Source organism: Klebsiella sp. 18074 (assembly GCF_902705905.1).
Taxonomy (GTDB): Bacteria; Pseudomonadota; Gammaproteobacteria; order Enterobacterales; family Enterobacteriaceae; genus Klebsiella; species Klebsiella terrigena.
Genome location: NZ_CACSIS010000001.1, coordinates 56,209 through 112,317, shown reverse-complemented (window position 1 = coordinate 112,317; position 56,109 = coordinate 56,209). Strand labels below are relative to the sequence as shown.

Annotated in this window: 56 protein-coding genes and 1 pseudogene (2 of these 57 cut by a window edge); 34 read left to right on the top strand and 23 right to left on the bottom strand. The window is 58.2% G+C overall.

Annotated elements, in window-relative coordinates:
* The 4 genes from selA to GVK32_RS00540 form a co-directional block, all read right to left on the bottom strand.
* Positions 1 to 1,338, bottom strand: the 5' portion of a protein-coding gene (selA, locus tag GVK32_RS00555; RefSeq protein ID WP_159864079.1) for an L-seryl-tRNA(Sec) selenium transferase. The gene continues 51 nt to the left of window position 1, outside the view; the window shows 1,338 of its 1,389 coding nt (coding positions 1–1,338); its start codon is at positions 1,336 to 1,338; its stop codon lies beyond the left edge, outside the window.
* A gap of 106 nt (positions 1,339 to 1,444) precedes the next feature.
* Entirely contained in the window at positions 1,445 to 2,053 is a 609-nt protein-coding gene (locus GVK32_RS00550; protein WP_159864077.1) for a glutathione S-transferase, read from the bottom strand.
* A 90-nt stretch (positions 2,054 to 2,143) separates the two neighbouring features.
* Positions 2,144 to 3,280 (bottom strand): HlyD family secretion protein, encoded by a 1,137-nt coding sequence (locus tag GVK32_RS00545; RefSeq protein WP_159864075.1) that lies wholly within the window; start codon positions 3,278 to 3,280, stop codon positions 2,144 to 2,146.
* Positions 3,281 to 3,282: 2 nt separating this feature from the next.
* Positions 3,283 to 3,645, bottom strand: a complete 363-nt coding sequence (locus GVK32_RS00540; protein WP_041143190.1) for a DUF3302 domain-containing protein — start codon at positions 3,643 to 3,645, stop codon at positions 3,283 to 3,285.
* Between the two features lie 663 nt (positions 3,646 to 4,308).
* Between GVK32_RS00540 and GVK32_RS00535 the strand changes: the two genes are divergently transcribed.
* From GVK32_RS00535 to mtlR, 3 genes are all read left to right on the top strand, one after another.
* Positions 4,309 to 6,222, top strand: a complete 1,914-nt coding sequence (locus tag GVK32_RS00535; protein WP_159864073.1) for a PTS mannitol transporter subunit IICBA — start codon at positions 4,309 to 4,311, stop codon at positions 6,220 to 6,222.
* 148 nt (positions 6,223 to 6,370) lie between these two features.
* Positions 6,371 to 7,519, top strand: coding sequence for a mannitol-1-phosphate 5-dehydrogenase (gene mtlD / locus GVK32_RS00530; RefSeq protein ID WP_045853866.1), 1,149 nt, complete (start codon positions 6,371 to 6,373; stop codon positions 7,517 to 7,519).
* Positions 7,516 to 8,115, top strand: a complete 600-nt coding sequence (mtlR, locus tag GVK32_RS00525) for a mannitol operon repressor MtlR (protein ID WP_083708723.1) — start codon at positions 7,516 to 7,518, stop codon at positions 8,113 to 8,115. The genes mtlD and mtlR overlap by 4 nt, the downstream gene beginning before the upstream one ends.
* Here the strand turns inward: mtlR and GVK32_RS00520 are convergent.
* Positions 8,104 to 8,328 carry a hypothetical protein gene (locus GVK32_RS00520; RefSeq protein ID WP_041143194.1) on the bottom strand — a complete coding sequence of 75 codons (225 nt, stop codon included), beginning with the start codon at positions 8,326 to 8,328 and terminating at the stop codon, positions 8,104 to 8,106. The two genes, mtlR and GVK32_RS00520, sit on opposite strands and share 12 nt — an antisense overlap.
* Before the next feature lie 275 nt (positions 8,329 to 8,603).
* Here GVK32_RS00520 and GVK32_RS00515 point away from each other — a divergent pair, with 275 nt between their 5' ends.
* The 5 genes from GVK32_RS00515 to trmL all read left to right on the top strand — a co-directional run bounded on the left by GVK32_RS00515 (position 8,604) and on the right by trmL (position 13,423).
* Positions 8,604 to 8,966, top strand: a complete 363-nt coding sequence (locus GVK32_RS00515; RefSeq protein ID WP_123709583.1) for a YibL family ribosome-associated protein — start codon at positions 8,604 to 8,606, stop codon at positions 8,964 to 8,966.
* Between the two features lie 280 nt (positions 8,967 to 9,246).
* The gene (lldP, locus tag GVK32_RS00510) at positions 9,247 to 10,902 is read left to right on the top strand and encodes an L-lactate permease (protein WP_123709582.1); all 1,656 of its coding nucleotides are present in this window, start codon (positions 9,247 to 9,249) and stop codon (positions 10,900 to 10,902) included.
* Positions 10,899 to 11,672 (top strand): transcriptional regulator LldR, encoded by a 774-nt coding sequence (gene lldR, locus GVK32_RS00505; RefSeq protein ID WP_041143196.1) that lies wholly within the window; start codon positions 10,899 to 10,901, stop codon positions 11,670 to 11,672. The genes lldP and lldR overlap by 4 nt, the downstream gene beginning before the upstream one ends.
* Positions 11,672 to 12,856, top strand: coding sequence for an FMN-dependent L-lactate dehydrogenase LldD (lldD, locus tag GVK32_RS00500; protein WP_041143197.1), 1,185 nt, complete (start codon positions 11,672 to 11,674; stop codon positions 12,854 to 12,856). The genes lldR and lldD overlap by 1 nt, the downstream gene beginning before the upstream one ends.
* A 93-nt stretch (positions 12,857 to 12,949) precedes the next feature.
* A complete protein-coding gene (gene trmL, locus GVK32_RS00495; protein WP_128876918.1) occupies positions 12,950 to 13,423 on the top strand; it encodes a tRNA (uridine(34)/cytosine(34)/5-carboxymethylaminomethyluridine(34)-2'-O)-methyltransferase TrmL in 474 nt (157 codons plus the stop codon).
* A 183-nt stretch (positions 13,424 to 13,606) separates the two neighbouring features.
* Here the strand turns inward: trmL and cysE are convergent, their stop codons facing one another.
* From cysE to GVK32_RS00470, 5 genes are all read right to left on the bottom strand, one after another.
* Complete coding sequence (cysE, locus tag GVK32_RS00490; RefSeq protein ID WP_041143199.1) at positions 13,607 to 14,428, bottom strand: serine O-acetyltransferase; 822 nt, start codon at positions 14,426 to 14,428, stop codon at positions 13,607 to 13,609.
* An 80-nt stretch (positions 14,429 to 14,508) separates the two neighbouring features.
* The gene (gene gpsA, locus GVK32_RS00485; RefSeq protein ID WP_159864071.1) at positions 14,509 to 15,525 is read right to left on the bottom strand and encodes an NAD(P)H-dependent glycerol-3-phosphate dehydrogenase; all 1,017 of its coding nucleotides are present in this window, start codon (positions 15,523 to 15,525) and stop codon (positions 14,509 to 14,511) included.
* A complete protein-coding gene (gene secB / locus GVK32_RS00480; RefSeq protein ID WP_041143201.1) occupies positions 15,525 to 15,992 on the bottom strand; it encodes a protein-export chaperone SecB in 468 nt (155 codons plus the stop codon). The genes gpsA and secB overlap by 1 nt, the downstream gene beginning before the upstream one ends.
* Positions 15,993 to 16,050: 58 nt before the next feature.
* On the bottom strand, positions 16,051 to 16,302 hold the full coding sequence (gene grxC, locus GVK32_RS00475; protein ID WP_041143202.1) for a glutaredoxin 3: 252 nt from the start codon (positions 16,300 to 16,302) through the stop codon (positions 16,051 to 16,053).
* 109 nt (positions 16,303 to 16,411) lie between these two features.
* Entirely contained in the window at positions 16,412 to 16,843 is a 432-nt protein-coding gene (locus GVK32_RS00470; protein WP_076946268.1) for a rhodanese-like domain-containing protein, read from the bottom strand.
* Positions 16,844 to 17,088: 245 nt separating this feature from the next.
* On the opposite strand from GVK32_RS00470, the gene gpmM reads away from it, so the two are divergent.
* Genes gpmM through GVK32_RS00455 form a run of 3 tightly spaced genes read left to right on the top strand, consistent with a single transcriptional unit; the run spans position 17,089 to position 20,865 of the window.
* The gene (gpmM, locus tag GVK32_RS00465) at positions 17,089 to 18,633 is read left to right on the top strand and encodes a 2,3-bisphosphoglycerate-independent phosphoglycerate mutase (RefSeq protein ID WP_159864069.1); all 1,545 of its coding nucleotides are present in this window, start codon (positions 17,089 to 17,091) and stop codon (positions 18,631 to 18,633) included.
* Positions 18,634 to 18,642: 9 nt separating this feature from the next.
* Positions 18,643 to 19,914, top strand: a complete 1,272-nt coding sequence (envC, locus tag GVK32_RS00460) for a murein hydrolase activator EnvC (RefSeq protein WP_159864068.1) — start codon at positions 18,643 to 18,645, stop codon at positions 19,912 to 19,914.
* Between the two features lie 3 nt (positions 19,915 to 19,917).
* Positions 19,918 to 20,865, top strand: a complete 948-nt coding sequence (locus GVK32_RS00455; RefSeq protein WP_159864066.1) for a divergent polysaccharide deacetylase family protein — start codon at positions 19,918 to 19,920, stop codon at positions 20,863 to 20,865.
* Here the strand turns inward: GVK32_RS00455 and GVK32_RS00450 are convergent.
* The 3 genes from GVK32_RS00450 to kbl form a co-directional block, all read right to left on the bottom strand.
* Positions 20,862 to 21,659 carry a glycosyltransferase family 2 protein gene (locus GVK32_RS00450; RefSeq protein WP_159864064.1) on the bottom strand — a complete coding sequence of 266 codons (798 nt, stop codon included), beginning with the start codon at positions 21,657 to 21,659 and terminating at the stop codon, positions 20,862 to 20,864. The genes GVK32_RS00455 and GVK32_RS00450 overlap by 4 nt on opposite strands.
* Positions 21,660 to 21,854: 195 nt before the next feature.
* A complete protein-coding gene (tdh, locus tag GVK32_RS00445; RefSeq protein WP_041143208.1) occupies positions 21,855 to 22,880 on the bottom strand; it encodes an L-threonine 3-dehydrogenase in 1,026 nt (341 codons plus the stop codon).
* A gap of 9 nt (positions 22,881 to 22,889) precedes the next feature.
* On the bottom strand, positions 22,890 to 24,083 hold the full coding sequence (gene kbl / locus GVK32_RS00440; RefSeq protein ID WP_123709574.1) for a glycine C-acetyltransferase: 1,194 nt from the start codon (positions 24,081 to 24,083) through the stop codon (positions 22,890 to 22,892).
* A 213-nt stretch (positions 24,084 to 24,296) separates the two neighbouring features.
* Here kbl and rfaD point away from each other — a divergent pair, with 213 nt between their 5' ends.
* The 5 genes from rfaD to GVK32_RS00415 all read left to right on the top strand — a co-directional run bounded on the left by rfaD (position 24,297) and on the right by GVK32_RS00415 (position 29,434).
* Entirely contained in the window at positions 24,297 to 25,262 is a 966-nt protein-coding gene (rfaD, locus tag GVK32_RS00435) for an ADP-glyceromanno-heptose 6-epimerase (protein WP_041143210.1), read from the top strand.
* A gap of 83 nt (positions 25,263 to 25,345) precedes the next feature.
* Positions 25,346 to 26,404, top strand: a complete 1,059-nt coding sequence (gene rfaF, locus GVK32_RS00430; protein WP_115191678.1) for an ADP-heptose--LPS heptosyltransferase RfaF — start codon at positions 25,346 to 25,348, stop codon at positions 26,402 to 26,404.
* A gap of 3 nt (positions 26,405 to 26,407) precedes the next feature.
* Positions 26,408 to 27,379 (top strand): lipopolysaccharide heptosyltransferase RfaC, encoded by a 972-nt coding sequence (gene rfaC / locus GVK32_RS00425; protein ID WP_159864062.1) that lies wholly within the window; start codon positions 26,408 to 26,410, stop codon positions 27,377 to 27,379.
* A complete protein-coding gene (locus GVK32_RS00420; protein WP_159864060.1) occupies positions 27,379 to 28,287 on the top strand; it encodes a sugar glycosyltransferase in 909 nt (302 codons plus the stop codon). The genes rfaC and GVK32_RS00420 overlap by 1 nt, the downstream gene beginning before the upstream one ends.
* Complete coding sequence (locus tag GVK32_RS00415) at positions 28,265 to 29,434, top strand: O-antigen ligase (protein WP_200842814.1); 1,170 nt, start codon at positions 28,265 to 28,267, stop codon at positions 29,432 to 29,434. Before GVK32_RS00420 ends, GVK32_RS00415 begins: the two co-directional genes overlap by 23 nt.
* A 26-nt stretch (positions 29,435 to 29,460) precedes the next feature.
* Here the strand turns inward: GVK32_RS00415 and GVK32_RS00410 are convergent, their stop codons facing one another.
* Positions 29,461 to 30,543, bottom strand: coding sequence for a glycosyltransferase family 9 protein (locus tag GVK32_RS00410; protein WP_159864058.1), 1,083 nt, complete (start codon positions 30,541 to 30,543; stop codon positions 29,461 to 29,463).
* Between the two features lie 21 nt (positions 30,544 to 30,564).
* Positions 30,565 to 31,527: a polysaccharide deacetylase family protein gene (locus tag GVK32_RS00405; protein WP_159864055.1), complete on the bottom strand. Its 963-nt coding sequence runs from the start codon at positions 31,525 to 31,527 to the stop codon at positions 30,565 to 30,567.
* Positions 31,528 to 31,638: 111 nt separating this feature from the next.
* On the opposite strand from GVK32_RS00405, the gene rfaQ reads away from it, so the two are divergent.
* The 7 genes from rfaQ (at position 31,639) to coaD (ending at position 38,571) form a co-directional block, all read left to right on the top strand.
* Positions 31,639 to 32,715, top strand: a complete 1,077-nt coding sequence (rfaQ, locus tag GVK32_RS00400) for a putative lipopolysaccharide heptosyltransferase III (protein WP_159864052.1) — start codon at positions 31,639 to 31,641, stop codon at positions 32,713 to 32,715.
* Positions 32,712 to 33,839 (top strand): glycosyltransferase family 4 protein, encoded by a 1,128-nt coding sequence (locus GVK32_RS00395; RefSeq protein ID WP_159864049.1) that lies wholly within the window; start codon positions 32,712 to 32,714, stop codon positions 33,837 to 33,839. Before rfaQ ends, GVK32_RS00395 begins: the two co-directional genes overlap by 4 nt.
* A gap of 2 nt (positions 33,840 to 33,841) precedes the next feature.
* Complete coding sequence (locus GVK32_RS00390) at positions 33,842 to 34,936, top strand: glycosyltransferase (protein ID WP_159864046.1); 1,095 nt, start codon at positions 33,842 to 33,844, stop codon at positions 34,934 to 34,936.
* Between the two features lie 30 nt (positions 34,937 to 34,966).
* Positions 34,967 to 35,956 (top strand): glycosyltransferase, encoded by a 990-nt coding sequence (locus tag GVK32_RS00385; protein WP_159864043.1) that lies wholly within the window; start codon positions 34,967 to 34,969, stop codon positions 35,954 to 35,956.
* A 91-nt stretch (positions 35,957 to 36,047) separates the two neighbouring features.
* Positions 36,048 to 37,322, top strand: coding sequence for a lipid IV(A) 3-deoxy-D-manno-octulosonic acid transferase (gene waaA, locus GVK32_RS00380; protein ID WP_041143221.1), 1,275 nt, complete (start codon positions 36,048 to 36,050; stop codon positions 37,320 to 37,322).
* A complete protein-coding gene (locus GVK32_RS00375; protein ID WP_159864041.1) occupies positions 37,322 to 38,092 on the top strand; it encodes a glycosyltransferase family 2 protein in 771 nt (256 codons plus the stop codon). The genes waaA and GVK32_RS00375 overlap by 1 nt, the downstream gene beginning before the upstream one ends.
* A 2-nt stretch (positions 38,093 to 38,094) precedes the next feature.
* Complete coding sequence (gene coaD / locus GVK32_RS00370) at positions 38,095 to 38,571, top strand: pantetheine-phosphate adenylyltransferase (RefSeq protein ID WP_041143223.1); 477 nt, start codon at positions 38,095 to 38,097, stop codon at positions 38,569 to 38,571.
* A 24-nt stretch (positions 38,572 to 38,595) separates the two neighbouring features.
* Here the strand turns inward: coaD and mutM are convergent, their stop codons facing one another.
* The 4 genes from mutM to radC form a co-directional block, all read right to left on the bottom strand.
* On the bottom strand, positions 38,596 to 39,405 hold the full coding sequence (mutM, locus tag GVK32_RS00365; protein WP_159864038.1) for a bifunctional DNA-formamidopyrimidine glycosylase/DNA-(apurinic or apyrimidinic site) lyase: 810 nt from the start codon (positions 39,403 to 39,405) through the stop codon (positions 38,596 to 38,598).
* A 97-nt stretch (positions 39,406 to 39,502) separates the two neighbouring features.
* Entirely contained in the window at positions 39,503 to 39,670 is a 168-nt protein-coding gene (gene rpmG / locus GVK32_RS00360; protein ID WP_003024094.1) for a 50S ribosomal protein L33, read from the bottom strand.
* Between the two features lie 20 nt (positions 39,671 to 39,690).
* Positions 39,691 to 39,927, bottom strand: a complete 237-nt coding sequence (gene rpmB, locus GVK32_RS00355; RefSeq protein WP_002436699.1) for a 50S ribosomal protein L28 — start codon at positions 39,925 to 39,927, stop codon at positions 39,691 to 39,693.
* A gap of 265 nt (positions 39,928 to 40,192) precedes the next feature.
* The gene (radC, locus tag GVK32_RS00350) at positions 40,193 to 40,858 is read right to left on the bottom strand and encodes a DNA repair protein RadC (protein ID WP_159864035.1); all 666 of its coding nucleotides are present in this window, start codon (positions 40,856 to 40,858) and stop codon (positions 40,193 to 40,195) included.
* A 177-nt stretch (positions 40,859 to 41,035) separates the two neighbouring features.
* Between radC and coaBC the strand changes: the two genes are divergently transcribed.
* The 3 genes from coaBC to slmA all read left to right on the top strand — a co-directional run bounded on the left by coaBC (position 41,036) and on the right by slmA (position 43,405).
* Positions 41,036 to 42,247: a bifunctional phosphopantothenoylcysteine decarboxylase/phosphopantothenate--cysteine ligase CoaBC gene (coaBC, locus tag GVK32_RS00345; protein WP_159864510.1), complete on the top strand. Its 1,212-nt coding sequence runs from the start codon at positions 41,036 to 41,038 to the stop codon at positions 42,245 to 42,247.
* Positions 42,225 to 42,683, top strand: a complete 459-nt coding sequence (gene dut, locus GVK32_RS00340) for a dUTP diphosphatase (RefSeq protein ID WP_041143227.1) — start codon at positions 42,225 to 42,227, stop codon at positions 42,681 to 42,683. The genes coaBC and dut overlap by 23 nt, the downstream gene beginning before the upstream one ends.
* A 125-nt stretch (positions 42,684 to 42,808) precedes the next feature.
* Complete coding sequence (slmA, locus tag GVK32_RS00335; RefSeq protein WP_076946288.1) at positions 42,809 to 43,405, top strand: nucleoid occlusion factor SlmA; 597 nt, start codon at positions 42,809 to 42,811, stop codon at positions 43,403 to 43,405.
* 38 nt (positions 43,406 to 43,443) lie between these two features.
* Here the strand turns inward: slmA and pyrE are convergent, their stop codons facing one another.
* Complete coding sequence (gene pyrE / locus GVK32_RS00330) at positions 43,444 to 44,085, bottom strand: orotate phosphoribosyltransferase (RefSeq protein ID WP_159864032.1); 642 nt, start codon at positions 44,083 to 44,085, stop codon at positions 43,444 to 43,446.
* Between the two features lie 72 nt (positions 44,086 to 44,157).
* The gene (gene rph / locus GVK32_RS00325) at positions 44,158 to 44,874 is read right to left on the bottom strand and encodes a ribonuclease PH (RefSeq protein WP_041143230.1); all 717 of its coding nucleotides are present in this window, start codon (positions 44,872 to 44,874) and stop codon (positions 44,158 to 44,160) included.
* A gap of 125 nt (positions 44,875 to 44,999) precedes the next feature.
* On the opposite strand from rph, the gene GVK32_RS00320 reads away from it, so the two are divergent.
* On the top strand, positions 45,000 to 45,863 hold the full coding sequence (locus GVK32_RS00320; protein ID WP_159864029.1) for a YicC/YloC family endoribonuclease: 864 nt from the start codon (positions 45,000 to 45,002) through the stop codon (positions 45,861 to 45,863).
* A gap of 54 nt (positions 45,864 to 45,917) precedes the next feature.
* On the opposite strand, the pseudogene GVK32_RS00315 reads toward GVK32_RS00320, so the two are convergent.
* Positions 45,918 to 47,176: pseudogene (locus GVK32_RS00315) on the bottom strand (chloride channel protein).
* Between the two features lie 276 nt (positions 47,177 to 47,452).
* On the opposite strand from GVK32_RS00315, the gene GVK32_RS00310 reads away from it, so the two are divergent.
* On the top strand, positions 47,453 to 48,070 hold the full coding sequence (locus GVK32_RS00310; RefSeq protein ID WP_128876903.1) for a trimeric intracellular cation channel family protein: 618 nt from the start codon (positions 47,453 to 47,455) through the stop codon (positions 48,068 to 48,070).
* 5 nt (positions 48,071 to 48,075) lie between these two features.
* On the opposite strand, the gene ligB is transcribed toward GVK32_RS00310, so the two are convergent.
* Positions 48,076 to 49,752, bottom strand: coding sequence for an NAD-dependent DNA ligase LigB (gene ligB, locus GVK32_RS00305; protein ID WP_159864026.1), 1,677 nt, complete (start codon positions 49,750 to 49,752; stop codon positions 48,076 to 48,078).
* Between the two features lie 256 nt (positions 49,753 to 50,008).
* Here ligB and gmk point away from each other — a divergent pair, with 256 nt between their 5' ends.
* The 6 genes from gmk to glpX form a co-directional block, all read left to right on the top strand.
* Positions 50,009 to 50,632, top strand: coding sequence for a guanylate kinase (gene gmk / locus GVK32_RS00300; RefSeq protein ID WP_159864507.1), 624 nt, complete (start codon positions 50,009 to 50,011; stop codon positions 50,630 to 50,632).
* 54 nt (positions 50,633 to 50,686) lie between these two features.
* Positions 50,687 to 50,962 (top strand): DNA-directed RNA polymerase subunit omega, encoded by a 276-nt coding sequence (rpoZ, locus tag GVK32_RS00295; RefSeq protein WP_006817787.1) that lies wholly within the window; start codon positions 50,687 to 50,689, stop codon positions 50,960 to 50,962.
* An 18-nt stretch (positions 50,963 to 50,980) separates the two neighbouring features.
* Positions 50,981 to 53,104 carry a bifunctional GTP diphosphokinase/guanosine-3',5'-bis pyrophosphate 3'-pyrophosphohydrolase gene (gene spoT, locus GVK32_RS00290; RefSeq protein WP_041143235.1) on the top strand — a complete coding sequence of 708 codons (2,124 nt, stop codon included), beginning with the start codon at positions 50,981 to 50,983 and terminating at the stop codon, positions 53,102 to 53,104.
* A gap of 137 nt (positions 53,105 to 53,241) precedes the next feature.
* Entirely contained in the window at positions 53,242 to 53,931 is a 690-nt protein-coding gene (trmH, locus tag GVK32_RS00285) for a tRNA (guanosine(18)-2'-O)-methyltransferase TrmH (RefSeq protein ID WP_159864023.1), read from the top strand.
* Positions 53,932 to 53,935: 4 nt separating this feature from the next.
* Positions 53,936 to 56,017: an ATP-dependent DNA helicase RecG gene (gene recG, locus GVK32_RS00280; protein ID WP_159864020.1), complete on the top strand. Its 2,082-nt coding sequence runs from the start codon at positions 53,936 to 53,938 to the stop codon at positions 56,015 to 56,017.
* A 62-nt stretch (positions 56,018 to 56,079) separates the two neighbouring features.
* Positions 56,080 to 56,109 carry the beginning of a class II fructose-bisphosphatase gene (gene glpX, locus GVK32_RS00275; RefSeq protein WP_041143238.1) on the top strand. It continues 981 nt past the right edge of the window, so only the first 30 of its 1,011 coding nucleotides appear in the window; it begins with the start codon at positions 56,080 to 56,082; the stop codon falls past the right edge of the window.

The window sequence follows — 56,109 nt, the reverse complement described above, 5'->3', positions numbered from 1 at the left end:
ATCCAGCCACAGGCGGCCATCGCTAACTCGCCCAATCACCGGCACCGCCAGCGTCCGCCAGCGGGCTGCCAGCGCCTCCAGCCGGCTGCCCCGGCCATCGCGCGGAGTGAAGGTTAGCGCGGCGCCGGGCAAGCGGTCCACCGGCAGCGAGCCGCTGCCAATTTGCGACAGGCAGGGCTCTATCCGCACCTCAAAGTCAGCGTAGTGCGCGGCAAGCCGCGGCTGCAGGCGCGCCGCCTGAGCGTGGATGTCTTCGGCGCTGCGGGTCAGCAGGCGTAGCGTGGGCAGGCGCTCGGCGAGGGTTTCCGGATGCAGGTAGAGGCGTAGGGTAGCCTCCAGCGCCGCAAGGGTCATTTTATCGGCGCGCAGCGCTCGCTTGAGCGGGTGCTGCTGCAGGCGGGCAATCATCGCCTTTTCACCGACGATAATCCCCGCCTGCGGGCCCCCCAGCAGCTTGTCGCCGGAGAAGCTCACCAGGCTGACGCCGGCGGCAACCATCTCCTGCGGCATTGGCTCCTTCGGCAAGCCGTACTCGCTCAGGTCCACCAGCGAACCGCTGCCCAGATCGACCACCAGCGGAATATCCAGCTCGCGTCCCATCGCCGCCAGCTCCGCCTCATCCACAGTTTTAGTAAAGCCTTCAATGCTGTAGTTGCTGGTATGCACCTTCATCAGCAGGCCGGTATTCTCCCCCACGGCCTGGCGATAATCTTTCGCGTGGGTGCGGTTGGTGGTACCCACCTCGTGTAAAACGCAGCCCGCCTGACGCATCACGTCAGGGATGCGAAACGCGCCGCCAATCTCCACCAGCTCGCCGCGCGAGAGAATGACCTCTTTGCCGCTGGCCGTTGCCGCCAGCATCAGCAGCACCGCCGCCGCGTTGTTATTGACGATGCAGGCATCCTCCGCGCCGGTCAGGCGGCACAGCAGATCCGCCAGCGCGCGGTCACGGTGGCCGCGTCCGCCGTCGTCGAGGCTATATTCAAGAGTAACCGGCGCCCGCATCGCCTGCGTAACCGCCTCCACCGCAGCCTCGGCCTGAATCGCGCGGCCTAAATTGGTGTGCAGTACCGTTCCCGTCAGGTTGAAAACCGGACGCAGCGCGCTTTCCGTCGTTTGCGCCAGCCGCCGTTCGGCCTCCCGCGCCCAGTCGTCGCACCAGTCGGGCAGCGCCTGGCTTAGGCGAATATGCTGCCGCGCCTGCTCCAGCATCTGGCGCAGCAGGACGACAACCTGGGCATGGCCATATTGAGCCAGCACAGATGAAAAGGCGGGATCGCGGAGCAGACGGTCGGTGGCCGGAAGTTGGGTGTAAAGCGCACGAGTATCGGTTGTCATGAATGAGCCTGGCGATAGGTTATTTTCCCCCCTCCCGACGGGAGAGGGAGTCAACAATTGAGCGACAATTGTAACGCCTGCACGCGCAAACTGTTACCTGCCTGGGTCAAGTCCTTGGCGGTTCCGTGCGGGCAAAGCTGGCGCGCTGAAAGAGCGCCTCAACCAGCGCAATCAGCCGAGGCCTCGTCGCGCACCAGCCCGGCGCCACGCGGCGGAAGTTAAGATAGGCGATGGCGCAGGCGGCGGAGATCGCCGCCAGGTTAATCTCATCGCCGCGCAGGGTGCCGTCGGCCGCGTACCCCTCCAGCGCATCAAGGCCGCGAGCCACCTTCTCGCGCTGGCGCAGCAGCTCCGTTTCCGACTGCTGCGCCGGCGGACGCGCCTTTTCTCGCACCAGCGCCTGCGCCGCCTCCATCACGCCGTCAGCCAGCGCCTCCAGCTGGCGTATTTTCAGCGCCGCCTTCGGATCGCTCGGCAGCATATTCGGCATTACGCCGAGCAGTTCCAGATATTGTGCAATAATCGGCGAGTCAAACCAGCACTCACCGTCATCGGTGACCAGCGCCGGGACCTTGCCTAACGGATTATATTTTGCGACGCCGCTGGTCTCGCCGTAGGGGAATTCATTGACGAACTCGAAGGGAATATCTTTTTCCAGCAGTATGACGGAAATTTTGCGCACAAAGGGACTGGTGTAGCTGCCGATCAGTTTCATTGCCTGCTCCTTTCGCCAACAAAAGTCTAAGTATGGTTCAGGAGCAGGCAAAAGGCAGGGAGACTTCACGCCCGCCTGCCGGGACTCGCCTTAATGGTCCAGATAGAGATAGTGCATCCAGCTGGTCATACGCAGCAGGACTTTTCGCATCACCGAAACGTGGGTGAAATGGTCAGAATAGACCGCAACCTGAGCAAAAATACCGTCCGGGAGCGCCTCGACGTCGGCATTCGGATCGAGCTCAATCGTTGCCAGAACGCCATCGGAGCCCGGCGTCACCGTCAGCGACTGCAGCGCGCCCTGCGCCTGATAGCTGCCGCCGGGCACCACCGGTAAAATAGCGGTCAGTTTGCCGTGAAATACCTGCCCTGGCAGAGCGCTAAAGACCACCTCAGCGTCATCGCCGCTTTTCAGTCGCAGCAGCGAGTTTTGCCGGAACTGCGCCACGATCAGCCGCTTCTGTTCGGGGATAAACACCATCACCGGGCGCAGCGGTAGCGACGCCGCGTAGGTTCCGGGACGAATCAGCACCTGGGTGATATAGCCGTTGCTCGGCGCGCGAACAACGGTCTGATCGAGGTTATATTTTGCCTCGGTCAGCTGCGCCCGCAGGCTGACGACCTGCGACTGCTCTCCGCCGACCATACTGTCCAGCTGGCTTTGTATCTGCGCCTGTTCCGCCACCGAGCCTTTCACCATCGCATCCTGAGCGAGGTAGTTTTGGCGGGCGTTATCAATATCGCTTTCAGAAAACGGATTCACCCGCGCCTGGCTGCCTTTCAGGTAGCGCTGATAATCTTTGTATAGCCGGTCACGTTCTGCGGAAACGCGGATGGTATTGGCCTGCGCCTCCGAGAGCTGCGCCTTCAGGTTGGTAATACCGTGCAGCGCGGTCACCAGATCGGCCTGCAGCCTGTCCACCCTTGCCTGATAGCGCACGGGGTCGATAGTAAAGAGCACCTCGTCTTTACTTACCCGCTGGTTCGCTTTATCCGTCACGCTGCTGACCACGCCGGTAACCTGGGGTGTAATAGGGATAGAGATAACCGCCTTCTGCGCGGTGAAAGTATAGGGATGGTTGTAGTTCATTAATAAGATTAGCGCACTAACAATAAATATACCGCCAAGCGCTGCGGTGGGTACCGTCCATTTATTTACCGGGATTTTAAATATTTTAAATATTGACCAGGCGAGCGCCACGTACGTCAAAATAATCAGCAGATCCATGGTTATTTCTCCGGGGATCGGGCGGAAGAGTGGCGTTCAGCAACTCTTTTCTCAAGGTCGGCAATGCGCTGCTGGAGCTGCGCCAGGTCCTGTTCTTCTGTCGTTTCTGCAAGGCTTCCGTCCGGGCGATGCTGCATGCCCCAACCGCGCTCGGGCCGATAGAGCGTGGCCCAAATCCACAGAAATGGCCAAATAACGTGGAGGGTAAATAGGCTTACCCATCCGGCGACGTGAATAGCATCTGCATGTGGGTGGTTACGCTTCTTCGCGATCAGGTAAGGAATATCATGCAGGATGATGATTCCATAAAAGATGACCAGAAATACGAAGATCAGAACGCCCAGCGCAAAATAATTGAGAAACATATTTCCCTCGAATTTACGCTAATAAATTATATCAATGTGTATACTCTAAATAATTCAAGTTGCAGGACGGCGGCAAGGGAGTGAATCCCGATGAGCTTACACCAGTAAGTGATTCGGGTGAGCGAACGTAGCCAACACACATGCAACTTGAAGTATGACGAGTATAGACAGTCAAATAGAACCCTGACTGATGATTTAATCATAATTCACGCATCTCATTTTTACCATATGGCGCGAAAAATCGATCGCCAGCGCGATGCGGGTCGCCGTTACATTTCGACGGATGAAACGATGGGGAATCTGTCTGAGATCACAGGCGCTAAAAACAAGTCACGATATTTTGTGACTAACATCACATATAAACAATTATTCACAGATGCAAAATTGAGACCCTCGTCACATTAAGGCGCATTTTCGGCACCAAATTATCCCTCAGCCGCTTTTTTGCACAGCAATTATGTGACACACGTCACTATATACACCGCGCGATCGCCTATATTCACGTGACGCAGATCACACAAAGAGCCGATCACTGGACAGTTCTCCGATTCAGTGCCAGATTTCGCTTTATCAATCAGGGTCCGGCTTCCTCTGCCGCCACATTAACAACAAGCCTCAGGCTTTTAGCCTACGCGATAAGCAAAACAGAAAAAGGGGTGTTTTATGTCATCCGATATCAAGATCAAGGTGCAAAGCTTTGGTCGTTTCCTTAGCAATATGGTGATGCCAAATATCGGCGCGTTTATCGCGTGGGGTATCATCACCGCCCTATTCATTCCGACAGGATGGCTGCCAAGCGAAACGCTGGCGAAGCTGGTCGGCCCGATGATTACCTACCTGCTGCCGCTGCTGATCGGTTACACCGGCGGTAAGCTGATTGGCGGCGAGCGCGGCGGCGTGGTCGGCGCGATTACCACTATGGGCGTGATCGTCGGCGCGGATATGCCGATGTTCCTCGGCGCAATGATTGCCGGTCCGCTGGGCGGCTGGGCGATTAAGCATTTTGACAGCTGGGTAGACGGTAAGATTAAGTCCGGTTTCGAGATGCTGGTGAACAACTTCTCCGCCGGCATCATCGGGATGATCCTGGCGATTCTGGCGTTTCTCGGCATTGGCCCTGCGGTTGAAGTCCTGTCCAAAATACTGGCGGCGGGCGTTAACTTCATGGTGGTGCACGACATGCTGCCGCTGGCGTCTATCTTCGTAGAACCGGCGAAAATCCTGTTCCTCAATAACGCCATCAACCACGGTATCTTCTCGCCGCTGGGCATTCAGCAGTCCCACGAGCTGGGCAAATCAATCTTCTTCCTGATTGAAGCGAACCCGGGTCCGGGGATGGGCGTGCTGCTGGCGTACATGTTCTTTGGTCGCGGTAATGCCAAGCAGTCCGCGGGCGGCGCGGCAATCATCCACTTCCTCGGCGGTATTCACGAAATTTACTTCCCGTACGTGCTGATGAACCCGCGTCTGATCCTCGCCGTTATCCTCGGCGGTATGACCGGCGTGTTCACCCTGACTATCCTCAACGGTGGTCTGGTGTCTCCGGCTTCTCCGGGCTCCATCCTGGCGGTGCTGGCAATGACGCCGAAAGGTGCCTATTTTGCCAACATCGCGGCGATTGTTGCCGCTATGGCCGTCTCCTTCGTGGTCTCCGCCATTCTGCTGAAAACCAGCAAAGTGAAAGAAGAAGATGATATCGATGCGGCCACCCGCCGTATGCAGGATATGAAGTCAGCTTCCAAAGGCGCGGCGACGCCGCTGGCCGCCGGCGATGTTACTAACGACCTGAGCCACGTACGCAAAATCATCGTTGCCTGCGATGCCGGTATGGGTTCCAGCGCCATGGGTGCAGGCGTGCTGCGTAAGAAAGTACAGGATGCGGGACTGGGCAATATCTCCGTCACCAACTGTGCGATTAACAACCTGCCGCCTGACGTTGACCTGGTGATTACCCACCGCGACCTGACTGAGCGCGCCATGCGCCAGGTACCGCAGGCTCAGCATATTTCGCTGACCAACTTCCTCGACAGCGGCCTGTACACCAGCCTGACCGAACGCCTGGTCGCGGCGCAGCGTCATACCGATAACGAAGAGAAGGTTCGCGGCAGCCTGAAGGACAGCTTTGACGCTGCCGATACTCACCTGTTCAGGCTCGGGGCGGAAAATATCTTCCTCGGTCGTCACGCGGCGACCAAAGAAGAAGCCATTCTCTTTGCCGGTGAGCAGCTGGTTAAAGGCGGCTACGTTGAACCGGAATACGTGCAGGCGATGCTGGATCGCGAAAAGCTGACCTCCACCTATCTGGGTGAATCCATCGCGGTACCGCACGGCACTATCGAAGCGAAAGATCGCGTTCTGAAAACCGGCGTGGTGTTCTGTCAGTATCCGCAGGGCGTTCGTTTTGGCGAAGAGGAAGATGACATTGCCCGTCTGGTCATCGGCATCGCCGCCCGCAACAACGAACACATCCAGGTCATCACCAGCCTGACCAACGCGCTGGACGATGAGACGGTGATTGAGCGCCTGACGCATACCACCAGCGTAGAAGAAGTGCTGGCGCTGCTGAACAAAGCGTAGCCCCTTGCCCGGACGCGGCGCTGACGCCGGCGTCCGGGATAACGAGAAAGAGACAGGCCTCTCTCCGCATGCCGGAGAGAGGGTTAGGGTGAGGGAAAAGCCTCACCCCAGCCCTCTCAGGTAAAAACATTAATTGAAGGTTAATACTATGAAAGCATTACATTTTGGCGCAGGTAATATCGGGCGTGGCTTTATCGGTAAACTGCTGGCCGACGCGGGGATCACCTTAACATTTGCCGATGTGAATCAGGTCGTTCTGGATGCCCTTAACGCCCGTCATAGCTATCAGGTTCATGTGGTCGGCGAAAATGAGCAGGTGGATACCGTATCCGGCGTCAACGCCGTGAGCAGCATCGGCGATGAGGTCGTTGAGCTGATTGCCAGCGTTGACCTGGTCACCACCGCCGTCGGCCCGGTCGTGCTGGAGCGCATCGCCCCGGCCATCGCTAAAGGGCTGGTAAAGCGTAAGGCGCAGGGGATTGAAGCCCCGCTGAACATCATTGCCTGTGAAAATATGGTACGCGGAACCAGCCAGCTGAAGGGCCACGTCTTTAACGCGCTGGCCGAAGAGGACAAAGCCTGGGTTGAAGCCCACGTTGGCTTCGTCGATTCCGCCGTTGACCGTATTGTGCCGCCGTCCGCGTCCGCGACCCACGATCCGCTGGAAGTCACCGTGGAGACCTTCAGCGAATGGATTGTCGATAAAACCCAGTTTAAGGGCGCTCTACCCGCCATTCCGGGCATGGAGTTAACCGACAACCTGATGGCATTTGTCGAGCGTAAGCTATTCACCTTAAACACCGGACATGCTATAACCGCCTACCTCGGAAAACTGGCGGGTCACCAGACGATCCGCGACGCGATCCTCGATGAGAAAATTCGCGCCGTCGTCAAAGGGGCCATGGAAGAGAGCGGCGCGGTACTGATCAAACGCTACGGCTTTGATGCCCAGAAGCACGCCGCCTATATCCAGAAGATTCTTGGTCGTTTCGAGAACCCGTACTTGAAAGATGACGTTGAGCGCGTTGGCCGCCAGCCGCTGCGTAAACTCAGCGCGGGCGACCGCCTGATTAAGCCGCTGCTCGGCACGCTGGAATATGCTCTGCCGCACCGAAACCTGGTGCAGGGGATCGCCGCTGCGATGCATTTCCGCTGCGCTGAAGACCCGCAGGCGCAGGAGCTGGCAGCGCTGATTGCCGAGAAAGGCCCGCAGGCTGCGCTGGCACAGATTTCCGGTCTGGATGCCGCAAGCGACGTGGTGCTGGAGGCCGTTAACGACTATAACGCCATCAAATGAGGCACGAACAGGCGCGGCACGAACCGCGCCCACTACTACTCCTGTCAGATATGCAGGCAATAATGGAAGAAACACAGGCATTTGAAAACCGCGTGCTTGAGCGTCTGAATGCTGGCAAAACCGTACGAAGCTTCCTGATCGCCGCCGTCGAGCTACTCACTGAGGCGGTTAATATCCTGGTGCTTCAGGTATTCCGCAAAGATGATTACGCGGTGAAATACGCAGTGGAACCGTTGCTGGACGGCGACGGGCCGCTGGGCGACCTTTCCGTGCGCCTGAAGCTGATTTACGGCCTTGGGGTGATTAGTCGCGCCGAATACGAAGACGCCGAGCTGCTTATGGCCCTGCGCGAAGAGCTCAACCACGACGGCAACGAGTACGGTTTTACCGACGACGAGATCCTCGGGCCTTTTGGTGAGCTGCACTGCGTCAGCGCGCTGCCGCCTCTGCCGCTGTTTGATGAGAGCGATGAGGAACTGCTGGCAATGCAGAAGCTGCGCTACCAGCAGGTTGTACGCTCAACGATGATGCTGTCTCTGACCGAGCTGATTTCGAGAATCAGCTTAAAAAAAGCTTTTCAGAAACTAACGCTCTGACTCCCGCTCATGCTCATCGCAGGTTGGCCGATACAGCTGCCTGTAATACTCCAGACGACTGAGAAACAGCGCCTCTTTATTCTGCGGAATATCGCGCGGCACGTGCTGCAAGCGCGGGCATTTCTTCAGATACTCCATAAAAGCCTGGCTTGAAGCCATAAAATCAACCGTCTTATCGATAATATGCGGTACGCCGTCGCCAATTTTCGCCATTATACCCTCCTCTTCTTAAGGATACTCATATTAAGAATTAGCTAAAAAAAGGGTCGAGGTTAAGGAAAACGTGCTTATGTTTCGTCGAGCTTCACAGAATCGAAACTTAGCGCCATTTTATTAATAATACCTTTATTATTCAATTGACTATAATTTACCTTGCAGGATACTTCGCGGGAAAAAGCCGCGGGATTTCGATAAATAACTACCCACAACAGCACTCACAGCCCATACTATATGGCGTCGAACCCCCTTTATTAATAGATTAAATCACCATGAATGAAGTCGAAAAGAATGAAATCAAGCGTTTGAGCGACCGTCTCGACGCCATCCGTCATCAGCAGGCCGATATGTCGCTGGTTGAAGCTGCGGACAAATACGCCGAGCTGGACAAAGAAAAAGAGACCATTGAAGCGGAAATCGTGCGCCTGCGCGACGTTCAGGGCCAGAAGCTGAGCAAAGAAGCGCAAAAGCTGATGAGCCTGCCGCACCGCCGTGCGATCACCAAAAAAGAGCAGGCCGATATGGGTAAGCTGAAAAAAAGCGTTCGCGGCCTGGTTATCGTTCACCCGATGACCGCGCTGGGTCGCGAAATGAAGCTCACGGAAATGACCGGCTTCTCTAAAATCGCCTTCTGATCCCCCTTCCCTCTCCGCCAGGAGAGGGGATTTTCCATTCTCAAGACGCTTCCTCCTAACCTCGCCCTGATTGGCCCAACCAATTATTTCTTAAACCGTCAAATAGTTCACATATCCATCATTTTTCGTCACAACCATATTGCTCATTAATAACATTTGGTTAACCATTCGTTGTCGCTACCCCTACAACACCCTTTTGGCTGGGCCAATTTTACAAATGATGTGACCTGCAAGGAGCGCAGACTCAGCACAGCATCGTGGTGGCCCGATGGAGACCTGCATGAGCATCTGGCAACAAAATTACGATCCGGCCGGTAATATCTGGCTCTCAAGCTTTATCGCATCGCTACCGATTCTGTTTTTCTTTTTTGCCCTGATAAAGCTCAAGCTCAAAGGGTACGTTGCCGCCACCTGGACCGTCGCGATCGCGCTGACAGTGGCGCTACTGTTCTATAAAATGCCGGTCGATCGCGCGCTGACCTCGGTGGTCTACGGCTTCTTCTACGGCCTGTGGCCCATCGCCTGGATTATTATTGCCGCCGTATTCGTCTACAAAATTTCGGTGAAGACCGGGCAGTTCGAGATTATCCGCTCGTCAATTCTCTCCATTACCCCCGACCAGCGCCTGCAGATGCTGATCGTCGGCTTCTCCTTCGGCGCCTTCCTTGAAGGGGCTGCGGGCTTTGGTGCTCCGGTGGCGATTACCGCCGCGCTGCTGGTGGGTCTCGGCTTTAACCCTCTGTACGCCGCGGGCCTGTGCCTGATCGTTAACACCGCACCGGTCGCTTTCGGTGCGATGGGGATCCCCATACTGGTCGCCGGCCAGGTCACCGGTATCGACAGCTTCGCCATCGGCCAGATGGTCGGACGCCAGCTGCCGTTCCTGACGATCATCGTGCTGTTCTGGATTATGGCGATTATGGACGGCTGGCGCGGCGTCAAAGAGACCTGGCCTGCGGTCATGGTCGCCGGCGGCTCCTTTGCGATTGCGCAATACCTCAGCTCAAACTTCCTTGGCCCGGAGCTGCCGGATATCATCTCCTCGCTGGTATCGCTGGTCTGCCTGACCCTGTTCCTCAAGCGCTGGCAGCCGGTGCGCATCTTCCGCTTTGGCGATATGGGCGCCGCGCAGGTCGATCAAACCCTGGCGCGCACGCATTACACCGCCGGACAGATTGTTCGCGCCTGGTCGCCGTTCCTGTTCCTGACAGCCACCGTCACGCTGTGGAGCATCCCGCCGTTTAAGGCCCTGTTTGCGCCGGGCGGAGCGATGTACGACTTCGTGATCAATATCTCCGTGCCGTTCCTCGATAAGATGGTCGCGCGCATGCCGCCGGTGGTCAGCGCCGCGACGCCTTACGCCGCGGTGTATAAATTCGACTGGCTGTCGGCGACCGGTACCGCCATTCTGTTCGCGGCGATACTTTCCGTGGTCTGGCTGCGCATGAAGCCGAAAGACGCGCTGATCACCTTTGGCAGCACGCTCAAGGAGCTGGCGCTGCCGATTTACTCCATCGGCATGGTTCTGGCGTTCGCGTTTATCTCCAACTACTCCGGACTGTCGTCGACGCTGGCGCTCGCCCTGGCGCATACCGGCCACGCGTTTACCTTCTTCTCGCCGTTCCTCGGCTGGCTGGGGGTGTTCCTGACCGGTTCAGATACCTCGTCGAACGCGCTGTTCGCCGCGCTGCAGGCCACCGCGGCCCAGCAAATTGGCGTCTCCGATATCCTGTTGGTTGCCGCCAACACCACCGGCGGAGTCACCGGGAAGATGATCTCCCCGCAGTCCATCGCCATCGCCTGTGCGGCGGTAGGCCTGGTGGGTAGGGAGTCCGACCTGTTCCGCTTTACCGTAAAACATAGCCTGATCTTTACCTGTATGGTCGGCGTCATCACCACGCTGCAGGCCTACGTCTTAACCTGGATGATCCCGTGATAGTGATGCCTAAGCGCCTCGCCGACGACGTAGCCCAGCGCGTGCGGGAGCTGATTGAAGAACAAAACCTCGAGGCGGGCATGCGACTGCCCGCCGAAAGGCAGCTGGCCGCCCAGCTCGGCGTGTCGCGTAACTCGCTGCGCGAGGCGCTGGCGATGCTGGTTAACGAAGGGCTCCTGCTGAGCCGGCGCGGCGGCGGAACCTTTGTCCGCTGGCAGCACGAGGCGTGGTCGGAACAGAATATCGTGCAGCCGCTGAAAACGCTGCTCGCCGACGACCCCGACTACAGTTTTGATATTCTCGAAGCCCGCCACGCCATTGAGGCCAGTACCGCCTGGCATGCCGCAATGAGGGCAACCGATGCTGAAAAAGAGAAAATCCGCCTGTGCTTTGAAGCCACCCAGAGCGAAGACCCGGATCTGGCCTCCCAGGCTGACGTCCGCTTCCACCTGGCGATTGCCGAGGCGTCGCACAACGTGGTACTGCTGCAAACCATGCGCGGCTTTTTCGACCTTCTGCAGTCGTCGGTCAAGGAGAGCCGCCAGCGGATGTACCTTGTGCCGCCGGTTTTCGCCCGCCTGACCGAACAGCATCAGGCCGTGATGGACGCTATTTTTGCCGCTGACGCCGAGGGCGCGCGGCAGGCGATGATGGCCCATTTGGGCTTTGTCCACGCCACGATTAAACATTTTGATGAAGACCAGGCCCGCCAGGCACGCATTACCCGCCTGCCCGGTGACCACAATGAAAATTCCAGGGAGAACTCGTGATGATTATTTCAGCCGCCAGCGACTACCGCGCCGCCGCACAGCGTATCCTGCCGCCGTTCCTGTTCCACTATATCGACGGCGGAGCCTACGCCGAGCACACGCTGCGCCGCAACGTTGAGGACCTCTCCGACGTGGCCCTGCGCCAGCGGGTGCTGAAAAATATGTCGGACCTGAGCCTGGAAACCACGCTCTTCAAAGAGAAGCTCTCCATGCCGGTGGCGCTGGCGCCGGTCGGGCTGTGCGGAATGTACGCCCGCCGCGGCGAAGTGCAGGCGGCGGGCGCGGCGGATGATAAAGGCATTCCGTTTACCCTTTCTACCGTTTCCGTGTGCCCGATTGAAGAGGTCGCCCCGACCATCAAGCGCCCGATGTGGTTCCAGCTGTACGTCCTGCGCGATCGCGGCTTTATGCGCAACGCGCTGGAGCGCGCGAAGGCCGCGGGCTGCTCCACGCTGGTCTTTACCGTTGATATGCCGACGCCGGGGGCCCGCTACCGCGACGCTCATTCCGGAATGAGCGGCCCAAATGCGGCGATGCGCCGCTACTGGCAGGCAATGACCCACCCGCAGTGGGCATGGGACGTTGGCCTAAACGGCCGCCCGCACGACCTCGGCAATATCTCCGCCTATCTCGGTAAACCGACCGGCCTTGAGGACTATATCGGCTGGCTGGCCAACAACTTCGATCCGTCTATTTCGTGGAAAGACCTCGAGTGGATCCGCGAATTCTGGGACGGCCCGATGGTGATCAAGGGGATCCTCGATCCGCAGGATGCGCGCGATGCGGTGCGCTTCGGCGCCGACGGGATCGTGGTTTCTAACCACGGTGGCCGCCAGCTCGACGGCGTTCTCTCCTCCGCCCGCGCGCTGCCCGCCATTGCCGACGCGGTGAAGGGCGATATCGCTATTCTTGCCGACAGCGGGATTCGCAACGGTCTCGACGTGGTGCGGATGATTGCGCTGGGCGCCGACAGCGTGCTGCTCGGCCGCGCCTATCTGTACGCCCTGGCGACGCACGGCAAGCAGGGGGTCGCGAATTTGCTGAACCTGATTGAAAAAGAGATGAAGGTGGCGATGACCCTGACCGGAACCAAAACCATCGGCGAAATCAGCCGCGACTCGCTGGTGCAAAACGCCGAAGCGCTGCAGACCTTCAGCGCGCTCAAGCCGGGTAACGCCGCGTAATCCGCCCGCCCGGCGCTCTCCCGCAGGGATGAGGGCCGGGGAAATATCTGCTATTCTGCCCCCGCCATCAAGAGCCTAATGAGACAGGGCAGCATGCTGAACATTGTACTATTCGAACCAGAGATCCCGCCGAACACCGGCAATATTATCCGCCTGTGCGCCAACACCGGCTTTAGCCTGCATATCATCGAGCCGATGGGCTTCGCCTGGGACGATAAGCGTCTGCGCCGGGCCGGGCTGGATTACCACGAGTTTACCGCCGTTCAGCGACATCGCGACTATGCGGCTTTTGTCGACAGCGCCAGGCCGCAGCGCCTGTTCGCGCTGACCACCAAAGGCACGCCCGCCCACAGCGCGGTGAGCTATCAGGACGGTGATTTTTTGCTGTTTGGCCCGGAAACGCGCGGTCTGCCGGCCAGCATTCTTGACGCGCTGCCGCCGCAGCAGAAAATCCGTATTCCGATGATGCCGGACAGCCGCAGCATGAACCTGTCAAACGCGGTGTCGGTGGTGGTGTATGAAGCCTGGCGCCAGCTGGGGTATCCGGGCGCGGTGCTGCGTAGCTAAGCCTGGCCATTCCCGGACTGCGGCGCGCTGCGCTTTATGCGGGTTAAGTAGCCAGTCCGCAATGCTCGACGCTATCGGCGCAGTCAGATTGAACAGGGACCGCGAATCGCCGCCGCGTACACGCAGCGCGTGAGGAGGGTGAGCACCGCCCGGGTTCAGGCGGGCAGCTAAGATAGCCCGACGCTAGATCCCGTCGCCGTACTCAAACGTATGGTGGATGCCGTTAAAGTGCTGATCCATATCCATCGCCGGCTTATCGCTCTCCGGCTTGCCGACGATGCGCGCCGGAACGCCGGCGGCGGTAGTATGCGGCGGAACGGGCTGCAGCACCACGGAACCGGCGCCGATTTTGGCCCCGCGTCCCACTTCGATATTGCCGAGGATCTTGGCTCCGGCGCCAATCATCACGCCTTCGCGGATTTTCGGATGGCGATCGCCGCTGGTTTTACCGGTACCGCCGAGGGTAACGGATTGCAGAATTGAGACGTCGTTCTCGATCACCGCCGTTTCGCCAACCACAATGCCGGTAGCGTGGTCGAGCATGATCCCACGGCCAATATTCGCCGCCGGGTGGATATCGACCTGGAATGAGACGGAAACCTGGTTTTGCAGGAAAATGGCCAGCGCACGCCGGCCCTGATTCCACAGCCAGTGCCCGATGCGGTAGGCCTGCAGCGCGTGAAAGCCTTTGAGGTACAGCAGCGGCGTGGAGTATTTATCGACCGCCGGGTCGCGAGTACGCACGGCCTGAATATCACAGGCGGCGGCGGCGATCATCTCCGGGTCGGCGGCATAGGCCTCTTCCACCACTTCACGAATCGCAATGGCGGGCATAATCGGCGAGGCCAGCTTGTTAGCCAGCATATAGCTCAGGGCGCTGCCGAGGTTTTCATGCTTAAGCAGCGTGGCGTGGTAGAAACTGGCAAGCATCGGCTCACAGTCAGCTAAAGCCCGGGCTTCGGCTTTAATATTATTCCAGACGATATCCAGTTCTTCACACGGCATTGCTGACTCCAGGCGATAGCATAATGACCGGCCAGTTCTATGCTGACCGGGTCATCGAGGTGACAAAGGTTCCTTTAAGGCTAATTGCTGCGCTCGTCCTTGCGTGCGCGACCTAATAGGGTCAATGCTGCCTCGCGCGCAATTTTTCCGCAATACAATACCTGATAAATTTCCTCGGTTATTGGCATTTCGACACCTAAACGCTGTGCCAGAACGCGAACTTCCTTGGTATTGCGGTAGCCTTCAACCACCTGACCAATCTTATCCTGCGCGCTTTGTACATCCATGCCCTCACCGAGCATCATGCCAAAGCGACGGTTACGCGACTGGTTGTCGGTACAGGTCAGGACCAAATCGCCCAGACCCGCCATCCCCATAAAGGTTTCCGGATCGGCGCCCAGCGCCGCGCCCAGGCGAGACATCTCGACCAGACCACGGGTAATCAGCGCGGTACGCGCATTGGCGCCAAAGCCGATACCGTCGGACATCCCGGCGCCAATGGCGATAACGTTTTTCACCGCGCCGCCAAGCTGGACGCCAATAAAGTCCGGATTGATATAGACGCGGAAACTTTTACCGCAGTGCAGCAGGTGCTGGAGATCGTCGGCAAACTGCGGATCCGTCGCGGCCAGGGAGATGGCCGTCGGCAGCCCTGCGGCCAGCTCTTTCGCAAAGGTCGGGCCGGAGATCACCGCCAGCGGAATATCTTCCCCCAGCGCTTCCCGCGCGACGTCCTGCAGCAGGCGACCGGTTTCGGCTTCGAGACCTTTCGTCGCCCACACCAGGCGCGAGTCGGCACGCATCAGCGGCTTAATCTGGCGCAGAACCTGGCCAAAGACGTGGCTCGGAACGACAACCAGAATATCGCGACTGACGGCAAGGGCGGTCGACAGGTCGCTCTCCAGATGCAGCGTATCGGGGAAGGGAACGTCGGGAAGAAAAGCGGCGTTGCAGCGATCGTTTTGCAGCGTCGCGATGTGCTTAGGGTCATGGCCCCAGAGCACAACGTGATGGCCATTTCTTGCCAGGGTGATGGCAAGAGCGGTGCCGTAAGAGCCGGCACCGATCACAGTCATTGCAGCATTAAGTTCGTTCATCAGGCATCCTGATGTTGTTCGGCACCTTCGCCAGCCTGCTGCTGCAGATAGTTCATGAACAGCGCATCGAAGTTCACTGGCGCAAGGTTCAGTTGCGGGAAGGTACCGCGAGAAACCAGGCTGGTAATGCACTCACGCGCATACGGGAACAGGATGTTCGGGCAGTATGCGCCGAGGCAATGCGCCATCTGGTTGCCGTCAATGCCTTCGATGGAGAAAATACCGCCCTGCTGTACTTCACACAGGAATGCGGTTTCTTCGCCCAACGCGGCGGTTACGGTCACACGCAGCACCACTTCATAGACGCCTTCAGCCAGCTGGCTGGAAGCGGTATCCAGATCAAGTTTAACTTCCGGCTGCCAATCTTTCTGGAAAACTTGCGGAGCATTCGGCGCTTCGAAGGAGATATCCTTGGTATAAATACGCTGGATCTGGAAAGTCATTTCGGTGCTGTTTTGTTCTGACATAGTAAAACCCTTTCGTGTTGTCCTTAAATACGCCTACCCGGCCTGGGTGGACGCAAAATTAGCGCAGCAGGGGATCAAGTCCACCACGTGAATCAAGCGCATACAAGTCGTCACAGCCGCCAATGTGCTGTTCATCAATAAAAATCTGCGGAACCGTGGTCCGACCGCTGCGTTGGATCATCTCTTCACGCTTCGTCGCGTTGCCATCGATCGGCAGCTCGTTGAACGTCACGCCTTTGCTGTTCAGCAGTGCTTTAGCACGCACGCAGAACGGGCAGGTCGCTTTGGTATAGATATCAATATTGGCCATGACTTCACTCCTGTTTTTACCCTGAGGATTTTAGGCCGCAGGCAAGGCGCTCCCCCAGCGGCTAGCCGCAAGGAGGGAACCCTGCTACGTCATAAAGGCGTGGGGTAAATTATTTGCCGCGTACCAGCGGAAGGTTTTCACCGCTCCAGCCGGCAATGCCTTCTTTCAGTACAAAGACCTTCTCGAATCCGGCTTTATTCAGCGCGCTCGCAGGGTCTTGCGCCTGCATACCGGAACCGTCTACCACTATAATGGGTTGTGCTTTGTGCTTTTCCAACTCACCCACGTTATTTGCCTTGATATCGCTCGGCAGCAGGTTGAGGGAGCCGGCAATGTGGCCTTTACGGAAATCGTCACGCTGACGCAGGTCAACAACGACCGCATCTTCTTTGTTGATCAGACGCGTCGCTTCACCACGGGTAATGACTTTAATTTTCGACGTCAGCCCTTTAAAGGTGGTGAACAGCACCGCACCCAGCAGCGCGATCCACGCGATGCTCAGGACGGGGTGACGGCCGACGAATTGCATAATTTCTTGCATGGGGGGTTACAACTCCCGACTAAGTGATAAAAAAACCAGGCAAGGAGTATACCTGTGCATTGCGGCAAATACAGCCAGTGAGCGTGATGTAATGCATTTTCTGCGGCACGCCACGAAAAAAATTCCCCCTTGCCGCTCCCCTGCGGCCCGGCCGCTCTCTTTCTTTGATCTTTTACGGTGATTTGATCGATTCAGCTGTAGTAAAATTACGCAAATTTTCTGTCTTTGAGCATGAGGTTGTCGCAATGTCGGTTTCTAAAAAACCTATGGTACTGGTCATTCTGGATGGCTATGGCTACCGTGAAGAGCAGCAAGATAACGCTATTTATAGCGCAAAAACCCCCGTTATGGACGCGCTGTGGGCGAAACGTCCTCATCTGCTGATTGATGCTTCAGGCCTCGAAGTGGGCCTGCCGGATCGCCAGATGGGCAACTCCGAAGTGGGCCACGTTAACCTTGGCGCCGGTCGTATCGTTTACCAGGACCTGACCCGTCTCGATGTTGAAATCAAAGAGCGGACGTTCTTTGCTAACCCGGTACTGACCGCGGCGGTAGACAAAGCGGCGGCGGCGGGCAAAGCGGTTCACATCATGGGCCTGATGTCTCCCGGCGGCGTTCACAGCCACGAAGACCACATCATGGCGATGGTTGAGCTGGCAGCGGAGCGCGGCGCGGAAAAAATCTACCTGCACGCGTTCCTCGACGGCCGCGATACTCCGCCGCGCAGCGCGGAAAAAACGCTGGCGAAGTTCGAAGACAAATTTGCCGCCCTCGGTAAAGGCCGCGTGGCCTCTATTATCGGTCGCTACTACGCGATGGACCGCGACAACCGCTGGGATCGCGTCGAGCAGGCGTACAACCTGATGACCCTGGCACAGGGCGAGTTCCAGGCCGATAGCGCCGTTGCCGGCCTGCAGGCCGCCTACGCGCGTGATGAAAACGACGAATTCGTCAAAGCCACGGTCATTCGCGCCGCCGGCCAGGCCGATGCGGCAATGGAAGACGGCGATGCGCTGATTTTCATGAACTTCCGCGCCGACCGCGCCCGTGAAATCACCCGCGCCTTCGTCAACGCTGATTTCGACGGCTTTGCGCGTAAGAAAACGGTTAAGCTCGATTTCGTGATGCTGACCGAATACGCCGCGGATATCAAAGTCGCCTGCGCCTACCCGCCGGCTTCTCTGGAAAACACCTTCGGCGAGTGGATGGCGAAAAACGATAAAACGCAGCTGCGTATCTCCGAAACGGAAAAATACGCGCACGTCACCTTCTTCTTCAACGGCGGCGTCGAAGAGCCGTTTAAAGGCGAAGAGCGTATTTTGATCAACTCCCCGAAAGTCGCGACCTACGATCTGCAGCCGGAAATGAGCTCCGCCGAGCTGACTGAAAAACTGGTTGCGGCCATCAAAGGCGGCGAGTACGACACCATCATCTGCAACTATCCAAACGGCGATATGGTCGGCCATACCGGGGTCATGGAAGCGGCGATTAAAGCCGTTGAAACGCTGGATAACTGTGTCGATCAGGTGGTTAACGCAGTCGAAGCCGCTGGCGGCCAGCTGCTGATCACCGCCGATCACGGCAACGCTGAGCAGATGCGCGACCCTTCTACCGGACAGGCTCATACTGCCCACACCAACCTGCCGGTACCGCTGATCTACGTCGGTGATAAAACCGTGAAAGCGGCCGCAGATGGCAAACTTTCCGATATCGCGCCGACCATGCTGTCGCTGATGGGAATGGAAATCCCGCAAGAGATGACTGGCAAGCCGCTGTTCATCGTGGAATAATCCTTCCCCATGAGGGGAAAGGCGACTTATTCAAATACATGGATCGCAACCACGGTGCGATCCGTTCTTTACGCCAGCGCGTTTAGCGCTGGCGTATTGCTGTGCGCCGTACCTGCCCACGCGGACGATCGCGATCAGCTAAAATCCATTCAGGCCGATATTGCCGCTAAACAGCGTGCGATACAGCAGCAGCAGCAGCAGCGCTCTTCCCTGCTCGCTCAGCTAAAGACCCAGGAAGAAGCCATCTCCGCCGCCGCCCGCAAGCTGCGTGAAACCCAGGCCACCCTGACCCAGCTGAACAAGCAGATTGACGAGATGAACGCCTCTATCGCCAAACTGGAGCGCCAGCGCGCCTTGCAGGAGCGCAACCTCTCCGCCCAGCTGGACGCCGCGTTTCGTCAGGGGCCGCACACCGGCATGCAGATGATCCTCAGCGGCGAGGAAGGCCAGCGCAACCAGCGTATCCAGGCCTACTACGGTTATCTCAACCAGGCCCGCCAGGAGACCATCGCGCAGCTGAAGCAAACGCGCGAAGAAGTCACCGCGCAAAAAGCTGAGCTGGAAGAGAAGCAGAGCCAGCAGCAAACGCTGGTCTACGAGCAGCGCGCGCAGCAGGCCAAGCTTGAGCAGGCGCGTAACGAGCGTAAAAAGACGCTTTCAGGCCTCGAATCCTCCATTCAGCAGGGGCAACAGCAGCTGGGCGAAATGCGGGCCAACGAATCGCGTCTGCGCGGTCGCGTTGCCCAGGCAGAAGCGGCGGCTAAGGCTCGCGCGGAGCGCGAAGCCCGCGAAGCGCAGGCGGTCCGCGATCGCCAGCAGGATGCCTCCCGCAAAGGCACCACCTACAAACCATCTGAAAGCGAACGTTCGCTGATATCCCGTACCGGCGGACTGGGTTCGCCGCGCGGCCAGGCCTACTGGCCGGTTCGCGGCACGCTGCTTCACCGCTATGGCGAACAGCTGCAAGGTGAACTACGTTGGAAGGGGATGGTTATCGCCGCGTCTGAAGGCACCGAGGTCAAAGCGATAGCCGATGGCCGGGTGATCCTCGCCGACTGGCTGCAGGGCTACGGCCTGGTGGTGGTCGTTGAGCACGGTAAAGGCGATATGAGCCTCTACGGCTATAATCAAAGCGCGCTGGTTAGCGTCGGGACTCAGGTCCGGGCGGGCCAGGCGATTGCCCTCGTTGGCAGCAGCGGCGGTCAAGGCCGTCCGTCGCTCTATTTCGAAATTCGTCGCCAGGGTCAGGCGGTCAATCCACAGCCGTGGTTGGGAAGATAAGTTTTGCTTCAATTTCGCAGAATTGCACTCGCGGTAGCCGGTACGCTGGCTTTCGCAGCGCCAGCTTTTGCTGGCAAACTCTCCATTGTTATTGACGACTTTGGCTATCGTCCACAGACGGAAAATCAGGTGCTGGCGCTGCCGGCCACCGTCTCCGTCGCCGTGTTACCTAACGCTCCGCACGCCCGTGAAATGGCGACCAAAGCGCACGGCCTCGGCCATGAGGTGCTCATTCACCTGCCGATGGCGCCGCTCAGCAAACAGCCGCTGGAAAAAGACACCCTGCGCCCGGATATGAGCAGCGCGGAGATCGAGCGCATCATCCGTGAAGCCTATGGCAAAGTGCCGTACGCCGTGGGGCTGAACAACCACATGGGCAGCGCGATGACCTCCAGCCTGTTCGGTATGCAGAAGGTGATGCAGGCACTGGAACGCTACAATCTCTACTTCCTCGACAGCGTGACCATCGGCAATAGCCAGGCGATGCGTGCCGCGCAGGGTACCGGGGTGAAGGTGATTAAGCGCAAGGTGTTCCTCGACGATACGCAGAATGAAGCGGATATCCGCGTTCAGTTCAACCGGGCCATCGCCCTGGCGCGGCGTAACGGTTCGGCGATTGCTATCGGCCATCCGCACCCCACCACGGTGCGCGTGCTGCAGCAGATGGTCTATAGCCTGCCGTCGGACATTACCCTCGTGCGCCCGAGCAGCCTGCTCAACGAGCCGCAGGTGGATACCTCCACGCCAAATACCGCGCCGCCGTCGCAGACCGTCCCGCCAACGAAGCCGCATAATCCGTTCCGCGGCGTGAAGTACTGCAAGCCGAAGCATCCGCCTGAACCGGTGTACGCCAGCCGGTTCTTTAGCATCCTCAGCGAAAGCATTAGCCAGAGCGCGCTGGTGCAGTATTACCAGCTGAAATGGCAGGGCTGGGATACGCCGACGAACTAGAGGGATCGGGAACCCGGGCGCTTTTCCGCCGCGGGCTCCCGTTTATCCCCCTCGGCATACCAGGCTTTAAAATATTTCAGGAAGCTGTAGAAGGTGGCGTACAGTCCGGTCACCAGCCCCACCTTCCCGCGACGCCACGCCCCGCTGAACAGATACCACTTAAAAAACGCACCAATCGCGCTGATAGCGGCGCGGCTCAGCGACGGCCTGATCTTCTGGTACTTCACCAGCCGGGTGGTATAGCTATTGAGCTTATGAAACACTTCATGCAGCGAGTAGAAGGTATCGTGACGCACGCGGCCGGGCAGCCTGATTGAGCGGCCGTAGCCGACGACGCGATCGTCCACCGGGCGATCGTTAAAGGCCGCTACGGTGCGGTTGAACAAGCGGACCGGGTAATCCGGCGATGAAACGGGGTAAATGGTTCTGACCGCCTCCCCCAGCACATACCAGTAGCGCGGCAGGCGCCACGCGCAGTCAGGAGCGTTCTCCTGCCCGACTTTGAGCCTTAGAATGGCGGCCACCGTCTCGGCATCGAGGATTTCGTCGCTATCCATACACAGCACCCAGTCATGGCTGGCCAGCGCCGTGGCGTAGTTCATCTGCGCCCCGTGGGAGGTATAGGCGTGGTGATGGACCTGCAGCCCGAACTGCCGGCAGATATCCAGCGTCGCATCCGTGCTGCCCGAATCAACGACGATACACTCATCCGCCACCTGTAATAGCGGCGGCAAAACGTCCCTCAGCAGGCGGGCGGAGTCATAGGTTAGCAGGCAGACGGCGAGTTTAGACATAGCGTTTATAAGGTTAAAACATGGGTAAACAAACTGTATAAACGACCGGGCAAAAAATCGATTTAGAAATAGTGCTTTTACGATGAAGTACGCTTGAAATGTTATCCACATCCCAATAAAAAAGCGCCCGCAGGCGCTCAGAATATGCGTTAGCAAAACGGGTATTCGTCTGCTAACGCGGCGGACAACGGACGTTTAATCCCAGCTCAGAATCACTTTACCGGACTGGCCTGAGCGCATCGCGTCAAAGCCCTGCTGGAAATCATCAATGCCGAAACGGTGGGTGATAATCGGCGACAGGTCTAAACCAGACTGGATCAGCGCCGCCATCTTGTACCAGGTTTCAAACATCTCGCGACCGTAAATCCCTTTGATGAACAGCCCCTTGAAGATGACTTTGGTCCAGTCGATGGACATATCGGATGGCGGAATACCGAGCATCGCAATACGGCCACCGTGGTTCATGGTGTCCAGCATGGTACGAAACGCCGGCGGCGCGCCGGACATCTCCAGACCCACGTCGAACCCTTCGGTCATGCCCAGTTCGGCCATCACGTCGGCAAGGCTCTCCTGCGCAACGTTAACCGCGCGGGTCACGCCCATCTTACGCGCAAGGCCCAGACGGTACTCGTTCACGTCGGTGATCACCACGTTGCGCGCGCCGACGTGCTTAGCGACCGCCGCCGCCATGATGCCAATCGGGCCGGCGCCGGAAACCAGCACATCTTCGCCGACGAGGTCGAAGGAGAGCGCGGTGTGGACGGCGTTACCAAAGGGGTCAAAAATCGACGCCAGATCGTCAGAAATGTTGTCCGGAATTTTGAAGGCATTGAAGGCCGGGATCACCAGATACTCGGCAAAACAGCCGGGACGGTTAACGCCAACCCCGATGGTGTTGCGGCACAGGTGAGTACGCCCGGCGCGACAGTTACGACAGTGGCCGCAGGTAATATGACCTTCGCCGGAAACGCGATCGCCCAGCTTAAAGCCGCGAACTTCCTGACCGATACCCACGACTTCACCGACGTATTCGTGCCCTACCACCATCGGCACCGGGATGGTCTTCTGCGACCACTCGTCCCAGTTATAGATGTGTACGTCGGTACCGCAAATTGCGGTCTTACGGATTTTAATCAGCAGATCGTTGTGGCCGACTTCCGGTTCCGGTACGTCGGTCATCCAGATGCCTTCTTCCGCTTTCAGTTTGGATAACGCTTTCATCTCACACCCTCAGGCAATGACGCCCAGTTGTTTGCCGATGCGGGTAAAGGCTTCCACCGCACGTTCAATTTGTTCAGGGGTATGCGCCGCAGACATCTGGGTGCGAATACGCGCCTGGCCTTTTGGTACCACCGGATAGAAGAATCCGGTGACGTAAATACCTTCTTTCTGCAGCTCGCGGGCAAAATTCTGCGCCACGGTCGCTTCGCCGAGCATCACCGGAATGATGGCGTGATCGGCGCCCGCCAGGGTAAAGCCCGCGGCGGTCATTTTTTCGCGGAACAGGCGCGCGTTGGACCACAGGCGGTCGCGCAGTTCGCCGCCGGATTCCACCATCTCCAGCACTTTGATAGAGGCGGCAACGATCGCCGGGGCCAGCGAGTTGGAGAACAGATACGGGCGCGAGCGCTGGCGCAGCCACTCGACCACCTCTTTGCGCGCCGCGGTATAGCCGCCGGATGCGCCGCCCAGCGCCTTACCGAGGGTACCGGTAATGATATCCACCCGGCCCATCACCTCGCAGTACTCGTGGGAGCCGCGGCCGTTTTCGCCGACAAAGCCGACGGCGTGGGAGTCGTCGACCATAACCAGCGCGTCGTATTTATCCGCGAGGTCGCAGACGCCTTTCAGGTTGGCAATCACGCCGTCCATGGAGAACACGCCGTCGGTGGCGATCAGCACATGCCGCGCGCCGGCCTCACGCGCCTCTTTCAGCCGCGCTTCCAGCTCCTGCATATCGTTGTTGGCGTAGCGGAAGCGCTTCGCTTTACACAGGCGCACGCCGTCGATGATCGACGCGTGGTTCAGGGCATCGGAGATAATGGCGTCTTCCGCGCCCAGCAGGGTTTCGAACAGGCCGCCATTGGCGTCAAAGCAGGAGGAGTAGAGAATCGCATCTTCCATGCCGAGGAACCCGGCCAGCTTCTTCTCAAGCGCTTTATGGCTGTCCTGGGTCCCGCAAATAAAGCGCACGGAGGCCATGCCGAAGCCGTGACTGTCCATACCGGCTTTCGCCGCGGCAATCAGCTCCGGGTGGTTGGCAAGGCCGAGATAATTATTGGCGCAGAAGTTAATCACGCTGTTGCCGCCGACGGTGATATCCGCCTGCTGCGCCGATGTGATAATGCGTTCTTCTTTAAACAACCCCTCCGCGCGAGCGGTATCCAGGCTATTGGTTAACTGTTGATAAAAATCACCACGCATTGCAACTCTCCAGATTCGGCAAAATTTGGCACATATTACCCAAAGCTATACGCTGATACGAGATGATGCATGCCTGAATGAATTATTTGCAGCATAAATCACGCTCGCCCAGCACCTTTTTTGCGAAGGGCTGAAGCCTGTCTCATGTGGTGATATGATAGAAGCATTCATGTCCGGATTATCTCTGGACTCCATACTTCAAAGGTTACTGTTATGATCATCGTTACCGGCGGCGCAGGGTTTATCGGCAGCAATATCGTCAAGGCCCTGAATGACAAAGGCATTACCGACATTTTGGTCGTAGATAATCTGAAAGATGGCACCAAGTTTGTGAACCTGGTTGACCTGAACATCGCTGATTACATGGACAAAGAAGACTTCCTGATCCAGGTTATGGCGGGCGAAGAGTTCGGCGACGAAATTGAAGCGGTGTTCCATGAAGGCGCCTGCTCCTCTACCACGGAGTGGGACGGCAAGTACATGATGGACAACAACTATCAGTACTCCAAAGAGCTGCTTCACTACTGCCTGGAGCGCGAGATCCCGTTCCTGTACGCCTCTTCCGCAGCCACCTACGGCGGCCGTACCAGCAACTTTATCGAATCCCGCGAATACGAGCAGCCGCTCAACGTCTACGGCTACTCCAAGTTCCTGTTTGACGAATACGTACGCCAGATCCTGCCGGAAGTTGACTCTCAGATCGTCGGCTTCCGCTATTTCAACGTCTACGGGCCGCGCGAAGGCCATAAAGGCAGCATGGCAAGCGTGGCGTTCCACCTCAATACCCAGCTGAATAATGGCGAAAGTCCGAAACTGTTCGAAGGCAGCGATAGCTTCAAGCGCGACTTCGTCTACGTCGGCGACGTGGCTGCGGTCAACCTGTGGTTCTGGGAAAACGGCGCGTCCGGTATTTTCAATCTCGGCACCGGCCGGGCAGAGTCCTTCCAGGCGGTAGCCGATGCCACCCTCGCGTACCACCAGAAGGGCAGCATCGAATACATCCCGTTCCCGGACAAGCTGAAGGGCCGCTACCAGGCATTTACCCAGGCAGACCTCACGAACCTGCGCGCGGCGGGTTATGACAAACCGTTCAAGACCGTCGCCGAAGGCGTAACGGAATATATGGCCTGGCTCAACCGCGACAGCGATACAAATTCACAAAATCATTCGGGCAGCTAAGTGAATCTCCGGGAGCTGACAAAAGTCAGTGACCGGAGTGAACGCAGGTAGTCAACGCAGAGACCGTTTGAAGGATAAAGTGAATGAAAATACTGGTGATTGGCCCGTCATGGGTGGGCGACATGATGATGTCGCAAAGCCTCTACCGCACGCTCAAGGCGCGCTATCCCCAGGCAATCATCGACGTGATGGCGCCCGCGTGGTGCCGTCCGCTGCTGTCACGGATGCCGGAAGTCAACGAGGCGATTCCCATGCCGCTCGGCCACGGCGCGCTGGAGATCGGCGAACGGCGCAAGCTTGGGCAGAGCCTGCGCGAGCGCCGCTACGATCGCGCCTACGTGCTGCCAAACTCGTTTAAATCGGCGCTGGTTCCCTTCTTCGCCAACATCCCGCACCGCACCGGCTGGCGCGGTGAGATGCGCTACGGCCTGCTGAACGACGCCAGAACGCTGGATAAAGACGCGTGGCCGCTGATGGTTGAGCGCTACGTGGCCTTAGCCTACGACAAAGGCGTGATGCGCTGCGCGAAAGATCTGCCGCAGCCGCTGCTCTGGCCGCAGCTGCTGGTGCATGAAGGGGAGAAATCGCAGGTCTGCAACGCCTTCAGTATTTCTGCCCATCGCCCCATTATCGGCTTCTGCCCCGGGGCCGAGTTCGGTCCAGCCAAGCGCTGGCCGCACTACCACTACGCCGAACTGGCCAAACAGCTGATCGATGAAGGCTATCAGGTGCTACTTTTCGGTTCGGCCAAGGACCATGAAGCGGGCAACGATATTCTGGCCGCTCTCAGCACGCAGCAGCAGGCATGGTGCCGTAACCTGGCCGGTGAAACCCAGCTTGAACAGGCGGTGGTGCTGATTGCCGCCTGCACGGCGGTTGTCAGCAACGACTCCGGCCTGATGCACGTTGCCGCCGCGCTCAACCGCCCGCTGGTCGCGCTGTATGGCCCAAGCAGCCCCGACTTTACGCCGCCGCTGTCGCATAAGGCGCGGACGATCCGCCTGATAAGCGGCTACCACAAGGTGCGTAAAGGAGATGCGGCAGAAGGGTATCATCAGAGCCTGATCGATATTACGCCTCAGCGCGTCCTGGAGGAGCTGAATCAGCTGCTGCAGAACGAAGCCGAAAAAGAGGAAGCGTAGCGGATGCGGGTACTGATCGTTAAAACCTCGTCCATGGGCGACGTCCTGCACTCGCTGCCCGCGCTGACCGACGCCGCGCAGTCCTTCCCCGGGATTCGCTTCGACTGGGTGGTCGAGGAGGGCTTTGCCCAGATCCCCTCCTGGCACCAAAGCGTTGACCGCGTTATTCCGGTGGCCATTCGCCGCTGGCGCAAGGCCTGGTTTTCCGCACCGGTTAAGGCCGAGCGTCAGGCCTTCCGCCAGGCGCTGCGGGCAGAGAAGTACGACGCTATCATTGACGCCCAGGGGCTGGTGAAAAGCGCGGCGCTGGTTACCCGACTGGCGCACGGCGTGAAGCACGGCATGGACTGGCAGACGGCCCGCGAGCCGTTGGCAAGCCTGTTCTATAACCGCCGCCACCACATTGCTAAGCAGCAGCACGCCGTTGAGCGCACCCGAGAGCTGTTTGCCAAAAGCCTCGGCTACGCCAGGCCAGAGTCCCAGGGCGATTACGCGATTGCCCGCCACTTTCTGCGTCAGGAAGAGGCCGGTGCCGCACCCTATCTGGTCTTCCTGCACGCCACCACCCGCGATGATAAGCACTGGCCGGAAGAGAACTGGCGGGCGCTTATCGCGCTGCTCGCCGACAGCGGCCTGCGGATTAAGCTGCCGTGGGGCGCCCCGCACGAAGAGGCGCGGGCCAAACGGCTGGCGCAGGGACATGATCTTGTCGAGGTGCTGCCGCGCATGAGCCTGGAGCAGGTCGCCCAGGTGCTGGCCGGCGCCCGCGGCGTGGTCTCCGTCGATACCGGCCTGAGTCATTTAACCGCCGCGCTCGATAAGCCCAACTTTACCCTCTACGGCCCGACCGATCCGGGTCTTATCGGCGGCTATGGGCAAAACCAGTACGTCGTACGCCCGGAAAACGGCAGCGACACGGGGGATATTAGCGCCTCACGGGTTCTGCAGCTGTTGACCTCCCAGGGAGTGGCCTGATGGGCTCCTTGTTTAAGCAAATCTATCGCTACACGCATCCGCGTGCCTTTCGCCATAATGAGAACCTGTGGCCGTGGGCAAAGATAACCCGCGCGCCTGGCGGTGAAATCCGCAGCCTGCAATACAAAGGAAAAACGGTCCCGCTGGTTGATCTCAGCGAGATGAAGGACAGCATGCACGGCGAAGTGCTGCTGACCGCAACCGGCCCCTCAACCCGCAGCATCGATTTTTCGCTGCTGCCGAAAAGCGTTCCGGTCATGGGAGTCAACGGCGCGTGGCACCTCTCTGACAGGATTAAATTTTCTATCTATACCATCGTCGATATGGAGTTTTACGATAGAAAACCGGACATCATCCGCGCCGTCATCAGCCAGCCCGATATCGTGCTCTTTACCACCCTGCACGGTATCGCAAAAATCCTCGACCGCCACGGCGAAGCGCTGCGCTGCCGTTTGGCGTTAATTGAAGATGCCTGTTATAAAATTTATCGCCCTAAAGTCGCGAAAAACCAGGTCCGTCAGGCCTGGCAAGAGGTCGAGGCGATACGCTTTCACCCTCAGCGCGAGGATATTTGCTTTAGTACCGATATCCGGCACGGCATTTTTGATGCCGGAACCGTTGTCTACTGGGCGCTACAAATTCTGATGTGGTTGGGGTTCAAAACGATTCTAATAAGCGGACTGGATATGACTAATTTCAACCAGCCGCGATTCTACGAAACGGATCGGGATAAACTCCCTTCCTGGCTGGAAAATAAGGTGGATGACCTGGTCATGCCGTCCTTTTCGCACGCTGCTAACGTGCTGCAACAAAACCATATCCGGGTCGTCAACTTCTCCTTAGAAAGCGCAGTTCCGGAAACGATTTTCGAAAAGGTTTCTTTTGATGAGTACTTTAAAAATCAGTAACTACGCCAGGCAGGGTTACACCGTTGTCTTTCCTTTGTTTCTGTTTTTCAGCGCAATTTTTTGTATATCGACCCGGACAAACAACCTTCTTCATCTCTCTATTTTGCTATTTCTGCTGTCGCTGCTTAATAAAGACCATCGCCAGCAGCTGGCGGATAAAACGCGCCAGCAGTGGCCGGTTTATGCGCTGCTGCTGATATTCTTCGTCTACTATGCGCTGAGCAACATTTGGGGCCAGACGCCGCAGCATATCGACTCTCCCCTGACCCATGGGACGTATTTACTGTTCTATCTGCTGCTGCTAACGACCCTGCTCGGCTCCCCGCAGACTCGGCGCCTGGCGCTGATGAGCGTGGTTGCCGGTATCACGGTCATTTCCATCTGGACCATGGTCATCGACCATACCCTGGTCCTGACCGAACGCGCGGTGTCACCGGGCAACCCCGGGCCGACCAACGTTATCGACCTCGCAGGCTATTGCGGCGTCGGCATTCTCATCTGCGCCATGCTGCTCAAAGAAAAAGGCAGCCACCTCCTGTACGTGCCGATGGCCATCATGCTGATCATGATGGTTCTGACCCAAAGCCGGGGCCCGATTATCGCCCTGCTGATGGCCTTTTTCTGCACCCTGCACCTGCATGTCTTTACGCGCCGCAACGTGCTGATCGTCGCTGCATTAGCGGTAATTTTAGGCCTGCTTTTCTTCTTCACGCCGGTGGGTGATCTGCTGCTGGCGCGCTTTGAAGAGCTCGGGACGCAGAGCGGGCTGCGCATCAGCATCTGGCGCCACACCCTCGAAGAGGTCTCCAGCCAGCCGTGGTTGGGACGCGGTTTTGACTACGATCTCGACTTTACGAACTACAGCGGGGAGCATATCACCACCACCCATAGCGTCTATCTCGGCTCGCTGCTGAAAGGCGGCATTATTGGCCTGCTGCTGCTGTTTGCGGTCATTGCCGGCGGGTTGTGGCGAGCGTGGAGTAAGCGGCGGGAGGATAGCCGCTACGGGCTGGCGATTTTCGGCTACGCGCTGATTTTTATGGCCTCACAGGGCATGTTTATCGTCAGCAACCCCCGGGAAACCTGGCCCCTGTTCTGGCTGCCGCTGGGCATTGCGCTGAGCAGCAGCCTGAAGGTAAAGCGCTAAAAAAAGGGCCCTGACGGGGCCCTTTTTTACACCTGTCCGGCGGAAGCCACCAGGCTATCTGCCTGCACTTTGATAACGGGCCAGATGGCATCAATCGTCATATCGGCAACGTTAACTTCTTCGCAGACGACCTGTCTGGCCTTGTCGTAGCCCGGCGCCCAGATGGTGTATCCCGGCAGGCCGGTGTCTTTGAGTTTTCGCTTGTTGTAGACCGCCACCATCGGCTTATCGAACGCCTTGGCGATATGGACGATCGCGGTATCCGCGGTGATAACAAGATCGCAGCAGCGAATCACCTCTACTGCTGAATTAATATTGCTATCAGGGAGATACAACGCCGCATCCAGATTCAGCTGGCGAATTTTTTCGCTATGCCCAACCATCACCACGCTCACTTTGTAAGGCAGGGAGTGCAGCCGCTCAATCAGATCCGCGACCTGGTGACGGCAAAAGTCCTTATCGACTGAGGCGGTGAAGGGGTTTATGGCGATACAAATTTCACGGCCCTTTTCCTGCGCCAGTAAATGCTTCACTCTCTGCCGCTCGGCGGCATCGCCGGGGAGATGATAGTGGTAATGTTCATTGACGATGCCAAATAGCCTGGCGACCTCTTTATAGCGGGCAGAAATATGGCGCTGGCTGTCGAAAAAGGCAATGGACTGATCGTAAAGCTTATATTCGTCTTTATTAAAACCGATATTGCAGCGGGCGCCTAAATCCGCGAGTAATTTAAAACGCTCGTAGGTTTTCACGTCATCAAAATCAACCACAACGTCAAACCCTGCCGCGCGTAATTCATTCAACGCCATCCGGGGTTGATATAAATAGACCCGATCCAGGAAGTCTGCGCCGGCCAGCATTTGCCGGCATATCGGCCCGGTAAGCACGGAAACCTGATAGCCATGCTCAGACAGCAGCTTTGCACAGCCGGTGGTCACCACCATATCGCCGACCTTGTCGTCCAGGCGTAAAAATAAAACGCGCTGAATCTGTGCAGGATTAAACGGCTGACGCTCGCGCTTATTTCTGTAACGATAGTTAATTAAATTAAATTTAATTTCGCGAAAGAAAGCGTTTTTCTTCCGCGTCAGCTGTTTAAAAATACCCATACGATCCCTGCTTATGGCTTTTTAGCGCGATGCCTGTTTGTGTTGATAGTACTCCGCCAGGGTCATCCCTTTGACCTGCGGCGCCAGCCAGCTGAAGAAGCTTTCGAGGTCCGCATACAAACGTTCGATATCCTGCTCGTTTTTAAACGTCGGGCTGCCGCCGGGCATGTACTCAGAAGAGTGGAGCATATATTCGACGTAGTCGCTGCCCTGAGTCAACGTTTGTTCGACGACCTTTTTCATCGTCTCAACGTTACCGCCCATCGGCCGCAGCCAGTGAACCGACGGCGAGCGCACCTTGCCGCGCAGGCGGTCATAGCCCTGCTTAATGCCGTTCATCAGGGCGCTGTGTTTGTACTGGATGCTCATCGGCACCTCCAGCAGCGAAGAGTGCCCTTCCCGGCTGATATCGTTCTCGTTGAGGAAGTAAGCGTGCTGCGGGAAGCGGCGATAATCGGTGCCGCCATCACCCTGCGGGGCGCCCTTAGCGGTTTTCCAGTTGACCCGCGGCGTCACCGAACAGTCGACCTGATAGCCATGCTCCACCAGCAGGCGGGCATAGCGCTCGTCAAATGCCCAGCGTCCGGCGCGATGGCTGACCATTTTGGTCTGGAAGGTGTCTTCCAGCAGACGGGTCATATAGTCGACTTTTTCTCGCATCGCCGCATCGCTGTATTCGATAAGATAGGGTTTATGTCGCCAGTCATCGGCGGTCAGCGGGTCGGTCGGCGGGCTGTTCCAGGCATGCAGGTGCATGCCGATTTCGGCGGTGCCGCGGGCAATCACATCTTTAGCGAATTCGATATAGAATGGATCTATCGCCATCTCGTAGTTGGTTAAATAGACCGGTTTAAAACCATATTTTTCGCAAAGCTCCTGAAAACGCGGTAAATAACGCGCATTCTCAGTGGTGATGCTGTCATGTTTTTGCCAGAGGTTATCACCCTCGGTATCAATCGTGATGAGAAATGCGGGATTGTGCACGAAAACGTCCTCAGACCATACGTATCGGGTCATGGTAGAGCAAGACAACGCTTCTCTCAATCTATCTGATCCCCTAGAATCGGAACCCTGATACTGAATGAAGAACAGAGAATGACGCCTGAAACCCGCTCTCCCGGTGCCGTGAACCCGGCGCGCATCCTGGTCATCAAGCTGCGCCATCATGGCGATATGCTGCTGATCACGCCGCTCGTTCACGCCCTCAAACGGCAGTATCCCGCGGCCAGCGTTGATGTGCTGCTTTATGAAGAGACCCGGGATATGCTCGCGGCGAACGCGGATGTTAACCAGATTTACGCGATTGACCGCCGCTGGAAAAAGCAGGGAACCAGCCATCAGCTCAAAATGGAGCTGCGGCTGATCCGCACGCTTCGCCAGCAGCGCTACGACATGGTGCTCAACCTTGCCGATCAGTGGCCGAGCGCCATTATTACCCGCTTAACCGGCGCCGCCACGCGCATCGGCTTTGATTTCCCGAAACGCCGCCATCCGGCCTGGCGCTTCTGTCATACCGCCCTGGCCTCAACCCAGCAGCATCAAAGCCTGCATACGGTGGAGCAGAACCTCTCCATTCTGGCCCCCCTCGGGCTGGCCGTTAACGACGCTCCGGCGCGCATGGGCTACAGCGAACAGGACTGGGAGAGCAGCCGCGCGCTGCTGCCAGCGGGGTTTGAGGGTAACTATATCGTCATTCAACCCACTTCCCGCTGGTTCTTTAAATGCTGGCGGGAAGAGCGGATGAGCGCACTGATTAACGCGCTGTCGGCGGCGGGGCATGCGGTGGTGCTAACGTCGGGGCCCGATGCGAAAGAGAAGCGTATGGTAGAGACCATTATCGCCGGCTGCCCTGACGCCCGCCTGCACTCTCTTGCCGGCCAGCTGACCCTGCGCCAGCTGGCGGCCATCATCGGCCACGCCCGCTTATTTGTCGGCGTTGATTCCGTACCCATGCATATGGCTGCCGCCCTCGGCACGCCGCTGGTGGCGCTGTTCGGCCCGTCAAAGCTGACCTTCTGGAGCCCGTGGCAGGCGAAGGGCGAAGTCATCTGGGCCGGAGATTTTGGCCCTCTGCCCGACCCTGACGACATTGATACCGGTACAGAAGAGCGCTATCTCGATTTAATTCCCGCCGACGTGGTTATTGCGGCGGCTAAAAAGGTGCTGGCATGAGCAAATTCAGGCTCGCCCTGGTGCGGCAGAAATATCGCCCCGACGGCGGCGCGGAGCGTTTCGTTTCCCGCGCGCTTGAGGCCCTCGATAGCAGTAATCTTGAGCTGAACGTCATCACCCGCGAATGGCAGGGGCCGGTAAAGCCCGAGTGGAATATTCGCATCTGCAACCCGCGAAAATGGGGACGCATCAGCCGTGAACGCGGCTTTGCCGACGCCGCGCGCCGGCTGTGGCAGGCCGAAAACTTCGACCTGGTTCAGAGCCATGAGCGCATCCCGGGCTGCGATCTGTATCGCGCCGGCGACGGCGTCCATCGCCGCTGGCTGGAGCAGCGCTCGCGCATCCTGCCCGGCTGGAAAAGCCGCCTGCTGTTTGCCGATCGCTACCACCGCTATGTCATGCGGGCCGAACGCGAGATGTATCACGACCCGCACCTGCGCGGGGTCATCTGCAACGCGGAGATGATTAAACAGGAAATTATTGCAGACTTCGGCCTGCCGGCGGAGAAGATCCGCGTTATCTACAACGCCATTGATAACCAGCGCTTCCTGCCGCCGACGGAAGAAGCCTTTATCACGCTGCGTGACCAATGGAACCTACCGCGCCAGGCAACCTGCCTGATCTACGTGGGCTCAGGGTTTGAACGCAAGGGGCTGGAGGCAGCGATCCGCGCCATCGCCCCCACCGACCGCTACCTGCTGGTGGTGGGCAAGGATAAAGACCAGAGCCGCTATCAGGCGCTGGCTAAAACGCTGAACTGCGGGGAGCGGGTGCGCTTCTTCGGCATGCAGTCAGAAACCCTGCCCTTCTACCAGATGGCCGACGGGCTGCTGCTGCCCACGCTGTACGATCCGTTCCCTAACGTTATCCTTGAAGCCATGGCCTGCGGCCTGCCGGTGATTACCACCACCGGCTGCGGCGGATCGGAGTTTATTACTCAGGGCAGCAACGGTTTCGTTTGCGACGCGCTGGATATTTCAGCGCTGCAGCGGGCGGTAGGCGCGCTCCCCGCCCGCGCCTTAGGTTCAGCGGAAGGTATCCGGGCGCGCGAACGCATTATGACCTGCACCAGCGAGCGGCTATCAGCGCAGCTGCTCTCTTTCTATCAGGACCTGGTAAAATAGCTATGCGCATACTGTTTGTCATCGACGGCCTGCCCGGCGGCGGAGCGGAAAAAGTGGTGCTCACGCTGGCGGAACATTTTTTACGCCAGGGGGAGCGCGTCTCGCTGTTTTCACTGCGCGACGTTTGCGACTACCCGCTGCCGGAAGGGCTGGATTACCGGGTGATTAGCGACCACAGCCGAAAGCCGTGGCGCAAGCTGACCGAGCTGTCGCGCCGCGCGGGCCAGCTTGATGCGGCCATCGCCGAGTCTGAGCAGCAGGGCAATTTCGATCTGGTGCTCTCCAATCTGCATAAAACCGACCGCATCGTCGCCCGCAGCCGCGCGCTCGCGCAGCGTAACGTCTGGTTCTGCCTGCACGGCGTCTTCTCTACCTCGTATCTTGGCCACCGTACCGGCTTCGATCGCTGGATGAAGCAGCAGAAAATCAGGCGCGTCTATCAGGGACGCAACGTGGTGACCGTCTCCGATGCGGTCGGCGAGGATCTGATCAGCCAGTTCGCCATTCGCCCGGCGCAGCTGAAAACAATTTATAATCCGTTCGATATCGCCGCCCTGCGGGCCGGCGCGGAGCTACCGGGCGAGCAGCCTGCCGGGGACTATATTATCCACGTTGGGCGTTTTCACCCCGGCAAGCGCCACGATCGGCTGATTGAGGCCTATGCCCAAAGCGGTATCCGGGTGCCGCTGGTGCTGCTGGGACAGGGCAAGCCGGAGCAGGAACAGCGCCTCCGCCAGCTGGCAGAGCGGCTGCAGGTCGGCGATCGCGTGCTGTTTAAAGGCTTCCATAAAAACCCGCTGCCGTGGATTAAACAGGCGAAGATGCTGGTGCTCAGCTCGGATAGCGAAGGCTTTGGCAACGTTATCGTAGAGGCGCTGCTGCTGAACACGCCGGTTGCCAGCACCCGCTGCCCGGGCGGCGTGACGGAGATCCTTACCGGCGAATTAGCCCGCGGCCTCGCCGATCTCAACGGCCCGGCGCTGGCTCAGACGATGCAAAGCATTTACCATAACCCGCCTGTCATCGAACAATCCGCGCTGGAAAAATTCAGCGTCGATACGATTTGTCAGCAGTACCGTCAGCTGCGCCGCGCCTGACGCCGTTATTTAACCAGGATCGAACGATTTATGAGTCAAACGCCTTTACTGAGCATCGTAGCCGCCGTCTACAACGGCGAAAAATTCCTTGCCCAGTTCTTTGAATGCCTTGAGCAACAGCATCTGGAAAGCTATGAACTGATCCTGGTGAACGACGGCTCGACGGACGGCAGCCTCGCGGTTATCGATGCGTGGAAAGCGCGACTACAAAACGTGAGGGTGCTGGAGCAGGCAAACCAGGGCGTCTCGGTCGCGCGCAACACCGGGCTGGCGGTAGCCAGCGGTAAATACCTGGCCTTCCCGGATATCGACGATAAGCTCTATCCCGACATGTATCGCACGCTGCTGGCGATGGCGGAGCAGGGCAATCTCGATATCGCCACCTGCAACGGCCGCTACGTCTACGAGAGCAAAAATGATATCCACCCGATCCTTCCTCCGGATCGGCTGCCGTCTACCGGCGTGCTGCCGGGCCACGTGTGGCTAAAACAGGCGCTGGATTCGCGTAAGTTCCTGCATGTGACCTGGCTGAACATCTATCGCCGCGAATTTATCATGCAGCATCGTTTTCACTTCGAGCCGGGCCTGCGCCATCAGGATATTCCCTGGACCACCGAGGCGCTGCTGGCGGCCGAGCGCGTGCAGTACACCAGCGAGCAGTTTTACGATTACTATATCCATTCAGAATCGGTATCGCACAAGCCGGATAACGACGACACGCTGATGCGCTCTGCCCGCCACTACATGAAGATTCTGGAGATGCTCGACGCCATTAACCAACGCTATCCGGATAAGGTGCGCCATATTTCCGCCTGCCGCTGGCAGATTGCGAAAGAGGGGCTGGGAATTATTCATACCTTCGATAGCATGAAAGATGAATCAAAAAAGCATATTATCATTAAAGAGTTCTTCGACCGCGGCATCTGGCACCTGATCTGGAAAAATGCCAGAACGTTCCGCTTACGCTGGCGCCTTGGACGGCGCTACCTGCGTATTAAGCGCTATCGCAACGCGGCCTGACGCTGAATCCCTTTGTTTCCGCCAAAGGGATAGCTTTACATGGGCTAAATGCTTAGAATTTGCCCGCTAAAACATAAAACGGATAAATCGCTTGGAATTGCTTTATACCACCCTACTCTATCTTATTCAGCCGCTGGTCTGGCTGCGACTGCTGCTGCGCAGCCGTAAGGCACCCGCCTACCGCAAACGCTGGGCTGAACGTTATGGCTTTTGTCAGAACAAGGTAGCACCGGATGGGATTCTGCTGCATTCCGTTTCCGTGGGTGAGACGCTTGCTGCCATCCCGCTGGTACGCGCCCTGCGCCACCGTTATCCTTATCTGCCGATCACCGTCACCACCATGACGCCGACCGGCTCCGAGCGCGCGATGTCCGCATTCGGCAAAGACGTTCACCACGTCTACCTGCCTTACGACCTCCCCTGCGCGATGAACCGCTTCCTCAATACCGTGCAGCCGAAGCTGGTTATCGTGATGGAAACCGAGCTATGGCCGAATATGGTCGCCGCTTTGCACAAGCGTAAAATTCCGCTGGTTATCGCTAACGCTCGCCTCTCTGAGCGCTCGGCGAAGGGCTATGCCAAACTGGGCAAGTTTATGCGCCGCCTGCTGAGCCGGATTACGCTTATCGCCGCGCAGAATGAAGAAGACGCCAGCCGCTTTATCGCTCTCGGGCTGAAGCGCAACCAGCTGGCGGTCACCGGCAGCCTGAAGTTTGATATTTCCGTTACGCCGGAGCTGGCCGCCCGCGCTATCACCCTGCGCCGCCAGTGGGCGCCGCACCGCCAGGTGTGGATCGCCACCAGCACCCATGACGGCGAAGAGCAAATCGTTCTGCAGGCGCATAAAAAGCTGCTGGAAACCTTCCCTGACCTGCTGCTGATCCTCGTCCCTCGCCACCCTGAACGCTTCGGCGACGCGCGGGAGATGGTGCAGAAAGCGGGTATGAGCTTTACCCTGCGCAGCACCGGCGAAATCCCGTCAAATAGCACCCAGGTGGTAATTGGCGATACCATGGGCGAACTGATGCTGCTGTACGGCATTGCCGATCTTGCCTTTGTCGGCGGCAGCCTGGTCGAGCGCGGCGGTCATAACCCGCTGGAGCCGGCGGCGCACGCCATCCCGGTCCTGATGGGCCCGCACACCTTCAACTTCAAAGATATTTGCGCCAAGCTGCAGCAGGATGATGGTCTGATCACCGTGACCGACCTCAATTCACTGGTCACCCAGGTTTCTAACCTGCTGACCGACGAAGATTACCGCCTGTGGTACGGCCGTCACGCGGTAGAAGTCCTGCATCAAAACCAGGGCGCGCTCTCCCGTCTGCTACAGTTACTGCAACCCTATCTGCCACAGCGGAGCCACTAATGTCGACCCGACTGTCCGTCGTGATGATCGCCAAAAACGCGGCGGATCTGCTGCCGGACTGTCTGGCGTCGGTAGGCTGGGCCGATGAGATAGTGCTGCTGGATTCAGGCAGCAGCGACGGCACCATCGAGCTGGCGCGCAGCCTGGGCGCTCAGGTCTACATCAACACCGACTGGCAGGGCTACGGCGTTCAGCGCCAGCGCGCCCAGGATTACGCCACCGGCGACTATGTGCTGATGATTGATACCGACGAGCGTGTCACCCCGGAGCTGGCACAGTCCCTACGCCAGGCGCTGGCGGCGCCAAAAGAGGGCGCAATCTACAGCATTGCCAGGCGGAACTATTTCCTTGGCCGCTTTATGCGCCACAGCGGCTGGTATCCCGATCGCGTGATGCGCTTGTACCCGCGCCTTGGTTACCGCTATAACGCGAACCTGGTGCACGAATCCCTCGACGCCAAAGGCGCGCAGATTATCGAACTGACCGGCGACCTGCTGCATCTGACCTGCCGCGACTTCTCCGGCTTTCAGCAAAAGCAGCTGGCCTACGCCACCGCCTGGGCGCAGGAACGTCATCAGAAGGGGAAAAAAACCTCGCTGATGAGTATCTTCGGCCATACGCTGGGGGCATTTGTGAAAACGCTGCTGCTGCGCGGCGGCGTGCTGGATGGTAAACAGGGCTGGCTGCTCGCCGTGGTCAACGCGCAGTATACGTTTAATAAATACACCGAGCTGTGGGCGCTGAGCCGCGGCTACTCGGAGAGAGTGTAATTATGAGCACAAAAGCGATTTATCCGGGTACCTTCGACCCTATCACCAACGGTCATATCGATATCGTTACCCGCGCGGCCAGCATGTTTGACAAAGTGCTGCTGGCGATTGCCGCCAGCCCGAGCAAGAAGCCGATGTTCAGCCTCGACGAACGCATTGCGCTGGCGCAGCAGTCAACCGCGCACCTGGTCAACGTTGAGGTCATTGGCTTTAGTGATTTGATGGCCAATTTCGCCCGCGCGCAGCAGGCCAACATTTTGATTCGCGGCCTGCGGGCGGTGGCGGATTTCGAATACGAGATGCAGCTGGCGCATATGAACCGCCATCTGATGCCGACCCTCGAAAGCGTCTTCCTGATGCCGTGCAAAGAGTGGTCGTTTATCTCCTCATCGCTGGTTAAGGAGGTCGCGCGCCATCAGGGCGACGTATCCCACTTCCTGCCGGCTAACGTGCACCAGGCGCTGCTGAAAAAGCTCTAATCTTTGCGCTTTCGGGGCGATGCCCTACTTCTGACACTGGCGACAATAAAACGTCGCCCGCTGGGCGTGCTTGCTGGCGATAATCGGCGTACCGCAGGTACGACAGGGCTCGCCTTTGCGTCCGTATACCTGCAGCTCCTGGGCAAAGTATCCCGGCTTACCGTCGCTTTGCAGGAAATCCTTCAGCGTGGTCCCGCCCTGTTCAATCGAGCGTAGCAGTACGGCTTTAATCACCTTCACCAGCCGCTCGCACTCTTCATGCGATAGCGACGATGCCAGCCGGTCGGGATGGATCCCGGCGGAAAACAGCGATTCGCTGGCGTAGATATTCCCGACGCCCACCACCAGCTTGTTATCCATCAGCCAGGGCTTAATGGCGGTTTTCTTTTTCGCGCACCTCAGCTGCAGGTAAGCGCCGTTGAAATCGTTGCTCAGCGGCTCTGGCCCGAGATGTGCCAGCGCAGGATGCCCCTCCAGCTCTTTGGTCCAGAGCCAGGCGCCAAAGCGTCGAGGGTCGGTATAGCGCAGCACCTTGCCGTTGCTCATCACCAGGTCGACATGGTCATGCTTCTCTGCGGGCAGCTCTTCGCTCAGAATGCGCAGGCTACCTGACATGCCGAGGTGAATGATAATCCAGCCGCCCGGCAGCTCCAGCAGCAGATATTTAGCACGTCGACGTACGCTGAGCACCGGCACGTCGCTCAGACGGTAGATCTCTTCAGAAACCGGCCAGCGCAGGCGTCCATTGCGGATAGCGGCGTGCAGAATAGTAGCGCCAACCAGATGCGGTTCAATCCCGCGTCGGCTGGTTTCCACCTCAGGTAGTTCAGGCATAGCGTCTCCGGCTGTATTGCAGATGTCTTTATTATGGGGATGGCCAGAAAACAAAAAACCCCGCCAGGGCGGGGTTTTTTTTACATCGAATCTAAAATTATTTGATTTTAGCTTCTTTGTATAAAACGTGCTGACGGACAACTGGATCGAACTTTTTCAGTTCCAGTTTTTCCGGCTTAGTACGCTTGTTCTTCGTGGTGGTATAGAAGTGACCAGTACCAGCAGAAGAAACCAGCTTGATTTTCTCACGAATACCTTTAGCCATGATTTATTTCCTCTTAGTACTTAGTACTTTTCGCCACGGGCACGCAGTTCGGACAGAACTGTATCGATGCCTTTCTTATCAATAACACGCATACCTTTAGCAGATACGCGCAGGGTGACAAAACGCTTTTCGCTCTCAACCCAGAAACGGTGAGAGTGCAGGTTCGGCAGGAAACGGCGTTTGGTCGCGTTCAGTGCGTGGGAACGGTTGTTACCGGTCACCGGACGCTTGCCAGTAACTTGGCAGACTCGGGACATGTCTATTCTCCAAAAATCAAATTAGCTCGAGCTTCGTATGGGGTATTGGCGCCTCGTCAGGCTTTACAGCCCGGTCATCGCAGTTCTACACGTCACTCTTCATGCCGCCTTGATGCAACCTGAAGAGTGGGTGTCTAAGTGAACCATCGATTGCCAGGCCCAAATGCCAAACCCGAGATTCTCAAAGGTGGCGTAGTATACGCTGACTCGGCGATGTGCTCAAGTCCCGAACAGACAAAGATCCCGCAGGATCGCGTGATCGGGGCTAAATCCAGCCGCGCTCGGCAAAAGATACGTACGCACCGCGGCCGATAACAAGGTGATCGAGCACGCGTATATCCATGAAACCACAACACTTTATCACTCTTTCGGTAATCAACCTGTCGGCCTTACTCGGCTCGGGGCTACCGGATGGATGATTATGTGCCAGGATCACCGCAGCAGCGTTCACTTTGATGGCTTCGCGTACAATTTCTCGCGGATGCACCTCAACGTGGCTAAGAGTACCAGAAAAAAGCCGGCTATGTTTCAATACCCGATTCTGATTATCTAAAAAGATCACCATAAAGATCTCCCGCTCTTCGTCCATCAGCTGACTTTGCAAAAATTCCCGCGTCATCAGCGGCGTTACCAGAGAGGGTGCTTCAACTATCCGTCGGCTAAAATAGCGCCGCGCCAGCTCGGCGACGCCTTTTAGCTGGGCGAACTTCGCGAGACCGATGCCGTCGATCTTGTCAAACTGCGCCTTGTCCGCCGATAGCAGGCCGTATAGCGAGCCAAAGCGCGCAAGCAGGTCGTGCGAAAACGTCATCACGTCCTGCTCGCGGGTGCCGGTACGCAAAAACAGCGCCAGCAGCTCAACGTCCGACAGCGCTTCGATACCGTAGAGCAGCATTTTTTCCCTTGGCAGCAGGGGTTCCAGTAAGTCCATCGCAGCCTCTCTTTTCCAGTGCGCCCCGCATTCTGACATAGCCTTTCGCCGCTGCCGACGGCCGGCTTTTACCCGTGCGTAGCGGCTCGCAAAGTCAATTCCAGGCAGGCGCACGACGCCGACGGGATTGTGGTAAGATGCGCGAATTCTGGTGTACTCCAACAGGAAAAAATCATGATGAGTCTGGCTGGTAAAAAGATCGTTCTCGGCGTCAGCGGCGGCATCGCTGCCTACAAAACGCCTGAACTGGTACGTCGCCTGCGCGAGCGCGGCGCCGACGTACGGGTCGCCATGACGGAAGCCGCGAAGGCCTTCATTACGCCACTCAGCCTGCAGGCGGTGTCAGGTTATCCGGTTTCCGATAGCCTGCTCGACCCGGCAGCAGAAGCCGCGATGGGCCACATTGAGCTGGGAAAATGGGCCGACCTGGTTATCCTCGCCCCCGCAACCGCCGATCTGATCGCCCGCGTTGCTGCCGGCATGGCGAACGACCTGGTCTCCACTATCTGCCTCGCGACGCCGTCTCCGGTCGCCGTGGTGCCCGCCATGAACCAGCAGATGTATCGCGCCGCCGCGACGCAGCATAATCTTGAGGTCATCTCCTCCCGCGGCCTGCTGGTCTGGGGCCCGGACAGCGGAAGCCAGGCCTGCGGCGATATCGGTCCGGGCCGGATGTTGGATCCGCTGACCCTCGTCGATATGGCGGCCGCGCATTTTTCGCCTGTCAAAGATTTGCAACATCTCAACATCATGATTACCGCGGGCCCCACCCGCGAGCCGCTGGATCCGGTACGCTATATCAGCAATCAAAGCTCCGGTAAGATGGGCTTCGCTATCGCTGCCGCTGCGGCAAACCGCGGCGCCAACGTCACGTTAGTCAGCGGCCCGGTTTCGCTACCGACGCCGCCTTTCGTGCAGCGGATTGACGTCACGACCGCATTGGAAATGCAGGCCGCGGTCAACAGCGGCGTTCGGCAGCAGCATATTTTTATTGGCTGTGCGGCCGTCGCCGACTACCGCGCCATCACCGTTGCTGAGAAAAAAATCAAAAAGCAAGATGATGAATTAACAATAAAAATGGTCAAAAACCCGGATATCGTTGCCGGGGTCGCTGCGCTAACGGATAGCCGACCTTACGTCGTTGGGTTTGCCGCCGAAACGAATAATGTGGAAGAATACGCGAGGCAAAAACGCGACCGCAAAAATCTCGATCTGATCTGCGCCAATGATGTATCTAAGCCAAATCAGGGATTTAACAGCGACAGCAACGCATTACACCTTTTCTGGCAGGATGGAGATAAGCGCTTGCCACACGAGCGCAAGGAACTCCTGGGCCAATTATTACTCGACGAGATCGTGACCCGTTATGATGAAAAAAATCGACGTTAAGCTTCTGGACCCGCGCGTTGGCAAGGAGTTTCCGCTGCCAACCTATGCCACCTCCGGTTCTGCCGGACTTGACCTGCGGGCCTGTCTCGACGCCGCTGTAGAGCTTGCGCCGGGCGCAACAACCCTGCTGCCAACCGGCCTGGCTATTCATATCGCCGATCCGTCGCTGGCGGCGGTCATCCTGCCGCGCTCCGGGCTGGGCCATAAGCACGGCATCGTGCTGGGCAACCTTGTCGGCCTTATCGATTCCGACTATCAGGGGCAGCTGATGGTTTCCGTCTGGAACCGCGGCCAGCAGAGCTTTACTATTGAACCCGGCGAGCGCATCGCTCAAATGGTATTTGTACCCGTCGTACAGGCGGAATTTAACCTGGTGGAAGATTTTGACACCACCGAACGTGGCGAAGGTGGCTTTGGTCACTCAGGGCGCGCATAGGCCCGGCCACACAAAACCCGCATTCCAAAGCGCAATAATGCAATAACATCGCCGCAAATGATCGTTTGCGGCCGCTTTGTGGATGTCTGCCTGACAAGTGCTTATTTTCAGGGGTATTTTAAAACATGGCAGAAAAACAAACTGCGAAAAGGAATCGTCGCGAGGAAATACTTCAATCTCTGGCGTTAATGCTTGAATCCAGCGATGGTAGTCAACGTATTACCACGGCGAAACTGGCGGCGTCCGTCGGCGTGTCCGAAGCGGCGCTGTACCGTCATTTCCCCAGCAAAACCCGCATGTTCGATAGCCTGATTGAGTTTATCGAAGACAGTCTGATTACGCGCATCAATTTGATTTTAAAAGATGAGAAAGACACATCCGCGCGCCTGCGCCTGATTGTGCTGTTGATTCTTGGTTTTGGTGAGCGTAATCCTGGGCTGACGCGAATTCTGACCGGCCACGCGCTGATGTTTGAACAGGACCGCCTGCAGGACCGGATAAACCAGCTATTTGAACGCATTGAGGTTCAGCTACGCCAGGTCATGCGCGAGAAGAAAATGCGCGAAGGTGAAGGCTTCGTCACCGACGAATCTTTGCTGGCCAGCCAGCTGCTGGCGTTCTGCGAAGGCATGCTGTCGCGCTTTGTTCGCAGCGAGTTTAAATATCGTCCGACGGACGATTTTGACGCCCGCTGGCCGCTGGTCGCCTCACAGCTGCAGTAATCCGAAGCCCGGAGGCATAACGCCCCGGGCTTTGTTACCTATACGCCAAACTCTTCGCGATAGGCGCGTACCGACGCCAGATGCCCGGCCATCTCCGGCTTCTCTTCCAGATAGCTAATCAGGTCCTTGAGGGTGACGATAGAGATCACCTTGCAGCCGTAATCGCGCTCAACTTCCTGAATCGCGGAAATTTCGCCGCGACCGCGTTCCTGACGATCCAGAGAAATCAGCACGCCGGCGAGCTCAGCCCCGTTGGCCTGGATAATCTCCATCGATTCGCGAATCGCGGTGCCGGCGGTTATCACATCGTCGACCAGCATGACGCGACCCTGCAGGGCGCTCCCAACCAGATTGCCGCCTTCGCCGTGCGTTTTGGCCTCTTTGCGGTTAAAGCAGTAGGGTAAATCCAGGTCGTGGTGTTCAGCCAGCGCAACCGCCGTGGTGGTCGCAATAGGAATACCTTTGTAGGCCGGGCCAAACAGCAGGTCAAAATCGATTCCGGAGTCGACCAGCGCTTCTGCATAGAAACGGCCCAACAGTGCCAGATCGCGCCCGGTGTTAAACAGGCCGGCGTTGAAGAAATAGGGGCTCTTGCGCCCGGATTTCAGCGTAAATTCGCCAAACTTAAGAACCTGCTTGTTAAGCGCAAACTCAATAAACTGGCGCTGATATGGTTTCATGGCTTCGCTCCTCATCATGCTTTCTATGGATCTACAGACAAAAAAAAGGCGACTTCTCAGTCGCCTTAAAAACTAGTTTTCCAACGCCGCCTTCTGCGTCGTGACAATGGATTCGATCCCCCCTCGGGCCAACGCCAGGAGAGTCAGGAGCTCTTCGTGGGTAAACGGCTCGCCTTCGGCCGTGCCCTGCACCTCGATGATGCGACCGTCTTCGGTCATCACCACGTTCATATCGGTTTCCGCTGCGGAATCTTCCACGTACTCCAGATCGCAAAGCGCTTCGCCGTTCACGATGCCGACGGAAACGGCAGCAACCATGCCTTTCATCGGGTTGGTTTTCAGCTTACCGGCGGCGACCAGCTTGTTCAGAGCGTCGGCCAGCGCCACGCAGGCACCGGTGATTGATGCGGTGCGAGTGCCGCCGTCGGCCTGCAGCACATCGCAGTCGAGGGTAATGGTGAACTCGCCAAGCGCCTTCAGGTCTACCGCAGCACGCAGCGCGCGGGCGATAAGACGCTGGATTTCCATGGTACGACCACCCTGCTTACCTTTGGCAGCTTCACGCGCGTTACGGGTATGCGTCGCGCGCGGCAGCATGCCGTATTCTGCGGTGATCCACCCTTGGCCCTGGCCTTTCAGAAAGCGCGGTACGCCTTCATCAATCGACGCGGTGCACAGCACTTTGGTGTCACCAAATTCGACCAGCACGGAGCCTTCTGCGTGTATGGTATAGTTACGGGTCAGGGTTACGGGACGCACCTGATTAGCGCTACGGCCTGCTGGACGCATGATGTTCTCTCCGGCTTGAAACGAATATGGCTGCGCATTATACGGATAATGCTTGCTTATTCCTATCCTGATAAGGCCCTGAAAGCTATAATCCCCCCCACTCTCCTTTAAAAACAGGAACGTCTATGATCCGCAGTATGACCGCCTATGCCCGTCGTGAAATTAAGGGCGAATGGGGCAGCGCCGCGTGGGAACTGCGCTCGGTAAACCAGCGCTACCTGGAAACCTATTTCCGTCTGCCGGAGCAGTTCCGTAGCCTGGAACCCGTGGTACGCGAACGTATTCGTGCGCGTCTGACCCGCGGCAAAATCGAATGTACCCTGCGTTTTGAACAGGATCCCAGCGCTCAGGGTGAGCTGATCCTGAACGAAAACCTGGCAAAGCAGCTGGTCAACGCCGCTAACTGGGTAAAAATGCAGAGCGACGAAGGGGAAATCAACCCGGTTGATATCCTGCGCTGGCCCGGAGTCATGGCCGCTCAGGAGCAGGATCTCGACGCCATTGCCTCCGATATTCTCACCGCACTGAACGGCGCGCTGGACGACTTTATCGTCGCCCGCGAAACCGAAGGTCAGGCGCTGAAGACGCTTATCGAACAGCGCCTGCAGGGGGTCAGCACCGAAGTCGGCAAAGTTCGCAGCCATATGCCGGAAATCCTGCAGTGGCAGCGCGAGCGCCTGGTATCGAAGCTGGAAGACGCGGAAGTCCAGCTGGAAAACAACCGTCTCGAACAAGAGCTGGTGCTGATGGCGCAGCGTATCGACGTTGCCGAAGAGCTGGATCGTCTGGAAGCGCATGTTAAAGAAACCTACAACATTCTGAAGAAAAAAGAGGCCGTTGGCCGCCGCCTGGACTTTATGATGCAGGAGTTCAACCGCGAGTCGAACACCCTGGCGTCAAAATCGATTAATGCGGAAGTCACCAATTCTGCCATCGAGCTGAAAGTGCTGATTGAGCAGATGCGCGAGCAGATTCAGAACATCGAGTAACCGCAGGTACCTCGATTAAGGGCTGGTTTTTCCAGCCTTTTTTATCTCTTCAGTTCAGAACCTGTACTTTCCGTCCAGTATCCGACAGGTGATAAAAGCGCCCGCAGCGCACAGCAGCGTGGGGGCCAGATAGCTATGGTCCATATGGGTAAACTCCATCACCAGCGCAACCGCCGTCAGCGGCATCTGCATTGACGCCGCCAGAAAAGCCGCGGCCCCAACCAGCGCAAAGCTGCCGGCGTCGCCGCCGGGCACCAGCGGCTGCCAAAGCATACTCAGCACCAGGCTCACCAGGCCTCCCACCGCCGGGCCAGGGGTCAACAGTCCTCCTTCCGCGCCGCCGCGCAGCACCGCCAGAATAACGATCGCTTTCAGGGCCAGAAGCACCAGCGCGCTATGCAATCCCAGCCCGTCGCCGATCGCAAGCTGCATCGGGCCTTTGCCATTGCCGGGCAGCTGCGGAAAATAGAGGCTCAGCCCGGCAAGAAGGGTAAACGCCAGCAGGCAAAATAGCGGCATCTGCCAGTTTGTCCTGACCCGCGCCCGCGCGGCGCTGGTTGCCTGACGAAACAGCCACGCCGCCGCGCCAAGCAGCGGGCTGACGATTATCGCCCACCACATAAACGCGTGCGGGAGCGCCCCGGAGATAAAGTGGTACTGGGACTCATCCCCCAGCCCGAGCGCTGCCGTCCAGGCAGCAACGGCGGACGTCACAACGGCCACCAGCGTTTTCTCCCAGCTAAACGACAGCAGCATCACTTCAAGGCTGAACAGGGCGCCCGCCAGCGGCACGTTATATACCGCCGCCAGCCCGGCACCGGCGCCGCAGGCAATCAGCGTGCGGGTCTCATCTTCATGCAGGCCCATTCTGCGCGCCACGATACCGGCCCCCAGCGCCCCATCTCTCGCGGCGCAACCTCCCGACCAAGCGGGGAGCCCAGCGCCACGGTGACTATCTGCAACAGGGCGTGCAGGGTTGTCGTGCCCGCCGGCATCGGCACCGCGGGCGTGGCGACGGCGGCGGAAATCGATACCCGCTTCTGACCGTAGCGGCCCAGCAGCCACCAGCCAAACCCGGCGATCGCGCCGCCGACGACGATGGCCGTGAAGCGTCGGGGCCAGGAGGCATCCGTTACGCCCTGCAAAAACGACTCCGTGCCGATAAGACGATCGAGGTTATATCCAAAAGCAAGGTGCTGAATAGCGTGCAAAATCATCGCCAGAACCATTCCCGACAGGCCGGCAAGGACCCCAGTCAGAACGACGGCCGCCAGGCGCAGCAGGTAGTTTTTCTCGCCGGTTACTCCGGTCATATTCTTAGGCCCTGAAAGAGGAAAATAAAATGATAAGGGTAGCGAGTTAAATATTACGTATTTAGCGCGTATTTTCCTGACCAGCGCCGGCTGGGCCTCAAGCATTACTTTTTCTAATCTTAAAACTAAAATAAAAATCCATTAAACCCCACAAATAAAGGTAACTGTGAAAATCAGGCATTATTTTTTCAAGGCGTAACTCGTTCACCTTAGAAAATCTCAGTCGCGATCCTACGCACAAATCGCTAACCTGCCCGCTCTCATCGTGGGGGATCTATGCTGCTTCATATTCTGTATTTAATTGGTATTACCGCGGAAGCGATGACCGGCGCTCTGGCGGCCGGACGCCGTCGTATGGATACCTTTGGCGTTATCATTATTGCGACCGCCACCGCCCTGGGCGGCGGGTCGGTGCGGGATATTCTGCTCGGCCACTACCCTCTGGGCTGGGTCAAGAACCCGGAATACGTCATCATTGTTGCCGTCGCCGCGGTGCTCACCACGATTGCCGCCCCGGTTATGCCCCACCTGCGTCGGCTGTTTTTGGTCCTCGACGCCCTCGGCCTGGTGGTGTTTTCAATCATCGGCGCGCAGATTGCCCTCGATATGGGAGAAGGCCCGGTTATCGCCTCTATCGCGGCGGTCATCACCGGCGTATTCGGTGGCGTGCTGCGGGATATGTTCTGTAAGCGCATCCCGCTGGTGTTCCAGAAAGAGCTGTACGCCGGGATCTCTTTTGCCGCCGCCATTCTGTATATCGCCCTGCAGCACTATGTCAGCAGCCACGACGTGGTGGTCATCGCCACCCTGCTGTTTGGCTTCACCGCCCGCATGCTGGCCCTGCGCTGGAAGCTGGGTCTGCCGGTCTTCCACTACAACCATAACGCGCACTGATCGGGCTAAAACCCAGAGATGCCCTGCCCGCTGAGCCACTGCGCCAGCGCGGCAACGTCCGGATGCCGCAGAAAGGCCACCAGCTGACGCGCTTTTTCATCCCCAACTCCCGGCAGGCGCCGCCACTGATCTTCGCTGCGCGCCAGCAGCTGCGACCAGCCCTCTCCGGCCAGGCCCGCCATCGCCGCCTGCGGCACCGGCACTCCCAGAGCCTGCACCCAGCGCAGAAAGGGCTGCTGGCGGGCAAGGTTAAACTGGTGCCAGAGCCGCTGACCGCGTAGCGCAGAGATCCCCGGGACTGACTGCAGCTGCTGAGGGGTAAACGCCAGCCACGAAAAAAGATGCTCCATACGATGAGAGTGATGGACGGCGCGCCACGCGGACTCACCGACGCTGCCGAGGTCCAGTACGGGCTTTGACGACAGCCAGACCAGCCTTGCAAGAAACTGCCCGGCGCACTCGGGGGAGAAAAAATAGCAGGTCAGCGCGTTAAAATGCGCCGGAGGCGGTTGAGGCTTGCGGCGCTGGGCCGTTCGCCACACTACGCTATCTATCCGCGGGATCCCCTGTCCCGCCAGGCTGATTTGTAGCTGATCGCCAATCGCAATATCCAGGCTTTGCCAGCGGGCCACCGACCCTACGCTCACGCGCTTAACCTGCTTATCGTCCAGCTGCTGCGGTTCGAGCCCTGCCACCACCGCAATTTTCCCGCTACGCCCGACGTAAAAGCGAAGGTCGCGCACCTCCATGATGCGGATGGCCGGAGGATACTTCCACGCAGCGACCCAATCCCCCTGCCCCGGCGACCAGAAGCGCCCGGCAGGCTCCTTCCCAAGGCGTACGACAACGCCATCGGTAGCAAAAGGTAGCGCTGACGTTAACCAACGTTCACGCCAGCTCGCAACCTCCTCCACGTCCACCACTGGTTGAGAAAAGCCGCTGCTCTCGCTAAACCCGGCCTGCTGTAGCAGAGCCTGCCGTTGACGCATCTCCTCGGGCCCATCCGGCCATGCCCAGATAAAGACGCCCAGATCCGCTAACGATGTCGACATATCCCGCCGCATCATGGCGCCAGCGACCGTCGCCCGGGCGTTCACTCCCCCCATCCGCTTCTGGATATGTCCGGCGCGGTGCAGAAAAAGCTCCCCCTGCAGCACGCTGTTTGCCAGCGCGCCCTTCGTCATTCTCGGCACGCCGGAAATCTGCCGCACTTTTGCCGTCCAGTCTTCACCGGCTCGCCCATCCCCTCGGCTGATTGCCTGCACCAGCCGCCCGCGGCGGTAAACCAGCGTCACCGCAACGCCATCCACCTTTGGCTGCACCCACAGATCGGTTTTGCCCCGCATCCAGCGCGCCACGTCGGCTTTTTCCGCCAGCTTACGCACACCGGTGTGGGCAACTGGATGCCGCATCTCGCCCCGGGGCGGCGGTAAATCATCGATGACCGGCGTTTTGATGGCAAAACAGCGCCGCCACTCGACTAATCGGGCGAAAAGCCGATCGTAGACGTCATCAGCGACTTCGCTGCTGCCACGCTGCCAGTAGTCGTTTTTCCACCCGGCAACCTGCTGATTCAGGCGGCTGACCTCATGTTCAGCCTGCGCCTGCGTCCACGCTGGGCAGGCCGACTGGCCGTATCCCGCCGTTATCCATATGCCTATCGCCCAAAGCCATTTTCGCACTGTGTTCCCTCCTTTTTGCCCACCGGCATTCTGCCGCCGCTGGGGCGTCACCGGCGATAAGGGCTTTTCCGCGCTGCGAGCCGGCTTCCAGGGTTTGTAGTTGATTGCGGCAACTCACAGAGAAATCAGGGAAACGGCAGGCAAAATGAAAGAAACAGAGGGAAAAAGTGTGACAGGGACTACGTCACAGCGCGGCGGCGTGTATAATAGGCTCGTATGTAGTTTCTCTTTCGACCATCACATACAAAAGACTCTCATGGCTCAAGGCACGCTTTATATTGTTTCCGCCCCAAGTGGCGCGGGTAAATCCAGCCTGATTCAGGCTTTATTAAAAACCCAACCGCTGTACGACTCTCAGGTCTCTGTTTCGCATACCACGCGCGCGCCGCGTCCTGGCGAAGTGCACGGTGAACACTATTTCTTTGTTAATCACGACGATTTCAGAACGATGATTGGTAAAGACGCATTTCTTGAGCATGCGGAAGTTTTTGGCAACTATTACGGCACCTCGCGCGAAACGATCGAGCAGGTACTGGCAACCGGCGTTGATGTCTTCCTCGATATCGACTGGCAGGGCGCTCAGCAAATCCGTCATAAAATGCCGGGCGCGCGCAGCATTTTTGTTCTGCCGCCGTCCAAAGATGAGCTTGACCGTCGCCTGCGTGGCCGCGGCCAGGACAGTGAAGAGGTGATCGCAAAACGTATGGCGCAGGCTGTTGCAGAAATGAGCCATTACGCGGAATATGATTACCTTATTGTGAATGATGATTTTGATACCGCCCTGGGCGATCTGAAAAACATCATCCGCGCCGAACGTCTGCGCATGAGCCGCCAAAAGCAGCGACATGGCGCTTTAATCACCAAACTGTTGGCAGACTGAACCCACATTCAGTATCATGCCCAGTCATTTCTTCATCTGTGGAGCATTTTAAGTATGGCACGCGTAACTGTTCAGGACGCTGTAGAGAAAATTGGTAACCGTTTTGACCTGGTACTGGTCGCCGCGCGTCGCGCTCGTCAGATGCAGGTTGGCGGAAAAGATCCGCTGGTAGCGGAAGAAAACGATAAAACTACCGTTATCGCACTGCGCGAAATCGAAGAAGGTCTGATCAACAACCAGATCCTCGACGTGCGCGATCGTCAAGAACAGCAAGAGCAGGAAGCCGCTGAATTACAAGCAGTTACCGCTATTGCTGAAGGTCGTCGTTAATAACGCAGCGGGTCGCCCTTGTATCTGTTTGAAAGCCTGAATCAGCTGATTCAAAACTACCTGCCGGAAGAGCAAATCAAGCGTCTTCGGCAGGCGTATCTCGTTGCACGTGACGCTCACGAGGGCCAGACACGTTCAAGTGGTGAACCCTATATCACGCACCCGGTAGCGGTAGCCTGTATTCTGGCCGAGATGAAACTCGACCACGAAACGCTGATGGCCGCCCTGCTGCATGACGTGATTGAAGATACCCCCGCCACCTACCAGGACATGGAGCAGCTCTTTGGTAAAAGCGTTGCCGAGCTGGTAGAGGGGGTATCAAAACTTGATAAGCTCAAGTTCCGCGATAAGAAAGAGGCGCAGGCCGAAAACTTTCGCAAGATGATTATGGCGATGGTGCAGGATATCCGCGTCATCCTCATCAAGCTTGCCGACCGCACCCACAACATGCGCACCCTGGGCTCGCTACGCCCGGATAAACGCCGCCGCATCGCCCGCGAAACGCTGGAAATCTACAGCCCGCTGGCCCACCGTTTAGGTATTCACCACATTAAAACCGAGCTCGAAGAGCTGGGCTTTGAAGCGCTGTATCCCAATCGGTATCGCGTCATTAAAGAAGTCGTTAAAGCGGCGCGCGGCAATCGTAAAGAGATGATCCAAAAGATCCTCTCCGAAATCGAAGGACGCTTACAGGAAGCGGGGATCCCCTGTCGCGTCAGCGGTCGCGAGAAGCATTTGTACTCCATCTACTGCAAAATGGTGCTCAAAGAGCAGCGTTTTCACTCGATCATGGATATCTACGCCTTCCGCGTGATTGTCCACGATGCCGACACCTGCTACCGCGTGCTTGGCCAGATGCACAGCCTCTACAAGCCGCGTCCAGGACGCATGAAAGACTACATCGCCATTCCGAAAGCGAACGGCTATCAATCTTTGCACACCTCGATGATCGGCCCGCACGGCGTCCCGGTTGAGGTACAGATTCGTACCGAAGACATGGACCAGATGGCGGAAATGGGGGTTGCGGCGCACTGGGCCTATAAAGAGCACGGCGGCGAGAGCAGCACCACCGCGCAGATCCGCGCCCAGCGCTGGATGCAGAGCCTGCTGGAACTGCAGCAGAGCGCAGGCAGCTCGTTTGAATTTATCGAGAGCGTCAAATCCGATCTGTTCCCGGATGAGATTTACGTTTTCACCCCGGAAGGACGCATTGTCGAACTTCCCGCCGGTGCGACGCCGGTGGACTTTGCCTACGCGGTGCATACGGATATCGGCCACGCCTGCGTTGGCGCGCGCGTTGACCGCCAGCCCTATCCGCTGTCGCAGCCGCTCTCCAGCGGCCAGACGGTAGAAATCATTACCGCACCGGGCGCGCGTCCGAACGCCGCCTGGCTGAACTTTGTCGTCAGCTCAAAAGCGCGCGCGAAGATCCGCCAGCTGTTGAAAAACCTCAAGCGCGATGACTCCGTCAGCCTCGGCCGTCGGCTGCTCAACCACGCCCTCGGCGGCAGCCGCAAGCTGGCAGAAATCCCGCCAGAGAATGTTCAGCGCGAGCTTGAGCGCATGAAGCTGGCGACGCTGGACGATCTGCTGGCAGAAATCGGCCTCGGCAACGCGATGAGCGTGGTGGTTGCCAGAAACCTGCAGCAGGGAGAGACCGTCTCCGCGCCGGCGCAAAGCTCATCGTCGTCAGGCCACGGACATCTGCCGATTAAAGGCGCCGACGGCGTGCTGATTACCTTCGCCAAGTGCTGTCGCCCGATTCCCGGTGACCCAATTATCGCGCACGTCAGCCCCGGCAAAGGGCTGGTCATTCACCACGAGTCCTGTCGTAACATTCGCGGCTACCAGAAAGAGCCCGAGAAGTTTATGGCCGTCGAGTGGGATAAAGAGACCGCCCAGGAATTTATCACCGAAATTAAGGTGGATATGTTTAACCACCAGGGCGCGCTGGCGAACCTCACGGCCGCGATCAATACCGCCGCTTCCAATATTCAAAGCCTGAATACGGAAGAAAAGGATGGCCGCGTGTACAGCGCCTTTATTCGCCTTACCGCGCGGGATCGCGTGCATCTGGCGAATATCATGCGCAAAATTCGCGTGATGCCGGACGTGATAAAAGTCACCCGTAACCGAAACTAGCCTTATACACAAAATCATTCGGGCCAGGTCGCAAAACGCGCCAGCGTTTTGCACAGCGTTGCGCTGGTCCCGAAAGGCGAGGCTGTAAGCCGGGAAGCCTGCGGCTCATGCCGAGGCAATTTGAAGGATTAAGTGTAATGAATTCAAAGCGTTATGCGCGTATTTGTGAGATGCTCGCCAGGCGTCAGCCTGACCTGACGGTCTGCATGGAGCAGGTCCACAAACCTCATAACGTCTCTGCGGTGATTCGTACCGCAGATGCCGTTGGCGTGCACGAAGTGCACGCTATCTGGCCCAGCAGCCGCATGCACACCATGGTCGCCGCCGCCGCGGGCAGCAACAGTTGGGTACAGGTCAAAACGCACCCTACCATTGGTGACGCCGTCGGTCACCTAAAGGACCAGGGCATGCAAATCCTCGCCACCCATCTTTCTGACAAAGCCGTCGACTTTCGTGAAATCGACTACACCCGGCCCACCTGTATCCTGATGGGCCAGGAAAAAACCGGCATCACCGCGGAAGCCTTAGCGCTGGCGGACCAGGAGATCGTGATTCCGATGACAGGCATGGTGCAGTCGCTCAACGTCTCCGTCGCCTCCGCCCTGATTCTCTATGAAGCGCAGCGCCAGCGGCAAAACGCGGGCATGTATAAACGCGAAAACAGCATGCTGCCGGAAGAAGAGCAGCAGCGCCTGCTGTTTGAAGGCGGCTACCCGGTGCTGGCAAGGGTGGCAAAACAAAAAGGCCTTCCCTATCCCCACGTCAACGGCCAGGGCGAAGTTGTAGCCGACGCCGCGTGGTGGGCCACGATGCAGGCAGCGAGGTAAACCGATGCAAAGCCGTCTGCTGGATGCTGTCCCGCTCAACACGTTAACCGGCGTTGGCGCAGCGCAGAGCAGCAAGCTGGCGAAAATCGGCCTGCACACCGTGCAGGATCTGCTGCTGCATCTGCCGCTACGCTACGAAGACCGCACCCAGCTCTATCAAATCGGTGACCTGCTGCCGGGAGTCTACGCCACCGTTGAAGGCGAAGTGCTCAACAGCAACATCACCTTCGGCGGCCGCCGGATGATGACCTGCCAGATAAGCGATGGCTCGGGTATTCTCACCATGCGCTTCTTTAACTTCAACGCCGCGATGAAAAACAGCCTTGCCGCCGGTCGCCGGGTGCTGGCCTACGGCGAAGCGAAGCGCGGCAAATACGGCGCAGAGATGATCCATCCGGAATACCGCGTGCAGGGCGATATGAGCACCCCCGACCTGCAGGAGACCCTTACTCCGGTCTACCCCACTACCGAAGGTATCAAACAGGCCACGCTGCGTAAGCTAACCGACCAGGCGCTGGAGCTCCTTGAGACCTGCGCTATCGCCGAGCTGCTGCCGCCCGAGCTGGCGCAAGGAATGATGAGTCTCCCGGAGGCGCTGCGCACCCTGCACCGCCCACCGCCGTCGCTCCAGCTCAGCGAGCTGGAAACCGGTAAGCACCCGGCCCAGCAGCGCTTAATTCTGGAAGAGCTGCTGGCGCATAACCTGAGCATGCTGGCGGTTCGCGCCGGCGCCCAGCGCTTTCACGCCCTGCCGCTCAGCGCCAACGATGCCCTAAAAAACAAGCTATTGGCTTCCCTGCCCTTTAAACCGACCGGCGCCCAGGAGCGGGTGACCGCCGAGATCGAGCGTGATATGGCGCTCGATGTGCCGATGATGCGCCTGGTACAGGGTGACGTCGGCTCTGGCAAAACGCTGGTTGCCGCCCTCGCGGCGCTGCGGGCCATCTCCCACGGCAGGCAGGTGGCACTGATGGCGCCGACGGAGCTGCTGGCGGAACAGCACGCTGCCAACTTCCGCAGCTGGTTTGCACCGCTGGGCGTTGAGGTCGGCTGGCTGGCTGGCAAACAAAAAGGCAAGGCGCGTCAGGCGCAGCAGGATGCCATCGCCAGCGGTCAGGTGCAGATGATTGTCGGCACCCACGCCATTTTTCAGGAGCAGGTCCAGTTTAGCGGCCTGGCGCTGGTTATTATCGATGAACAGCACCGCTTCGGGGTGCATCAGCGCCTCGCGCTGTGGGAAAAGGGCCAGCAGCAGGGCTTCCATCCGCACCAGCTGATCATGACCGCCACCCCCATTCCGCGCACCCTGGCGATGACCGCCTACGCCGACCTCGACACCTCGACAATCGACGAGCTGCCGCCGGGCCGTACGCCGGTCACCACGGTGGCCATCCCGGACACCCGCCGCAGCGATATTATCGACCGCGTGCGCCACGCCTGTACCCAGGAAGGGCGTCAGGCCTACTGGGTCTGTACGCTGATTGAAGAGTCGGACCTGCTGGAAGCCCAGGCGGCGGAAGCCACCTGGGAAGAGCTGAAGCTGGCGCTGCCGGAGCTCAATATAGGCCTGGTGCACGGCCGGATGAAGCCGGCAGAGAAACAGGCGGTCATGCAGGCCTTTAAGCAGGGCGAGCTGCATCTGCTTATCGCCACCACGGTTATCGAGGTCGGGGTGGACGTGCCTAACGCCAGCCTGATGATTATCGAAAACCCGGAACGTCTGGGGCTGGCGCAGCTGCACCAGCTCAGGGGCCGCGTCGGGCGTGGCGCGGTGGCCTCCCACTGCGTGCTGCTCTATAAGTCGCCGTTGTCGAAAACCGCCCAGCTGCGCCTGCAGGTCCTGCGCGATAGCAACGACGGTTTCGTCATCGCGCAAAAGGACCTTGAGATCCGCGGCCCGGGCGAGCTACTCGGCACCCGGCAGACCGGCACCGCCGAATTTAAGGTCGCGGATTTACTCCGCGATAAGGCAATGATCCCCGACGTTCAGCGCATTGCCCGCCATATTCATCAACGTTACCCGCAGCAGGCTCAGGCGCTTATCGAGCGCTGGATGCCGGAAACCGAACGCTATTCCAACGCCTGACGCCTCTGCTCCCGCAGGAGCAGAGGGCGCCGCGCGCAATTTTCCTTCAGAACGAGTGAATTATGAAACGAGAACTGGCCATCGAATTTTCG

Excerpts from the sequence above, each read along its gene's own strand:
- GVK32_RS00550 (WP_159864077.1), bottom strand. The coding sequence starts at position 2,053 with ATGAAACTGATCGGCAGCTACACCAGTCCCTTTGTGCGCAAAATTTCC.
- GVK32_RS00545 (WP_159864075.1), bottom strand. The coding sequence starts at position 3,280 with ATGGATCTGCTGATTATTTTGACGTACGTGGCGCTCGCCTGGTCAATA.
- GVK32_RS00540 (WP_041143190.1), bottom strand. The coding sequence starts at position 3,645 with ATGTTTCTCAATTATTTTGCGCTGGGCGTTCTGATCTTCGTATTTCTG.
- GVK32_RS00535 (WP_159864073.1), top strand. The coding sequence starts at position 4,309 with ATGTCATCCGATATCAAGATCAAGGTGCAAAGCTTTGGTCGTTTCCTT.
- mtlD (WP_045853866.1), top strand. The coding sequence starts at position 6,371 with ATGAAAGCATTACATTTTGGCGCAGGTAATATCGGGCGTGGCTTTATC.
- mtlR (WP_083708723.1), top strand. The coding sequence starts at position 7,516 with ATGAGGCACGAACAGGCGCGGCACGAACCGCGCCCACTACTACTCCTG.
- GVK32_RS00520 (WP_041143194.1), bottom strand. The coding sequence starts at position 8,328 with ATGGCGAAAATTGGCGACGGCGTACCGCATATTATCGATAAGACGGTT.
- GVK32_RS00515 (WP_123709583.1), top strand. The coding sequence starts at position 8,604 with ATGAATGAAGTCGAAAAGAATGAAATCAAGCGTTTGAGCGACCGTCTC.
- lldP (WP_123709582.1), top strand. The coding sequence starts at position 9,247 with ATGAGCATCTGGCAACAAAATTACGATCCGGCCGGTAATATCTGGCTC.
- lldD (WP_041143197.1), top strand. The coding sequence starts at position 11,672 with ATGATTATTTCAGCCGCCAGCGACTACCGCGCCGCCGCACAGCGTATC.
- trmL (WP_128876918.1), top strand. The coding sequence starts at position 12,950 with ATGCTGAACATTGTACTATTCGAACCAGAGATCCCGCCGAACACCGGC.
- cysE (WP_041143199.1), bottom strand. The coding sequence starts at position 14,428 with ATGCCGTGTGAAGAACTGGATATCGTCTGGAATAATATTAAAGCCGAA.
- gpsA (WP_159864071.1), bottom strand. The coding sequence starts at position 15,525 with ATGAACGAACTTAATGCTGCAATGACTGTGATCGGTGCCGGCTCTTAC.
- secB (WP_041143201.1), bottom strand. The coding sequence starts at position 15,992 with ATGTCAGAACAAAACAGCACCGAAATGACTTTCCAGATCCAGCGTATT.
- grxC (WP_041143202.1), bottom strand. The coding sequence starts at position 16,302 with ATGGCCAATATTGATATCTATACCAAAGCGACCTGCCCGTTCTGCGTG.
- GVK32_RS00470 (WP_076946268.1), bottom strand. The coding sequence starts at position 16,843 with ATGCAAGAAATTATGCAATTCGTCGGCCGTCACCCCGTCCTGAGCATC.
- gpmM (WP_159864069.1), top strand. The coding sequence starts at position 17,089 with ATGTCGGTTTCTAAAAAACCTATGGTACTGGTCATTCTGGATGGCTAT.
- envC (WP_159864068.1), top strand. The coding sequence starts at position 18,643 with ATGAGGGGAAAGGCGACTTATTCAAATACATGGATCGCAACCACGGTG.
- GVK32_RS00450 (WP_159864064.1), bottom strand. The coding sequence starts at position 21,659 with ATGTCTAAACTCGCCGTCTGCCTGCTAACCTATGACTCCGCCCGCCTG.
- tdh (WP_041143208.1), bottom strand. The coding sequence starts at position 22,880 with ATGAAAGCGTTATCCAAACTGAAAGCGGAAGAAGGCATCTGGATGACC.
- kbl (WP_123709574.1), bottom strand. The coding sequence starts at position 24,083 with ATGCGTGGTGATTTTTATCAACAGTTAACCAATAGCCTGGATACCGCT.
- rfaD (WP_041143210.1), top strand. The coding sequence starts at position 24,297 with ATGATCATCGTTACCGGCGGCGCAGGGTTTATCGGCAGCAATATCGTC.
- rfaF (WP_115191678.1), top strand. The coding sequence starts at position 25,346 with ATGAAAATACTGGTGATTGGCCCGTCATGGGTGGGCGACATGATGATG.
- rfaC (WP_159864062.1), top strand. The coding sequence starts at position 26,408 with ATGCGGGTACTGATCGTTAAAACCTCGTCCATGGGCGACGTCCTGCAC.
- GVK32_RS00420 (WP_159864060.1), top strand. The coding sequence starts at position 27,379 with ATGGGCTCCTTGTTTAAGCAAATCTATCGCTACACGCATCCGCGTGCC.
- GVK32_RS00415 (WP_200842814.1), top strand. The coding sequence starts at position 28,265 with ATGAGTACTTTAAAAATCAGTAACTACGCCAGGCAGGGTTACACCGTT.
- GVK32_RS00410 (WP_159864058.1), bottom strand. The coding sequence starts at position 30,543 with ATGGGTATTTTTAAACAGCTGACGCGGAAGAAAAACGCTTTCTTTCGC.
- rfaQ (WP_159864052.1), top strand. The coding sequence starts at position 31,639 with ATGACGCCTGAAACCCGCTCTCCCGGTGCCGTGAACCCGGCGCGCATC.
- GVK32_RS00395 (WP_159864049.1), top strand. The coding sequence starts at position 32,712 with ATGAGCAAATTCAGGCTCGCCCTGGTGCGGCAGAAATATCGCCCCGAC.
- GVK32_RS00390 (WP_159864046.1), top strand. The coding sequence starts at position 33,842 with ATGCGCATACTGTTTGTCATCGACGGCCTGCCCGGCGGCGGAGCGGAA.
- GVK32_RS00385 (WP_159864043.1), top strand. The coding sequence starts at position 34,967 with ATGAGTCAAACGCCTTTACTGAGCATCGTAGCCGCCGTCTACAACGGC.
- GVK32_RS00375 (WP_159864041.1), top strand. The coding sequence starts at position 37,322 with ATGTCGACCCGACTGTCCGTCGTGATGATCGCCAAAAACGCGGCGGAT.
- coaD (WP_041143223.1), top strand. The coding sequence starts at position 38,095 with ATGAGCACAAAAGCGATTTATCCGGGTACCTTCGACCCTATCACCAAC.
- mutM (WP_159864038.1), bottom strand. The coding sequence starts at position 39,405 with ATGCCTGAACTACCTGAGGTGGAAACCAGCCGACGCGGGATTGAACCG.
- rpmG (WP_003024094.1), bottom strand. The coding sequence starts at position 39,670 with ATGGCTAAAGGTATTCGTGAGAAAATCAAGCTGGTTTCTTCTGCTGGT.
- rpmB (WP_002436699.1), bottom strand. The coding sequence starts at position 39,927 with ATGTCCCGAGTCTGCCAAGTTACTGGCAAGCGTCCGGTGACCGGTAAC.
- radC (WP_159864035.1), bottom strand. The coding sequence starts at position 40,858 with ATGGACTTACTGGAACCCCTGCTGCCAAGGGAAAAAATGCTGCTCTAC.
- coaBC (WP_159864510.1), top strand. The coding sequence starts at position 41,036 with ATGAGTCTGGCTGGTAAAAAGATCGTTCTCGGCGTCAGCGGCGGCATC.
- dut (WP_041143227.1), top strand. The coding sequence starts at position 42,225 with ATGATGAAAAAAATCGACGTTAAGCTTCTGGACCCGCGCGTTGGCAAG.
- slmA (WP_076946288.1), top strand. The coding sequence starts at position 42,809 with ATGGCAGAAAAACAAACTGCGAAAAGGAATCGTCGCGAGGAAATACTT.
- pyrE (WP_159864032.1), bottom strand. The coding sequence starts at position 44,085 with ATGAAACCATATCAGCGCCAGTTTATTGAGTTTGCGCTTAACAAGCAG.
- rph (WP_041143230.1), bottom strand. The coding sequence starts at position 44,874 with ATGCGTCCAGCAGGCCGTAGCGCTAATCAGGTGCGTCCCGTAACCCTG.
- GVK32_RS00320 (WP_159864029.1), top strand. The coding sequence starts at position 45,000 with ATGATCCGCAGTATGACCGCCTATGCCCGTCGTGAAATTAAGGGCGAA.
- GVK32_RS00310 (WP_128876903.1), top strand. The coding sequence starts at position 47,453 with ATGCTGCTTCATATTCTGTATTTAATTGGTATTACCGCGGAAGCGATG.
- gmk (WP_159864507.1), top strand. The coding sequence starts at position 50,009 with ATGGCTCAAGGCACGCTTTATATTGTTTCCGCCCCAAGTGGCGCGGGT.
- rpoZ (WP_006817787.1), top strand. The coding sequence starts at position 50,687 with ATGGCACGCGTAACTGTTCAGGACGCTGTAGAGAAAATTGGTAACCGT.
- trmH (WP_159864023.1), top strand. The coding sequence starts at position 53,242 with ATGAATTCAAAGCGTTATGCGCGTATTTGTGAGATGCTCGCCAGGCGT.
- recG (WP_159864020.1), top strand. The coding sequence starts at position 53,936 with ATGCAAAGCCGTCTGCTGGATGCTGTCCCGCTCAACACGTTAACCGGC.